Here is a 57,671-nt window from a genome sequence, read left to right on the forward strand (position 1 = left end):
ACATGGTCTCAACATCAATGGCAAGGGTGCGCAGCCCGAGACAGTCGCCGGGCTGACAATTACAGATGGCGCCGATAAAGGGGGTGATCATCGTCCAGATCGTGTGCACTGCGCCGTCTTTTTCCAGGGCCTGCATCTGGCTGATTGCCGCCTCCGGGCTGAGGCTCTCAAGGCCCATGTCCGGCGCCTTGCCGAAATAACCCATATCCAGATCCTGATACCAGGTTTCAGGGGTATAGCTGACACTGTAGCAGCAGCGATTCTCTTTCTTCAGCGCCGCCCAGCGACAGGCGCAGGGCATCCTGACCACTGTTGCCGCCCGTCCGACAATTTCCCTGATATCCTCCATGGTCACCACCTGGCCGAAATGCTCCTCTTCGGCCTTGCCTACCATCTGGCGTACCAGGCGATCCGGCAGACGTTTCTTTTTTTGATAGATGGTTTCCAGCCGCCCGATGGTGACGATCCCTTCTTCAATGGTGTTAGTGAAAAAATCTCTGATATACTTGCGACGATTAAGATCGGCCATCAGGTCATTGGCATAATTTGCCGCATTCTTAAACCAGACCTTGCCATCGCCATGCTTGGTACAAAATTCACACATTGTGCAACTGCTCCTTCAGAATACAAGGTTTCAGGGCTTGCATTGTTGCGAAAACAGAATCGCCATTCTGCCTGATTAGTCAGCCTCCTGCGAGTTTAACCTTGAACCCTTGCTTTACCAGCATTTCCATTAAGACATCGCGATGATCGCCCTGAATCTCGATCACGCCGTTTTTGATCGAGCCGCCGGAACCGCATTTCCGTTTGAGTTGTCCGGCCAGTTCCTTGAGTCCGTCCTTATCCAATGACAGACCGGAAATCAACGATACCCCGCTGCCCTTACGCCCTTTGGTTTCACGACTGATTCTGACAATCCCGTCACCCGCAGGGAGGCTCTTCTTGCTGCAGCAGCATTGCCCGGCCGGATGGCCGCAACCGGAACAGATCCGACCCCGGTCGGTGGAGTAAACCAGAACACTGTTTTTTATACTTTTTTTTTGCCATTGGCATCCTCAGCCTTTCAAGGTCTCAATGCCCAGAAAAAACGTGCCGATCACCGATACCGTTTTTTTCATGTGAACCTCGTTAGAAAATGCCTAATTCTGAATATTGATGGCTTCGTAAAAAGTAAAAACCTGAATTATCGCCCTTCATGATCTCAACAAGTTAGAAACAAAATTCACACCCGTCTCGTGATTTTCACGAAACCGACAATGTTTGACGAAGAAGTATTATTGAGTCCTGTTTATTTCACTGATCTGTTCATTGATCGTCCAGAAATCATAAATAATCCCAACGAGAAACAAACCGCCGGTGAACAGATAGATGAGTCCGGTCACCCACTTGCCGAGATAAAACCGGTGTACGCCGAAAACCCCCAGAAAGGTAAGCAGTATCCAGGCGATATTATAATCAATGATCCCTGCTGTATAGGCAATGTCCGCTTTTCTGTTCATCGATGGGATCAGGAACAGGTCAACAATCCAGCCGATGAATAAAAGCCCCAGTGTAAAAAAATAAATGGTGCCGCTGATCGGCCGTCCAAAATAAAAGCGGTGCGCCCCGATGAATCCGAAAATCCAGAGCAGATACCCTATTACCGCACTATGTGTGTTCATCGTTCATCCTCGTTCAACACAAATTCTTTTTTTTGAGAAACTGCGGGGCACAAAACGAATAATGGGGCAGCCTCTTATCCTTGAGAAAAACACTTCCAGAAAACTGACAGATAGCTTGCTGATCCTGTTCACCCATGAACATACCTGCCGATTCTTCGAATCCGTTCAATTTCCTCTTCTTCTAACGACCCGCGGTCCAGAAGCGCCAGATTTTCCTGCATCTGCTGCCGGTTTTTCGCACCCATCATGCAGACATCAACCCCTGGATTTGCCAGGACGAACCCATAGCATTCCGCTGCGGTCAGAGGTTTTTCCCCTGCAGGCATCTTGCCCTTTTTAAGAAGATTACCCCAGTCCGTGGCAGTGAAAGAAACCATCCCCGACCGGTTTTCTTCAGGCAGGTGCGGAAAGATATCAACCTCCGCACCGGGATGCGCCGGGCTGTAACGGAAATGAAAGACATCGAAAATATCTTCCCTGGCGAGTTCCACAAAGAGCCTGCGGTTATGGCTGGTGATTCCCAGATGGCGCACCAGTCCCCGCTCTTTAAGTTGCAAAGCGCCGTCAATGACTTTCTGGGGCGGCCGTTTCGGAAAATAACCGAGAAGCAGAACATCGGTATAATCGGTTTTCAGGGTCTTGAGGCCGCGCTCAAGAAAAAACGTCGTAAGCGTCGATTGATGTGCATAGGTGAGCATGGACAAAATGAGTTGATCACGCTTTCCCTGTGCAACAATATTTCTGACCGCATCGGCCATGGGTTTAGATCGACCCCGGATAAAGGTGCCCCAGGTAAAATAATTGCAGCCCCGCTCAAAGGCCTCTTCATAGGCTGCAGCCGGAGCGCCGAAACTCGATGAGATCCCCAGCCTGCCGGCTCTAAGCCCGGTCCTGCCAAGTGTTCTCTTCTGATGAAAATCCATGGAAAAGCCCTCCGCTCAAGATTTTCAGTCTTTCAGGGCTTCAAGTCTCAGGAGCACCGCAAGGACTGCCGGGCCGATTGTCCCTAAAATACTCATCCACAGGGGAATCTCGGAGCCGTCCACCGTAACCTGGACCTGAAACACCAGCCGCAAAAGATGCAGCAGTGACACCCCGATCAGAAAAACCATGACAATGAGAGATACCGGTTTTTTCATGTGAGCCTCCTTTGTTATTGTAGCTGTTTAAACTCCACAATAAGACTTGAATTATTGTCTTTTTGAGTGGGAATCCGCAGGAGAATTACCGCACCTCCATGATCATCGGTTTGCGGCCGACTTTAATCTGCGACTCCAGAGTCATCGAGGCAGTGTTGATCCGGTTGAGCATGCCGTCGGCGGCGTTGAGCATGTAGAAGGAACCGTCAGATGCCATATAACCGGAGTGACCTTGTTTTGCACCTTTGCCCACTATGATGCTTCTCATCACTTCCTGTGCCGCCGTATCAATAACCGATACGACGTTGTCATCGTGGCAGACCACAAAGGCTCTGCCGCCATCTTTGGTGAACATCGCGTGCCCGGCGCCCTTGCCCACCTGGATAGTTTTCACCAAAGTCATGGTGGCGGCATCTATGATGGCCATGGTCCGGCCACCTTCATTGCAGAGGTAAAAACTCTTGCCATCGGGACTGAAGACCCCGTGGTGACCGTCGGCCTTCTCCCCCTGGGCCATAGGTATATCAATGGCCTTGACGGTCCGGTCCGATGCGGCGTCAAGGATGGTGAGCGTCAGGGCGCTGTTTTTCCCCTTGCCATGAATGACATAAATATACCTGCCCGTGAGGTCGGCAATGAAGTGATGGGTCGTGGCCTGGAGCGGCAGTGTCGCTGTGACCATAAGGGTCCCGGCATCGATCTTCACCACGGTCTTGTTGACTTCGTCGCCGGCATAGACAAAGCGTCCGTCCACTGACCAGAAGGGATGTTTTATCCTGATGGTTTTCGCCCCTTCTCGGTCCGTGCCCACTGCAACGCTGCCCAGAATCCGATCGCTGGCCGTATCAATAAAGGTAATCAGGAGGGCGTCCTTATAGCCCACCGCCAGGGTCCTGCCATCAGGAGACAGGGCAAACTGCATGGAGGTGGCTGGCAACGGGATGGTTTTCAGCACCGTAAAGGAATTGCCGTCGATCACTGTCAGGCTTGGTTCGCCCCGGTTGTTGACATACCCCTTACCCTCAACAGTGAAGACCAGTGCGTGGGGGATCTTGCCGGTGTCCAGGGTCTTGACCACCTTTTCCGTTTCAAGATCCACCACCATCAGATTATTGTCGTCCTCGTTGGTGACATAGGCATAACGACCCTGTTGCCCGTCCATCCCCGCCTGCGCCATCCCGACGCAGAAAAAACCGACAACCGCCACCACTGACCAGAAAATCAAATAATTATTCTTCATTCCCAACTCACTCCTTAGAGAACTCCAAGGTTTGTTTTATTACCCTGAAAAAAACAGGACAACATTTTATCAATGAATCATTCATCTCATCTTCTGGGCCAGATACTCTTTCATCTGGATAATGGTCGCCGGACTGCCACTGTTTTTTCTCAACTCGGGTCTTGATCGTTTGCTCCGGGATGCCTTGAAAAGATGAATGAAATAATACTGGAACGGCTGCACCCTTACCCTTGGCGGCAGAGGCTGAAAACAATCTATACCCGGAATCATTTCAGGTCAATGACTATGACAGGAGAAGTGAACCGAGCCAAGAGACGAGCAGGGAAAATCAATATTTCTGGGTCAGCTTTTTCCCCGGCTTTAATCTTTTCAATAAAAATAACCTTGCAGCAGCCAGGCTGCCATGCTAAAAAACTCCCTTTTTCAATCATAAACAAATGATTATCGGTTATCACCCCGCAACCCCATGACCTTGCGGAATCTTCCTTTATATTTTTTTCTTTTAATGACGAGACCTGTTGATGATCCACCTGACCAATATCAGCAAACAACATGGCAACCAGATCCTCTTTGCCAATGCCAGCTTTCAGATTCTGCCCGGGGTGCGCACCGGCCTGGTCGGTCCCAACGGCGCCGGCAAGAGTACCATCTTCCGGCTGATCACCGGCGAGGAGGAGGCGGACCGCGGCGAAATCACCTGCGCCAAACGCACCGTTATCGGCCATTTCTCCCAGCAGGTCGGCGACATGGCCGGCCGCTCGGCCCTGGCGGAAACCATGGCCGCCGTCTCCCAGATCCTGGACCTGGGCCGGGAGATCAAGAAAATGGAGGCCGCCATGGCGCAGCCCATGGCCGACGATGAACTGGCTGCATTGCTGGAACGTTACGGAAACGCCCAGGAGGAATTTGAGCACCGGGGCGGCTATGATCTGGAAACCCGGGCCCAGAGCGTGCTCACCGGCCTCGGCATCGGCCCCGACGATTTTAACCGGCCGGTGGAATCATTCAGCGGCGGCTGGAAGATGCGCATTGCTCTCGCCAAAATACTGACCATCAACCCCGATGTCCTGCTGCTGGACGAACCCACCAACCATCTGGACATCGAGTCCATCGTCTGGCTCGAGGAGTGGCTCAAGAACGAATTCAAGGGGGCGGTGCTGATGACCAGCCATGACCGGACCTTCATGAACTCCATTGTCAGCCGGATCATCGAAGTGGCCAACCAGACGGTGACCACCTACAGCGGCAACTATGATTTCTACCTGCGCGAACGGGAGATCCGCCGGGAGCAGCTTATCGCCAGCCACCGGCGCCAGCAGGAGATGCTGGCCAAGGAGGAGGAGTTCATTGCCCGCTTTGCCGCCCGGGCATCCCACGCCTCCCAGGTGCAGTCGCGGATTAAAAAGATTGAAAAAATCCAACGTATCGAACTGCCTGCCGAACAACGGGTCATGCGCTTTGAATTTGCCGAGCCGCCCCGGAGCGGCGACGATGTGGTTGCCATGGCAGACCTTGCCAAGACCTGGCCGGCTGACGGCGACAGCAGTGAAAAACCCGTGTTCAGCGGCGTCTCAGGAATGATCCGCCGCCAGGAAAAAATCGCCGTGGTGGGAGTCAACGGCGCCGGCAAATCCACCTTTCTCAAGGTTCTGGCCGGCAGGACCGAGCCCACCACCGGCAGCGTCACTCTCGGCGCCAATGTCGCGGTGGGCTATTTCAGCCAGCATTCCATGGATGTCCTGGATGGCAACCGTACCGTATTCGAGACCGTACAGGACGTAATGCCCCAGGCCAACATCGGCACGGTGCGCAACCTCTGCGCCGCCTTTCTCTTCCAGGGCGACGATGCCGACAAACGCATCGCCCAGCTCTCAGGCGGCGAAAAAAGCCGGGTGGTCCTGGCCACCCTTCTGGCCCGCCCTTTAAACTTCCTGATCCTCGACGAACCCACCAACCATCTGGACCTGCAATCCCGCGAGATCCTGCTTGAGGCGCTGCAGAAATTCACCGGTACCGTGGTCCTGGTGAGCCACGACCGCCATTTTCTGCGTTCTCTGGTGGACCATGTCATGGAAATCGACCACGGTGAGATGCGCCTGTTCGGCGGCGACTACGAATATTACCTGCAGAAGTCGGCAAGCATGAAGTCTTGATTTTCAGACGAAAAACAGGCCAGCGCCAGGAGCCCCGAATACCGGGGGCAAGGGAATGGGAGTGCAGCTTATTTCTTCAATCTGATCAGAATATCCGTGGTGCTGGTCCAGGTATTGCCTTCCTCATTTTTGACCAGCTCAAAAAATTTACAATGCAGGCAATCATTGATTTTTCTGGCAAAGGTTCCCTGCACCTTCCCGAAACACATGGTGCCGGCCACAGCCCAGCAAGACCTGCCGGCATTTTTACCCTGGTTGATATTATTCAGTTTCTGCTCCTGAGGCACCGGACAGATCCCTAACTCGTCCGCATTTAAACCTCCTGGCTCGCGACCGCATTCCATTATTTCCCAGCAGTTTTTCTTTTTCATCCTGCTCACGGTTTATTGTTCATTGTGAATACCACAAATTTCCGGCCATGACGGTGACAAAAAGGAGGGATGGCATGGCATCCTGCTCCTTGCGTTGAAACTCGAAAGAAACCTGGTTGTTCATTGATCTGTTTTCATTGGTTTGTCAAAATGCACATCCAGCTGCGGAAAAGGAATGGTGACGCCCTGTTCCCTGAAGGCATGATAAACGGCAGTGAGAAGATTGTGGGTCTGGAGCCCCTTGACACTGGGTTCATGGACCCAGACCAGGAGTTCGAAATCAAGCGAAGAATTATTAAAGGCGCGCAGACGAACCCGGGGAGCAGGATCTGTCACCACGCTGGAATTGGCTGCGGCAACCTCCAGCAGGACATTTTCCACTTTTTCAAGATCGCTGCCATAGGCCACTCCCACCGGAATCCTGATCCGGAAGCGGGGTTCCGGGGCACTCTCGTTGACGATCTTTGAATTGGCCATAATGGAATTCGGGATAGTGACCAGCACATCGTCCCTGGTCTTGATGCGGGTTGAACGGATTCCCACCTCCACAACCTCGCCGCGTTCGCTGGAATCAAGAATGATATAATCTCCCACCTTGAAGGTTTTGTCGAGGAAGATGCTGATCCCGCCAAAAAAGTTGGCAAGGGTATCCTTAGCTGCCAGAGCCACCGCGATTCCTGCGATCCCCGCGGAGGCAAAAAGCGGCGTCAGGTCCAACTTCCAGATGGAAAGCATCCAGAACAAACCGAGAATCACCAGGAGTACACGCAGGATATTTTTGGACATGTAAAAAAAATCACTGCCGATCTTGCCGCGGGAAAGAATCTTATCTGCGCTCTGATGTGCCAGGACATTGAAAATCCGGATCAGGGCGATCAGCCAGACGAACACAATTGTTGTCTTAGTCAAAGACGGCAGCACGGTCTGCCATGGCGCCGGCAGGACACCCAAAACCAGCGCATGGAGAATGCCAAGGGAAAAAATCGTCCAGAGCACCGGGGCATGGAGCAGGGCTATGAGGGTATCATCGACTTCCATACTGGTGCGCCGCGCCAGTCGCATTACCCCCTGAATAATGAAGAGATCGGCAACCTTGGCGCCAACAGCGTAGATGATGACGATGGACAACTGCTTTAACAGAAGATTTTCTTCGATAATCTGATAATGTTCCAGTAATGATGCAATATCCATTTCATTCCCCGTTTTCTGTATTGTGCTTTCGCCTTAAAAAGATCGTAAACCCCGTCCTGATCATTTTTCCAAGGTTGTAACTGCCAACAATTTATACCCCACTCGCCTGGACATTTCCAGTCAATACTGACAACCACCCCGTCCCTGCAGGACTTGATCAAAAGCCCAGCCAAACAGTTTACCCAAAAAAATTATATCTATTCACTCCATTTCTCATTTGCACTTCTGCGCCTTTTCCGAATAGACTTAATGCTATCTCCTCCTTACTAATTCAATATGACCTTGAGGTATGCAAAATGGTTGATTACCTGATCATCGGATCCGGGGTAGCAGGTTTGACCGCAGCCGAAGAAATCCGCAAACAGGACCAGAAAGGAAGTATCACCATAATCAGCGAAGAAGATCTTCCCTTTTATTATCGAATACGGCTCAATGATTTTATTGCCGGTGAAATCCCAGAGGAAAAACTCGTCGCAAAAAACCAGGCCTGGTATGACGAGCAGAAGATCATCATTCTTACCGAAACCCGGGTTATTGGTGCCGACCCGGAGACCAGAACCGTGTTCACCGATGATAATCAGGAAATTTCTTATAAGCGCCTGCTGATTGCCACCGGCAGTCACTCCTTTGTACCTCCCATTCCCGGCACTGACCTGGAGGGAGTGTTTGCGCTGCGGGATATCAGCGATGCACGGGCTATTGCGCATTTTGCCGACAATATTACCAATGCGGTGATTATCGGCGGCGGCCTGCTTGGGCTTGAAACCGGCGACGCCCTTGCCAGGCTCGGGAAAATAATTACCGTGGTGGAATTTTCCCCAAGGCTCCTGCCCCGTCAGCTTGACGGCCCAGGGGCATCGCTGCTTCAGGGATTTTTTGAAAAATCAGGATTTTCATTCAGGCTCGATGCCCGGACCAGAGAAATCAACGGAACGAAATCGGTAACCGGCGTCACCCTGGAAAGCGGTGAAACCCTTGAGGCGCAGATGGTAATCATTTCGGCAGGGGTGCGGCCGAACATGGAACTTGCCGCCCCCCTTGGTCTCAAAACCGATAAAGGCATCCAGATAAACCAGTACATGGAAACAAGTGTCAATGATATCTATGCGGCCGGCGACGTCTGCCAGTTCCAGGAAATACCACCATACGGGATCTGGCCGGCAGCCTCGCAGCAGGGGCGAATAGCCGGGGCCAATATGGCCGGGGACAAACTGGCATATTCGGGCACAACAATTTCCACCAAGCTCAAAGTGGCTGGAATCGATCTGGCTTCGGCAGGAGAAATCGACCCTGAGAACAAATTCGATTGCCGCATCGATTCCCAGGCGGACCGTTATAAAAAAATCGTCATCGATCAAAACAGAATAATCGGCTGCATCCTGCTGGGTGATACCAAAAAATTTACCAAATACACCAAAGCGATTACCGAAAAAACCGAACTCCAGGATATCCCCGCAGAATTGATCCCGCAATAATCCGCCAGCCAGGAATCCTCATTTATCAAAGCGCAATGATCCGGAACAAACCGCTTGATTACAAAAAAAGCCCGGAGGCAAGACCCCCGGGCTATACAAACTAAAATGATGCGTTAAATCTCATTTATTTTTCGGTGAATTGATTGTTCTTCCAAACTCCGGCGGTTTTCTTCCCCTCCCGGTCAGTAAAAACACCGTTGCCTTCGGCTGCGCCGGTTACAAACTGACCATCATATTCACCACCATCGGAAAACATAAACACTCCTTTGCCGTGAAAAAGATTATCCTTGAATTCACCTTCGTAAAAACCACCGTCAATGAATTCGTAAACACCCTTGCCCTGCCGAATTCCATCATGAAATTCACCAATATAGACATCACCGTTGGGATAACGGTATTTGCCCTTGCCGGTGGCCCTGCCTTTCTTCCAATCCCCTGAATACTCCAGACCATAAAGAGGAGACATTGTTCCTTTGCCGTCAAAGACGCCGTCGGTGAAATCTCCATGATAATAGACATTTCGAGAAAATGTTCTCTTGCCTGGGCCATTATATTTCCCATCCTTGAACGCACCCTCATAACTCCCGCCGTCATCAAAAGACAGCTTCCCCTCGCCATGCATTACCCCATCGCTGAACATCCCTTCGTATACACCCACACCCGGGATAGTCAATACTCCTTTGCCATGAAACCTGCCATCCCGGAACTGCCCATCATATTTTTTCCCGTCATGAAGGACCAGGGTCCCCTCGCCGTTATAGTCGCCGTACTTGAATTTTCCCTGATAACGACTGCCGTCAGTGGCGGTGACAACCCCTTCACCGTCTATTTTGTTGCCGATGAAAGAACCTTCATATTTTTTCCCATCGGAATGGGTGTACACTCCTTCACCGGCCATTTGATTATCAAGCCACTGCCCTTCATATCTGCTGCCGTCAGGAGATGAAAAAACACCCAGGCCATTGAATTTACCGCCAACAAAATCTCCATCGTATTTCGAACCATCAGGGAAGGTCATGAGCCCCTTGCCATTGGGCAGGTCATTTTCAAATCTGCCGCTGAACTTTCTGCCGTCCGAATACTCCAGAATACCCTCTCCGTGACGGACGCCTTCCTTGAGACGGCCAATGTATCTGGCGCCGCCTTCATAGGTTTCTTCACCTTCGCCGTGCTTCTTGCCATCGCGCCATTTCCCTGTATAGGTGCCGCCGTCACCAAAGAAAAACGTCCCGGTGCCATGTTTTTTGCCGTCCTTGAACTCACCCTGGTATTTACCGCCATCAGGATAGATCTTCAGCCAGTTTCCCTGCTTGACGCCGTTTAAAAACTTTGCCTCAAACCTGCCGCCCTGGTCATGGAAGCGGATACCGTCGCCGTCCGGCTTGTTGTTAACAAACAAACCTTCATGGGTCATGCCGTCCGGGAAAGTGAAAAGCCCGTTTCCGTAATACTTGCCGCTTCTCCAGTCACCGGCATATTTCCCGTTGTCCGGAGAGGTTATCGTGCCCTTGCCGTCCGGTTTACCGCCACGGAATTCCCCGTTGTAGACAACGCCGTCGGCATAGGTGAATACTCCTTCACCGTGAAACGTATCATTTTCAAAATCACCGATATATTTGCTGCCGTCAGCAAAAGAAATGCTTCCCTTGCCCGTTCTTTTATCTTCCAAAAAGGCGCCGATGTATTTACTGCCGTCAGGAAATTTAAATGACCCTTGTCCGTGTTTGAGACCGTCCTTCCAGTCGCCCGCATATTCACTGCCGTTGGAATAAATCCTGGTCCCTTTGCCGTTGCTCCGTCCGCCCAGAAAACTGCCGATGTATTTACCGCCGGATGAATATACCTTGGTTCCTGTGCCATCCACACAGTCGCCCTCAACACAATCGGCAAAGACACTGGAAACACTTACGGCCAAAAACAACAATGCACCGAGAGCCGTTGCCGCAATCAATGTATGTTTCTTGCAAAAATTCATAATGCCTTATAATCCCTGTTAAACTTTCTGAAAAAAACTTAAACCGTCAAGACTGTCCCTATCAGTTTGATGAAATAATAAAATACTTTCCAAATGTACATACAAATTTGCATATTAACAACAATTCCATTAGTGAAGCAAGGCATAGTTCATCCTTGAAAATCCAACCATTCGCATCATAAAAACAACTCAAACAACTCTTTTTATGCGAATTTACTCTGGGCAAATAAATTTCATACTGTATGCTGACCGGAACATGAAAACCTGATTACCATAGAATCTCTGCCGGAGCACATGAGCCTGAACATCCAAAAAAGCTGCGAATTATTCAGAGCAACAATAATTTCAAACACTGACCTACATAAAATCTGCCAATAGACATCAACAATCATGAAAGACCCGGCTCAATCCATAACCACCATCCATGTTGAGAAAAACTGCCTGGACCTTCCCTATACCAGGGAAATCCTCAGCCGCGCACCAACCGACAACATCAGGGTAATCCCTGAAAAATCCTTTCCACAAATCGATTACGGGCCTTACCCGGAAAGTCTCTCTTCCGGCAAGAAACACCTCCTTCTCAGCTTGAACCGGGGTAAATTTCTCAAGCCCTGCCCGGCCACCAGGGAATACCGCTGCTGCGACTATCAGGTTTTAAATATCGGCATGAACTGCCCGATGGATTGCGTCTACTGCATCCTGCAGGCCTATCTGAACAATCCCTGGTTGTCTTTTTTCGTAAACGTCAACGATCTGCTTGCCGAAGTCAGTGAGCACCTGCACAAGAATCCGTCACAATTTCATCGAATAGGAACCGGCGAATTCACCGACAGCATGGCCATTGACAGCATGACCGGCTTAAGCAGAATCCTCATTGATTTCATGCGCGACAAGCCTAATGCGGTGCTCGAACTCAAGACCAAAACCGCAGTTATCGACAACCTGGAAAACCTTGACCATCAAGAGCGGACAATCGTCGCCTGGTCGCTCAATGCTTCTGAAATCATGAGCCGCGAAGAAATCAGAACCGCCACGCTTACCGAAAGGCTCAACGCCGCAAAACTCTGCGCATCCTGGGGCTACAGACTCGCCTTTCACTTTGATCCGATAATTTACCACCCCGGCTGGCAGCAGGGCTATGCCGACACTATTTCGTTACTGTTCGATACGGTTCCTAAAGAGCAGATCGCCTGGATCAGCATGGGCTGCCTCAGATATCTTCCGGCCCTTAAAACAATCGCGGTGAACCGTTTCTCCAATTCAAAATTTTTCCATGAAGAATTCGTCATCGGCCTTGACGGGAAATACCGCTACTTCAGGACGCTGCGGGTTGAAATGTACAAATTCATCTATAACCTGCTCAAGGAAAGAGCCGCAGCCCACACCTGTATTTATCTCTGTATGGAAAGTGATGAGATCTGGCGGGAAGTCTATGGATTTACCCCTGATGAATGCGGCGGGCTTGGTGCGATGCTCGACCGCTCGGTGAATAACCGATAATATCCGGCATGATTCCCGGAATGGGACTGTCGGAAAGTTTTTTTCCCGGTTGCTTTTATTCCTCTGTGTTCTTAATATATCCTATCGCAATCTGATCGGGTCCGTAAAAAATCCGGCAACATCCCCAGGGATACTATAACTACTTGAAATAAAAACACTTATTTGACTCGAACCAATTTATTAAGGAGAAACAATGGTTAACAAGGCCATCATTATCGGAAACCTCGGGAAAGACCCTGAAGTTCGTTATTCACAAAGCGGCACCGCGGTTGCCAACTTCAGTGTAGCAACAACTGAAACCTGGAAAAAACCGGACGGCTCAAAAGAGGAGCAGACCGAATGGCATAAAATTGTCGCATTTGGCCGCCTTGGTGAAATTTGCGGCGAATACCTTTCCAAGGGATCAAAGGTATACGTCGAAGGACGCATCCAGACCAGAAAATGGGACGATAAGGACGGCAACACCAAATATACAACTGAAATCGTTGCCCGTGAAATGAAAATGCTCAGCGCCAAAGGTGCTGGAAGCGGTTCATCGCAAATGGAGGAACCGCCTTTTCCGGAACCGACCATGGGTGATGATGTCCCGTTTTAAGCGGCCTTCTCCGGAATAGATACAGGTAATAGTCAACACCCTTTTTCATTAATACTTTCCATTTCAGTGTGTTCCGACAGCACAAAAACATGCATGCCAAACCCACTTTCTCCTGAGAAGGAAGTATTATAACCCCGAGATTTATCGACAATTATGGACTATTACGAATTACTTGGCGTTTCTAAAACAGCCACTGCGGATGAAATCAAGAAAGCCTACAGGAAACTTGCACTCAAATACCATCCGGACAGGAACAAGGACAATAAAGAGGCTGAGGAAAAATTCAAACAGATCAGCGAGGCCTATGCTGTTCTTTCCGATAAGGAAAAACGCGAACAATACGATACATACGGTTCAACCGGTTTCCAGCAGCGCTACTCCCAGGAAGACATCTTCCGGGGCTCCAATCTGGGCGATATCCTGAGAGAATTCGGCATCAATATGGGCGGCGGTGGTTTTCGCACTTCAGGCGGCGGCAGTCCCTTTGATGCGTTTTTTGGCGGCATGGGCGGCGGCGCGCAAGGGTTTCGCGGCGGCCACCACCAACAGCAGACCCAGATGGTCAAGGGCGGCGATCTCAGCCTTGAGTTGCCGATCAGCTTAAACGAAGTCTTGATCGGCGGAGAAAAAACAATCGCCCTGGGCAGAGGGGCCGGAGCCGGCAAAGTATCAGTAAAAATCCCTGCCGGCATTGAGGACGGCAAGAAACTTCGAATCTCGGGAAAAGGTTCGCCATCCCCCATGGGCGGCCCTGCCGGCGACCTCTATTTATTGATCAGAATACAGCCGCATCCCACCTTCACAAGAGACAACAACGATCTCATCGTTGAGAAAAGCATCCCGATAAGCGCGTCGATCCTGGGAACCGATCTGGCGGTGCCCACACTTGAAGGAAAACAGCTCAAAGTAAAAGTGCCTTCAGGCACTCAACCCAATGCAAAGCTGCGCCTCAAAGGTCACGGGTTACCATCTGGCCCCAAGGGCCCCCGCGGCGACCTCTTTGTCAAAATCGCCATTTCCGTACCCAGCAAGCCCACCAAGGAACAGAAGGAACTCGCTGAAAAGCTTGCTGAGGCTGGATTATAATTCCCTTCAGAGTACTTACTTCCTAATCGTCACTCATCGTAATCCAGCCGATCTCCCGGGCGGAAACCGGGCCGATGACCGTATCCCGTAACATCTGGGGCCAGTCGCTGGTGGTTTCGGAAACCGGGATCAGGCCGCCCATAATTTCCGCCTTTTGCTGCGGGTATCGCGGCTGCCGCTCAGGGTTTGCATAGCCTTCCGGAAATATCGGCTGGCTGGTTTGAGGATCGTATTTATCCGTTGCTCCCAGGGTATGAAGCAGTTCGTGGGCGATAATCACATTGTTCCGTGCCGCAAGATTGCGGCTGGCAAAGGCGTTGACCATGCAAACCATACCCTTTTCAAGTCCAAGGGAATGATCCAGTTCCTTATGGGCGTCTGTATCAAAATAAAGAACAAAAGCCTTGATATTGCCGGGGCCGTCATATTTGTCAACGCGCCATGCCCACCAGCGCATCTTAAGACTCCACAGCATGATTGCCAAACGGCTGCCGCCAAATGGCGCCTGAGGCGGCAAGCTGCTTACTTCCTCGGTCAAATCAATGGTAATGGGTTCTGACAACGGCAGGTCATGCTGTTTTGCCTGTTTGACAAAATAATCGGCAACCGGCTCAAATGTATCCCTTTCAAGGGACGAAATATACCTGGCAGCAGCAGCGCTACCATCACCATTTACCGGATAGACAATCACTCCCAGGGGAATGTCCCAGTCTGTACTCCAGACCCTGGAAAAAAATGTTCTCCCACCAACAATTGTCAGGATCAGCAGGAGAATAACGATTCTGATTTTTTTAAACATCTTCTGCCCCGGAAATTTGTTATCTGAAATGTCACATTAAGCGATAAAATCATTCATTCCCATGACCCGAATCCAGAACGGCAAGCAATGATTACTTTTCCAGAGGAGCAGCCGACTTCAGATACGAGGGAAGTTTATCGTAGACTTCAATGGGCGCATTAAGCGGTTTGCGTCTGTTAATCTGCAACTCTTCCCTGCCCACTTGTTCAGCGAGATTAATCGGCGCGGATTGCTTTTTCAAGGCATCCCCTTTTGTATCGGTAAAAGGAATGACCAGCGGCCCGCTGCTGTCCATAACATAAGCAAGTTGATTATTATTCAACGTCACAATGCTTCCCGGTGGATAAATCCCGATTGACTTGACAAAAGAGTGCAGCATGAACTGCAGAATATGATCTTTCTCCGCATATCTGCGGAAAATATCGGTGACCACGGTCGTGGGATTGCAAGCATCCTTGTAACACCTCTTGGAGGTCATCGCGTCATAGATGTCCGCAAGTTTACATATCTTCACATAGAGGGGTATTTCAATGGGAAGCCGGTTCTGGGGATAACAACGATCTTCACCGACAAACAAGGCGCTGTGATGATACTTGGCAATATTCCTGGTGTAGGGATTATCTATCTTATTTTTTTCAAGTATCTCAACGCCTTTTTCATAGGAATGGGTTTTGACTATTTCAAACTCTTCGGCGGTCAACGGCCCTTTCTTGTTGAGAATTTTGTCAGGGATCAGAATTTTACCAATATCATGCATGAAAAAACCCAACGAGACATCCTGCATGTCCGCCGGCAGATAATTTACGTAGGAGACCGTGCTCTCATCCTCATAATCGATTGTGCTTTCAAAAACACTGACAAGATGCTTGTTTATCGCCTCGCTGAAATTATCATTAAACCTGTTTAAAATAGCGGTGCCGATGGTGCAGACATTAATCGAATGATTATACAGATAGTCGTCATAATTCAGTATTTCCTTTGTAAGATAGGAAAAAGCACTCTCGTTAACAGTCAGAAAATCAAAGAGTTCCTGAACGGTTTGCTTGACAAGCCCCAGATCGATCTCTCCGCCGGTCTTTTTGATGTCGGTGAAAACCTGTTTGGTGCTTTCCTTGGCCTTTTCGTAGCGGACCGATGCCTCTTTTTTCAGCTGATTGATGGTCTGAATCTTCTTTTCAATCTCCGACCTGGGGGCGGGGGCGGCTTTCTTCTCTTGTTTCCGGGGCGGAGTTGCACCAAAAGACATTTGCCTGCCTTTATTGTCCCAGACGCCGCCCGCCAACTCCGGATGAATCGGAATATCATACACCCCGCTGTGCTTGATCAGCAGAAGGGTTTTCACCTTGGTGACCAGCACATCCTTTTCAAGAAGAAGAAGCCCTTTCCTGTTTATAATATCAACCCCGGTTTTGACCGCCCCGCCCCGTGAAACAATTTCTATAAGGGTGTCAATATTGATTCTGCTTCCTGGCATTCTTTGAATTAAGCCTCCTGATCAATGGGAACCTGCGGCATCCTCAATAAGAGAATATGAGAGTGATTATTATTTATACCCAATAAGCCCGGTGCTATCAAATAAAATTACGAACAAGTTGATTGCTGCTGCAGAACCCGACGGTTGTTTGCAATAATCAGCCAGGGAAATGGTGATTATTCGGGGATCAGTTTTGATGCCGGCGGTAGAGCGCCATGCCAGGATAGTTTTGGAGTAAATTGTCGCGTGTCTCAGAAAAAATAATGTCGAAATGAAGCTCAACACATGAGGTAGGCAACAACTTCGAATGAAGTTGGAACATACCTCGCTTTGCACAGGCAAATAGAAACTGATCAGGAAAAAAAGAATGAACCTTAAGGGTGAAGGAAGGGAAATCAAAACCCTGCGCGAAAAATTATTGCCGGTCTGCCTCACTGCAGACAAATCCTTGCTGGCCAGAATTTCCAGCAGAACCAGTCTCCAAAAAAAACCGCCCCGGAAAACTCCGAAGCGGCTTCTATATATAATCGCCGGTTAAAGCGGGATTATCCTTTTTTGATAAAGAACCGGAATACTCCCCCCTCATCGGTACTGCCGACAAGTTCATGGCCGGATTTTTTGATCCAGTCAGGAATATCGTTCTTCGAACCGGGGTCAGTGCCGATTACTTCAAGAATCTGGCCTGACGCGACATTCTTCATGGTTTTTTTGGTTTTCAACATGGGCATCGGGCAGCTTAATCCCTGGGTGTCCAATACGTGATCAGCGGTGATTGCGCTCATAGTTTTTCCTCCAGTAATCGATTTTTCCGCATCATGCCTGCCGGGCCGGATAAACATCCGTCGTTGAATATTTTCTGGGTCTTCGGCATGCAGCTCAAAGGTATAGAAGTTAGCTAAATAATTAACTTCTTAACCATCTTAGCTGAATACCCGGCGGGTGTCAACATAAAATCTTCCCCCGGGATTTCCCCAGGGGGCAAAAAATATCCGCACCCGCCAGGTCAGGATCCGATGATCCGGGTAACTGCTTCACCGTAACGGGCCGCAGTTCTTGAGAGGATATCCTCGGGAAGTTTCGGTGGTGGCGGGGTCTGATCCCAGTCAAGAGACAACAGATAATCCCGCAGAAACTGTTTATCAAAACTCGGCTGTCCGCTGCCGGGTTTATACTCATCCATCGGCCAGAACCGGGAAGAATCCGGGGTCAGCACTTCGTCAATGAGAATCAACTCGTTGTTATCCCAACCCAGTTCAAATTTGGTGTCTGCAATGATAATTCCTTTGGTCCGGGCAAAATCCGCTGCCTTTTCATAGAGTCGGATGCATACATCAGATATCCGCCTGGTTTCATCGACTCCCATAAGATTTTCCATCTGCTCAAGAGAAATATTTTCATCATGTTCGCCAAGTGCCGCTTTTGTTGAAGGCGTAAACAGCGGTGTAGGAAATTTATCCGACTCCAGTAAGCCCTTGGGTAAATCAACTCCACAGACAGTGGTATTTTTCTTATACGCCTTCCAGAAGGATCCGGAAATATAACCGCGGACAATGCACTCAACCGGCAACGGCCGCGCTTTTTTCACCAACATGCTGCGCCCCTCAAGAATCTTGCGGTATGGTTTACATACAGCTGGAAACTGATCCACATCAGCGGTGATCAGATGATTGGGAAGAATACCTTTGAGATAATCCAGCCAGAACAGCGATAATTTCGTAAGTATGGCGCCTTTGCCGGGGATGGGGTCATCCATCACAACATCAAAGGCAGAAATCCGGTCCGTGGCGACCATTAACAGTTTGCCCTCAACCTCATAAAGGTCTCGCACCTTGCCCCTGTGAATGAGGTTGAGATTTCCAAACCGGGTTTCGGTTACTGGTTTTGTCATGAATGTGTCCTCAAATCTTTTTCAGTTATAAGTTATGCATAAAAGTACATGCAGTTTTTAAAACAATAAAATCTTTCTACAAATATTCCGGCATCTGCGGAGTCGCCCCGTTTTGCGAAGCAACGTATGCGCCTCGCTTATTAGCCCTCGCCAGACTCTCGGCCCAGGGCACTCCTTTTACATACCCTTCAATCAGGGCGGCGAAAAACGAATCACCGGCGCCCACCGTATCTGAAATCTCAACTTTGACGCCGGAATCTTCAAAGTACTGATCACCGGTTACAAGCCATGCCCCCCGGGAACCTTCGGTGACAACCAGCACCTTGATATCAAAGCGCTCAAGAAGATTACGTGCTGAATCTTTTTTTGACTCGCCGCCGCATCCCGACCATCCGGCAATCTTAAGCAACTCATGGCCATTGACCTTTGCTATATCATTTTGCCCAAGAGAGTCAAGAACAAGTTCAGGGGTAGTAAAGGGAGGTCGCAGATTTACATCATAAAACCGTCTGGACGCCTTTGCCCGTAATTTACCGATAACATTTCTACTGCGACTGTCCCTTTGCGCCAGAGTGCCGAACACCAGGTCAAATTTCGAGTCTCCTGCAAAATCCATCGCCAGACCTTCATCCAGATTGTCCCAGGCTGCAGGCGCGATGATTTCAAAATGCGGCTCATTATTACCATCCACCGTTACCTGCACCTCTCCGGTGGGAAGATCGCCGCGCTGCAGACCATCCAGGGGAAGGCCCAGTGCCTTGAATTTTTCTACGGTAGCCTCGCCCAGGATGTCGCTACCGATCCTGCTGATGATGCCGATTTCAACCCCAAGGGTGTGAAGGTGATATGCGACATTGACCGGCGCGCCGCCCAATACTTTTCTCCCATCCGGGAACATGTCCCAGACAACCTCTCCCACTGCTATGATCATTGGCCTGCTCCAAAAGACATATTTTCAACTGTTACAGGAAATCCCCTTCTCGCTTAACAAAGCGATCAAAGTCAGCGACAAACAGGAATAATTAAATATTTTTATTGTTCTTCCACTTTGTGCCTGCCTTTGTGCCTGCCTTTGTGCCTGATGTAAGCCGGCCTAGCGGATCTCTTTCGCCCTGTTCTTAAAATAGAGATTATACAGGAGATGACAATACTCTCCCAATCGTGATTTAGCCTTCTGGGAAATTGAATATTTCCAGAAGCCATACACCTTGGTTAACCGGGTCAATCGCTGGCAATGGAGGTCCCAGGTGAAATGGGTGCGGGCCCTCTCCATTCCCTTTTTTGATATTTCCAGCCAGTATTTGTTGTTGCCGGCTGCCTTATCGAAAAAATCACAGATTTTGGCAGTCATGTAATCCGGGTCCGTAGGATTGATCAAAAAACCGGACTTGCCGTTTTCAATGATTTCCAGGGGGCCGCCGAACTGAGTTGCAAACACCGGCAGCCCGGAATGCATTGCCTCAAGGATAGTGAGGCCGAAGGCTTCAAACAATGCGGGTTGCACAAAAATTCCCCCTCGGTCAGCCATCATCCGGTAAATTTCCCCGGTTTCCTCGCTGGACAATACCTTGCCGATCCAGCGGATGTTTCCGGCAAGCTCATACTTTTCTATGAGCTCGTGCATCTTGCGTATTTCAGCTGCCTCTTCATGATCTCGGGAGCTTTCGGGATCAAGCTTGCTGGCAACAAACACCAGATTCGCCCGCTTGCGCAGCTCCTGGTTTCGGCCATAAGCCTCAACAAAACCGGTGAGGTTCTTGATGCGATCAAGTCTGGCAATGGAAAAAATCGGCGTTTTATTCTGATCGTCAAGGTGACCGAAACAATCCTGATCCTCGGTTTCAAAAATCATGGTTTTGAGCTCGGCAAACTTCTTTTTCTTTCTCTTTCTTTTCTCCTTATATGGAAAAAAAACGGCATTATTCACTCCGGGAGGAATCACATTAAACCTGGGATGAAAAAGATCAATGCCGCGAACGACCTGCATTAATCCAGGCATTGTGAAAAACTGATATGATTCATACTGACCGATTGAGCTGTCCGTCCCGGTAATTTCCTGCTTTGTGCTGGTAACGATGAAATTGGCCTGATTCATCGACATCAGGTCCGCCATGAACTGGACACTGAAATTATATTCTTTTTCAAAATCCTGCCAGTACAGATCGCTGAACAGATATTTGGATTTTTCCAGCGCATGGGCAATGTTACACTGAATGACCCCCATACTTTTTGACAGCTGGGTGGCAACAAGATTTCCATCGGAATAATTACCGACGATCAGGTCCGGCAATCCATCGAACTCTTTACCAATCTCATCCTCAACGTCAACTGCGAACTGGTCAAGGTACGGCCACACCTTGAATCTGGAAATCCAGAGCGGCACAACCTCTCCCCGCTGATCCACAAAGGGAACCCGCAGAATAAAAACATTCTTGGTGCCATGAACCTTTTCAAGCCGCTGGTTTGATGTAGTGCCTTCATGCTCCGGGATCAACCTGGTGACAATAATGATCCGGGGACTGATCGGCAAACCCGATCTCCTGATGTCCTCTTCGAGATAAGTTTCCAACGCCCTGGCCTGATCCAGCACATAGACAACCTGGCCGCCGGTATCCGGGCGTCCCAGGACATTTTCCTGACCGAACCAGCCATGTGGTGATATCAAGGCGATTTTTGAAACCATTGGTATTCTAGCAAGAAACTCTTCAAGGGTCGCTTCGTTGGGCTGCTCAAGAATATCCTGAAGCAGATGAATCGTTTCAAGGATCCGCTCCCCGGTGTCTCCCCAGCCGTCGAGAAATCCCAGTCCCTTCAGTTTGGACCGCAGATACGCCATGTCTTCCGGGCAATCGCAACGTTCCAGGAAATCCACCGCATCCTCAAGGGCGCTTTCAAGTTCACCGGTGTTCCGTATCCTGCCGCCGTCAAGAAGAAGCTGCACCCCATGAAGATGATGCAGTTTAAGAAATTCATAGAGCACGTGATTCCAGCGCTCCGGCTGCCTGGCAAGACTTGCCGACATATACCTGTTGAGATGCCGAATACCGTTGCCGATGGTCTCCGGATCTTTCAGGTTCGGCCCGTAATCATAAAAAGAGGCGAGATTAATTTCCATGGTCCGCTGATTATAGGGCAGATCCGGTTTAATCAACCGCTCTTTGATATCCAGAAATTCTCTGGTGGAAAGTTCTATGATTTCATGCTGGTGACCGTTGAGTGAATAAATCCGGCAGGTTGCCTGTCGGTGACGGTAAACGATTATCAGACGCTCCCGGAGGTTGAGTATTTCCTGGACTTTGCTCAAGAATCGTCTGGAAGTGGACAGGGACGGCAATCCATCGTGGTCGGCAACATACTGTTGTAAAGCAAGCAATATGTCGTTTCTGAGGATGATCTTGTTATCGGTTGTTAAAAGCTGTGATAAAAAATCCAGCAGCACAGGAATCTCAGAGTCATCGATGAAACTCGACAGGGATTTATTCACTTCGACCTCCCTCAAAGAATCGATAATGTCTCATGCCATCAAGAATTCCCGCTGCATACTCCTGCTTACTGAAATACACTCGTCTTAATCCTTTTAATTTTTCAAGTTCCTTGCTGTAATTCCCGACAACTACGCCGCTTGTGTCGCCCCGCAGCATATCTTCATCATTTCCGGAATCACCGCAGACAACAATATCGGGGAGTTGTATTTCCCATTTATAACTCAGATAGCGGACCGCTTTGCCTTTGGACGCCCGATACGGCAAAATATCCAGAAACTGGCCGTTTGAAAAAATAAGGTTATAGCGGATTTTTCTTGCCTGCAAGGCCTGATGGACCATGGCAAGATAATCCGGATTATCTTCCATGTAGTAACTTATCTTAAAGCGTTGCTGGGTTTCCTTCTCCTGTAATTCGAGAAAATCGAGTTTGGCAAGTTCAAGTTTGATCGCCTCGGGTTTCCAGTTATGTGCGATATGCTGTTGCCAGCCTTTATCCGGATTGAGCCGCGGACCATAATATATTTCCGTACCCACCGAACAGATTATGATATCCGGCACCGGGATGGTGTTTTCCTTCAGATATTCCAGGGTCAGACTGAGACATCTTCCCGTTGCCACGCCCCAACAGACCTTTTGGCTATTGGCAGCCAGCAGAGATAAAATCTCCTCCATGGATTCATCTTCGCCCACCAGGGTATTATCGACATCGGTTATAAGCAACTTATTGACAAACGCCAGACGCTGACCGATAGCCAGGGGCTTTGCGACTGTCGCAACCAAGCCGTCGCCGGGCATCTCATGCAAAGCTTCCTTGACAAGCTCCACGGTTTTTTCACAATGAGTAGCCCAGGAGTAATGTTCGCGAACACCAATAATACCGTTCCTGGAGTAATCCTCCCACAATTCCTTATCAACCAGTATTTTACGGCAGGCAGCAGATAACTCCTCAGGTTTTGTCGGGTCAACCAGGATGCCGTTATTACAGTTGCCGATTATATCAGCAGGGCCTCCCTCTCGAGTGGCAACAATCGGCAAACCGCATGACGCAGCCTCGATCAGGGTGAGGCCGAAAGGCTCAACAAGGGCCGGGTTGACAAATACACCGCGACTTTCAGCGCAGAGCCGGTAGAGTTCCGGAACCTCCAGAGTAAAATCGTGTTTTTTAGGAATGGCGAGTTTTCCATAGAGATCATAACGGTCCATGAGCAGAAGCATTTCAGTGAGGACATTTCGCTCATTTTCCTCCATCAGATTGATGCTCTTTCTTATCCCTGCAAAAATCGCCAGATTGGCAATGGCCTGGAGTTCCTTGTCTTCCCCGTATGCAGTAATCAATCCGGAGATATTTTTCCGCTGATCCGGTCGGCAGAGCACCAGGATGAACGGTTTATGCGGACCTACCCAGAAACGATGCAATTCATGGAGAAGAACCATGTGGGCATGCTTGGTCTGCTCGGTCTCCAGATTAAAATCAAGCTGTGTGTCATAATACGGATAAAATGTCTCAACATCGATTCCCGGAGGAATGACCATGAAATGCCCGTCTGAAAAGTTTTCATAGAGAGCGTATTGATTATCGATCTCATGGTGGGTGCTGGTTATTATCCGTTCGGCATCCTTGATGATTCTCTTTTCCGCATCAATTCTGAAATCAATGCGGTATCGCCTGTTGATCTCCTCCGAGGTCATTCCTTCGGACAATAATTTACTTTTTTTATGCTGGCCCATGGAATGACCGGTAAAGATAAAAGGCGTCGCGAAGATGCTTGCCAATTGACGGGCAACATAGCCGCCATCTGCATAATGGCCGTGAAAAAAATCAGGCACGTTACCTTCTGATTTTATGAACTTGAGAGTTTTATCAACGAACTCATCAAGGTGCGGCCATAAGAGTTCTTTACGGATATATTTAAGGCCGCCACAACGGATACGCACGATACGCGCTTTTTCGGATAAAGCCTCAATGGGCTTGGAATAATCTTCGGAAACCGCTTTGTCTTTAATGAGCCTGGTTACAAGGTCAACCCGGGCGACATCCGGGTGTTGGGTCAGGGCCTGAGCTAACTCCAGAACGTATTTTACCTGGCCGCCGGTATCGGCATCGCGCCCGAGTTCAGGAGATCTTCCCCTGATGAGGCCGTGAATACTGAACAGTTGAATGTACAAACCAGAAATTGCCATTTATCTCCTGTCGTATTTACCGGAATGAATTCTAATTAAGACAAATCTTGCCTATATATCAGGTCCTCCGGAACCACTTCTTTATCTCATCCCCTGTAAAACATTTCACCACCGGTCTTCCATGGGGGCAATGGGAAAAAACATCCGCCTCTTGCATTTTTGCAAGGAGATGTTCGATTTCTTCATCCTGTAAAGAATGACCGGCCTTGATCGCCGCCTTGCACGCCAACCCGGCGAGGACGCTTTCCATCCCCCGGGGGGATTGTAACGCCGCATCATTTCCCCGGGCCGAAAACCTTTCAAAAATCCCCTGCAGCACCTCCTCGGGAAGCAGATCCTTAAGAATCGCCGGAACCGCCTTGATCACATAACTTGCACCGCCGAATTCCTCAAGCTCAACCCCTAACGCGGCAATCTCATTTTCATACTCTTTGACCATGGCTCTTTCCTCAGGTTCAAACTCCAGGACCTTTGGGAAAAGCAGTTTCTGGCCGGCAATGGCACCTCTTGAAAAATCCTTTTTCAATTCCTCGAAAATCAGGCGCTCCTGGGCGGCATGCTGATCAATTACCACCAGCCCCTTGTCTGTTTCACAGAGCAGATAGGAATTCATCAGCTGACCGATGGGCCGTATAAAACTCCACCCCATTGTAACAGATGTCGCGCCGGAGTCAAAAAAAGACTCATGAATGACCATACCACAGGCGCTTGTAGCGGGCACTTGCTCACTATCAGGATATGCCACTTGCTGGTGCTGCGGTTCATTTTTTTCAGAATTATTGTCACCGAACAGGGATGTATATCCAGGGGTTGCCGCAGGTTCTGCAGCCTTTATGTTTTTTGGAAAAACCGACTGCCTCACCCACTGATGCTCTATGGCAAAGGGCGCCTGTCTGGCGGACAAACCCTCTTCTCTGGACGGCCTTTCTTCTTCACTGATTATCGGCGTCCCAAACAGGGAATACTTCAACTCTTCCTGAAAACGCCGGAGGGCCTTGCTTACTTCTAAAATAATGAGTTGATGCACAACGTTGGGTTTATGGAAACGGATCTCCTGCTTGGTGGGATGAACATTGACATCGATATCCCCACAGGGAAGATCTATAAAAATAACCCCTGCCGGATGCCCACCCTTCATCAGGAAACCGCGCATGCCCTCAGCAACCGCGTGAGCCACCATCCTATCCCTGACGATTCTGCCATTAACGAACATCCTGAGCCTTGCGTTGACTCCCATATCCTCGGGTGGGAATAAAAGTCCGGAAACACTTATCCCTGCTGAAGATTCAGTTTCCACATCTCTTTTTCCCAGGGATATGAGCAATCCGCCAGAGCGACCGCCCAGAAGTCGCAACACCCTTTCCTCCGGGGAATCGGAATCCGCCGGCAGGTTAATGATCTCTTTGTTGTTTACCGAATAGGAAATGCCCAGTTGATGAAGAGCCAACCCGTAATTACGGATGACCTCTTCTATATGAAACAGCTCAGTCCTGGTTGATTTCAGGAATTTCTTTCTTGCAGGAACATTACTGAAGAGATCTTTCACCTCCATAACCGTACCAAAAAAGCTGCCGGTTTCATGGACCTTTAAAACCGTTCCATACCGAACTTCAACTTTGGATCCGAGAGATGCAGCCGCGGGCCGCGAGATGATCGTCAGGCGGGACACCGAGGCAATACTGGGGATCGCTTCCCCCCTGAAACCCAGGGTTTTAATCTCCCCGAGTTGCCGCTCATCAATAAGCTTACTGGTGGCATGCCGCTCAAGACACAGAAGCAGATCATCCTGGTCCATGCCGGCCCCGTCATCAATCACCCGTATGAGTCTGGTTCCGCCGCCTTCTATCTGAATTGTAATATGCCGGGCGCCGGCGTCTATGGCATTTTCGATAAACTCCTTGACCACGGACGCCGGCCGCTCCACGACCTCACCCGCGGCAATCTGGTTTGCTAAATTTTCTGGAAGGATCTTTATCTTTGACAAGGTTATTCGCTAGTTAACTCAACTTTCTGACTTATTCAAATTTATTGAAATTATTGATGGACTCGTAGATAAGCGAGAGAAACGAGACTTCGAAAAATCGCTGTAGAAAAAGGTCCACCACACAAAATCAACATGTTACAAGCAATAACTCGATGAAATCAGTCTTTTTACGATTTCATCAAATTATGCAGTTATATTAATAAATAAGTGCCATTGATTCACTATCAGAAAAAGCCAGGAGTCAGGATAACTGATTGTACCGCATTTCTTCTGGATTCGGACTCCTGACTCCTGAATTTCAGGTGCTATGCTAACTCAGAAAATTCAGTTGAATACGTTATAGATGGCTTTCAATATTCAGGTTCAGCCAGCTTGCATCCCACCATTCAATGGGGTTGACAAACACGCCGTTTATCAGCATGGCGAAATGCAGATGATCTCCTCCAGCCATTCCTGTGGTACCCGTAAGGCCCAGGGTCGCCCCTTTCTCATATGAATCACCGACCTGAGCGCTGACCTGGCTTAAATGCGAATAAAGGCTGAAAATCCCCTGCCCATGATCCAGGATCACCGTATTGCCGTAAATACCCATATAATCGGCAAAAACCACCAGGCCATCATTTGCGGCAGTAACGGTAGCATGGCGAACCGAGGCGAGATCTATTCCAAGATGATACTGCTGATCTATATTTTCATCCTGATAATAATAACTCCGGAATTCGGCAAACCCGGCCCGTCTGCTGCTCCGCGGCAACCGCTTGAAAGTCCCTTTCCAATGCTTTTCAGCCACGGATTTCCGACAGATTTCTGTAATTTTCCCGGCGTTATCCTGGCGCACCGTATTATTCACATAGAGGTACTGCTCTACATCGGTACCGGACATTTCCGGGTAATATTGTGAGAATTCGGGAAGTTTCTGTTTGAAAAACGCATCACTTAAATTTATACGATCCTTTTCATAAACAACTTTTCGCAGAATCACCCCGAAAACCGATTTTCCCTCATTGCCGGCATTGTCGGCAGCCGAAACCATCGCCGTCTCAATTTTTTCAGTATTAAACGGTATGCCGATGTACGAGACAAACATCCCTTCGACACGGTTTTCCAACTGAAATCCCGGGTAAAAAATATCGTTGATGGTCACTCCATGCCCAATAACCGCTTCATTCACTTTATAAACCACAACACCCGAGCCGCCGGGTTTGATATAACGGGATGAGTAAATGACCGAAACCGCTGGCGGCTGCGTATCAATCATGGTGGAATATGAAACTGATGCGGTGTTGCCTTCCATCCAGCCGCTCCAGGAATGGTCTTTCACCTCAATGATGATTTCAGCCCGACCGTCATCAAATCCGAGTTCCCGGGGAGCGATCATCACAACCTCTTCAATCCGATGCGGCCCTGCATTAAAAAACAAACTGTGTTTAGGAAATTTCTTCCCGTACAGTTTTGTCTTGTTGGCGCCCTGCTTCATGGTGATTTCCATTTCGCTTATGCCGCTTTTCGCATCCGTCACCACTATACTGACTTCCCTGGAAATTCCTATCCTGGTTATATCCGTCAACAGGGTAACCTGCGGCCGCTCCCTTTCATACAGCTTCACTAATAAAAAACCTGCCACTCCCAAAACTATGAGGCCGACGATTAAAAGGATCTGTAGAAAATTACTTCCTGCTTTAATTCTCTTTGATGGCGATGATTGTAATGACATTTAAATCCTTCCAGCCCTTTTCATGAGGCATTTATATTATTATTGTTGGTGAACAGAAACAACGAACGAGTCTGATAAAGATAACATCCTTACCCAAGGAGATTGTCTGCGGGCTTTAATTACGCGGACTTGAAGATGGTATCATCCTTAATTTGTGCAGGCAGTAATTCTAAAGTAAAAAAAAATGTTACGTGTGCAATTGCACCGCAGCTCACGGTCCTTTCCGGCCAAAAACCGGAGCTGCAACCTTCCCAAAACAGGCATCTTCTGCAATGGACAAGCTCTTGTTGGTTATTTCCTGATTGCCCGTATTACTTAACATCACTACCATTTTATTCAACAAAAAGTGTAAGAAGAGTTGAAATTCTTTAATTATTCGACAATTTTTTCCTGGAACAGTTTCAACTTTTTTAATATGCCGGGGTCCTGTCCGGGGCTGCCATACCTGTTATTGCTTGACAGATGGAACACCACCCTCTATACCTTCCCAGGTTTTCATTCCAATAAAGAGAAAATATGGAAGTGATTTTGCCTAAAAAAAACTCCTTTGAAATCATCATAATCGGTGCCGGTCCTGGCGGCCTTGCATGTGCCACCGAACTTGCAGAAAATGGCAGGCAAGTCCTGGTTATTGAAAAAAACGCCCAAGTCGGTCCCAAGGTATGTGCAGGAGGTGTTACCTGGTCCGGTCTGGGGCAATACCTGCCAGACGACCTGATAGAAAAGTCTTTTCCCGAACAGATTATTCAATCAAACCTGCAAAGGATCAGGATTTCTTCCGCCAAGCCGATTATCTCGACTGTGGACCGGAAAAAACTCGGGCAATACATGCTCAGCAAGGCAGAAAATGCCGGTGTAACAGTTAAGATCTCAACAGACGCAAAGAAAATCAGCCGCCGGCAGATCACCACAAACACCGGAGATCTTGAATTTAAATATCTGGTCGGCGCTGACGGCAGTTCTTCTATTGTGCGGAAATTCCTGGGTATCCCCACGAAACATGTCGGGGTGGGAATTCACCATCAGGTCCCCGGTGCTTATGACAAGATGGAATGGCACCTGAACTCAAAGCTGTTTGACAGCGGCTATGCCTGGATTTTCCCGCATAAAACAAGCGCTTCCATCGGCGCTTATGCCTACCGTCCGGCCATACCGCCCAAGGAACTCCAACAAAACTTCTATCAGTGGGTTACGAAAAAGGGCATTGATCTCAAAAATTCATCCCCAAAGGCGGCGCTGATAAACTTCGACTACCGGGGAATCTGCTTTGGCAACTTTTTTCTGGTAGGCGACGCGGCCGGCCTTGCATCCGGGCTCACCGGCGAAGGCATTTATCCGGCAATCCTTTCCGGCCACGAAGCAGCCAGTGCTATTCTTACCGGGGATCATCCATCTTCCAGGTTGAAAAAACTTCTCAGAAGACATACTATCCATAAGCAACTGACGTTGATATCTTCTCGCCACAAAATCTGCTCAAAGCTCATAATGGAAATCCTGGTCGCCGGATTACGAATAAAATGCATCCCTTTCAGCGCCCTTGAAATGGGCTGCCAAGACTGATACACCCCCACCTAATTGAAGCAGGTGGTTTTAAACTCACGGACTTAAAGTCCAGCAAGACCTGCGTGTACCGGTTTAAGACCTACTTGAACCGCAGAATATTGAACACCGAATATCGAATGTCGAAGGAAGGTCCTTTCTCAATTGATACATCTTCCACCCTTCATCATTCAGTATTACTTATTCGACATTCGATATTCAGAAAAATCAACCCCTAACAAAAGGCGAGCCTCCTGAAAGGCTGGGGGGTTAAACCTTGAAAACGGACTAATTAATAAGGAATTCTTGAAGTGGAAACAAAACCTGATCAAAAAAAATCTTACGCGCTTCATGCACTTTTCATTGCCGTCTGTATCGGCGTGTTTCTCTTTTTATGGAACGCCCCGCCAAGCACAACCGCAAAACTCCCTGCAGACGAGGTACACAAGAAATACTACCCTCTGGGCAAAAAGGAAGCTGAAAAAGAATGCGAGAGCTGCCATAACCCCAAAGGAGAAGCCCCCCTTCCCGAAGGCCATCCGCCCAAATACCGCTGTCTTTTCTGTCATAAGAAAATAAAGGGTTAAATTTGCTATGGGCAACCCATTAAAGCTGACACTTGGAACACTGGCAGACACCTTGGTCCTTGGAGAAAAGCTTGGCAGGCAAGCGCAAGCCGGGCAGGTTATCACTCTTGGCGGAAGCCTGGGGGCCGGCAAAACCACCCTTACCCAGGCAATTGCAAAAGGCCTGGCGGTGCCGGACTCATTCTATATAACCAGTCCGACGTTCGGACTGCTGCATGAATATCCCGGGCGTCTCCCCTTTTACCATATGGATCTCTACAGGCTGTCAGGGGAGGAGGAAATTGAAGATGCCGGGCTGCTCGACTATATTTACGGTGAGGGGCTTGCGGTTATCGAATGGCCTGAAAAGCTGGGCCGGCTCATGCCGGAAAACAGAATGCATATTCAAATCGATTTCATCTCGGAATTTTCAAGGAAATACCTGCTCACTCTTCATGGAAAGGGACTGGAAAATCTTCTTCCGTAAAAAGAGGATTATTTCAGACTCTCAAGTTCCCCGGCCAGAGCTTCGAGTTCCGGAAGATGCTTGATCGCGACCTCAAGATCATTTTTGCGACCGGCCTTTTCCATCTCATAGGCAACCTTGCTCATTGCTTCAATGCCGAGACTTGCGGCAGCGCCTTTTATGCTATGCGCCGCTTCTCCAACCGCTTTTGCATCCTGAGCGCTTATCCCTGATTTAATTTTTTCAAGATCCGCGGCCGTTGACTCGCGAAAAAGATCCAGGAGTTCAGCAAGAATCTCTTCATCTTCACCAGACTGCTCAAAGGCGAATGCCCTGTTCCATTCTAAATCAGCCATAAAGCTCCCCTATACGCATATTTTGCCCAATGTTTCTTATTTCCGTCGTGACTGACATCTCGTTATCAATAAAATAGTGAATATAATTCTTATACCCTCTTTTCATCGATAAAAAAAGCCCGAATCGGTCATGGAGTCCTGACACATTCTCTGTAATCCTCGACGCCAGGGAATAGTTGAAGAAAATTCCATCTCTAATAAATTCTCGCATGTTACAATCCGGGCAAATTGTTTTGAAGCTCCCGGTGGCAGGAAAACGAAAAACTCCAAGCTGCGGCGAATGCACCCGCAGGGCATAAAAACGTTTCACTCTGCATGTTCAATTTCTGAAAACGGCACCACGCCTTCACGGATCAAATACACCTTGTTTCCTCTATAGCCGATAATCGTTGAGCCTTTCTCCCCTGGAGTCCTTCCGCCGTCAAGGACCATATCAATACTTCCTCCCAGCTGAGAAACCACCTCCTGGGCACTGACCGCCGCAGGTAGACCGGAGATATTTGCGCTGGTGGCGGTCACCGGGCTGCCGATCATTTCAACCAGTTTCCGGGCCACGGGATGGGAAGAACAACGCACCCCAACAGTGCCGGTATTGCCCGTGAGCAGGGATGAAAGCTCCTCCTTGGCCTTGAAAACCAGGGTAACCGGTCCAGGCCATTGTGTTTCCATGACCGGCCGGTAAACATCCGGCACTTCTTTTACGAGAAATTCCAAGGACGATGGATTATCAATAATTAGCAGAATGGGCTTTTGGGCCACACGTTGCTTAATTAAAAAAAGACGCTTTAAAGCCGCCGGATTAAAAGGATCCACCGCCAGGCCGTAATATGTTTCCGTTGGCAAAGCAACCATGCCCCCGGAACGTATTAAAGAAACAGCATCCTTAAAATCTTTTTCCGATACCGGTTTCATCCGACAACTCATTTCCGAGGTTACTGACGAAAATTATTTCAGCAGATTCCTGGCCTTTTCGTCAACCTGGGCGGCCATTTCCTTCTTGAACTCAACGAGCTTTTCAGCAAGCCTCTCATCTGACAACGATAAAATCTGGGTAGCCAGGATGGCTGCATTTTTCGCCCCTGATTTTCCTATCCCCATGGTGGCTACGGGAACGCCCGGCGGCATCTGTACTGTGGAAAGCAGGGCATCAAGACCCTGAAGCGGCGAAGCGTCGATGGGAACGCCGATTACCGGTAAAGTCGTGTGAGCTGCCAAAACCCCTGCAAGATGAGCAGCCATCCCGGCGCCGGCGATTATCACCTTGATGCCCCGCGCCCTGGCTGTGCTCGAAAATGTTGCCGCCCTCTCAGGCGTCCTGTGGGCGGAAGCAACGGTCATTTCATAAGGAATAGCCATTTTATCAAGAAAATCGGCTCCAGCCTGCATGACCGGCAGGTCTGAATCGCTTCCCATAACAATACCTACAAGCGGTGCATTACTCATTGTTCATTCTCCCTAAAGCTTTATGGCCTATATCTTTCCGGTAATAACAGTCTTCCCAGTGTATTTTGTTTACAGCCTCATACGCCGCATCTATCGCTTCCTGCAAAGTATCACCCAGAGCGGTTACTCCAAGTACCCTGCCGCCTGCATTAACCAGATCGTTGCCCTGCATTGCGGTTCCGGCATGAAACACTTCAACCAGAGGATTTTGCGAAGCATCATCAATGCCGGCAATCACCTTGCCCTTGTCATATGCGCCGGGATATCCCCCTGAAGCCATGACCACGCAGACCGTCGGCCTCGGGTCGACATCAAGGACAATTTCGTCCAAGCGGCCGTCAATGGCGGCTTCCATAATATCAACCAGGTCGGTTTTCACCCGCATCAATAGCGGCTGCGCCTCAGGATCTCCGAATCTGCAATTGAATTCCAACACTTTTGCAACGCCCTTGTCAATCATCAATCCCGCATACAGCATTCCTTTAAAAGGTATGCCTTCAGCTTTAAGAGCATTGATCGTCGGGATCATAACTTTATCCATTGCCTGCCGGTGCATTTCATCGGTTACAACCGGCGCCGGAGAATAAGCGCCCATACCGCCGGTATTGGGTCCTTTATCCCCATCATAAACCGCCTTGTGGTCTTGGGAAGTGGGCAGCGGCAGAATAGTTTTGCCGTCTGAAAAGGCAATAAAAGAGGCTTCCTCGCCCACGAGAAACTCTTCAATAATGACCCGGGCACCGGCTTCGCCAAACGCCTTGTCAGCCTTAATAAGATTTACGGCTTCTTTGGCCTCAAGAACGGTCTGGGCAACGATAACACCCTTCCCGGCTGCAAGCCCATCAGCCTTGACTACGACAGGAGCGCCCAACCTGTCTATACATTCATTGGCTTCATGCTGATTTTCAAAAACTTCATATTCTCCGGTTGGGATGCCGTATTTTTTCATGAGGTTCTTGGAAAAAACCTTACTGCCCTCCATGGCCGCCGCCTGTTTTGAAGGGCCGAACACCCTCATTCCCGCCGCTTCAAAAATATCAACTATTCCTTCGGTCAGAGGGACTTCCGGGCCGACGATGGTCAGGTCAATTCCTGTCCCTTTGGCAAATTCCAGAATTTTTTCTATATCAGAGGATTCCAGGGCAACGCATTCGGCAATTTTATTTATTCCGGCATTTCCGGGTACGCAATAAATTTTATCAACACGCGGACTCTGTTTGAGTTTCCATACAATTGCATGCTCTCTACCGCCGGAACCAACCACCAGAACCTTCATCAGAAAATCTCCTTACCTTGCTGATATAATTCACAAAAAACAATGTTCACCCGTATCAATTATTCCTTTTTTTTTGACCTTTACAAATGCAGGAAAGACTACCTCCCACAGATATCCTTGTCAAGAAAACGCGACATATTCTCACTCTTTATAAAAAAACATCTAATAACAACAACTTTTACTCTTGACACTACTTATAAGCCTTTTTATGATAGCTGTGATAAAATGAATGGGCACTCATTCAAAAATAAGCCGTCAAAATCTTTGACGCATATTCTTCTGATATATGAGAACAGCGAACAAACACGAAAAAATCATTCAGGCTGCGGTAAAGGTCTTAGCACGAAAAGGCTTTTTCAATGCGAGGATATCAGATATCGCCAAAGAGGCTCAAGTTGCCGACGGCACCATCTATCTTTATTTCAACAACAAATACGATATCCTGATATCCCTCTTTGAAGAGGAAATCGGAAAAATCATCCAGGACGTCAAAGAGTTACTGGCCCAGGAGACAGATCCGCGCAGGATGATTGAGCTCTTTGCCGTCCATCACATGAAACTGATGAAGGATAAAAGGGAACTTGCAGAGGTTCTCCAGGTTGAACTCCGACAGAGTAATAAATTCATGAAAGAATACCGAAACACCAGATTCATGGAATATGTCGATATCATCTCAACCATTATCCATCTGGGAAAGGATCAGAACATCTTCCGGCAGGATATTCAGCCGGGGATTGCCAAAAGGGCTTTTTTCGGAGCGTTGGACGAGATGTCCAGACTTTGGACTTTAAGTCCGAAACACCAATATACCCTTGAAGAGACCGGTTTGCATATCGCCGGCATGTTCCTGAATGGACTCGTCGACCATAAAATCCCTTCCCTTGCCTAGTGGGGTCTCAATTACCTCTGATTTCCAGAAAGCCTTTAAGCCCTCTCCGAAGATTTGATATCCAATATTTCAAGCTGCCGGTTGCCACCCGGGGTGTCGAATTGTATTTCGTCCCCGACGTTTTTGCCTATCATTGACCGGCCAAGCGGCGACAGAACCGAAATACTGCCATTCTTGACATCACTTTCATCTGGTCCCAGCACCTGATACTGAACTTCCTCATTGGTATCCAGATCGATTAAAGTCACCACGGTGCCGAATACAACCCGATCACAACTGACCGATGAACAGTCGATGATTTCCGCCCGGCCCAGTTTGTCTTTGAGCTCCATGATTCTGCCTTCGATAAAACCCTGTCGTTCCTTGGCGGCGTGATATTCGGCATTTTCTTTCAAATCCCCGTGGCCCCGGGCAACTTCTATGGATTTAATAACTTCCGGCCTTTCTTTTTTATGCAGCCTGTTCAATTCTTCCTGCAAAACGGTATAACCCGTTTTAGACATTGGTACTCTGACAACCATAAGTAATTCTCCCTAAATAAAATATATCCTCATACTATGGCCGGATCATTCTTACCGAGTGTCCGGACATAATATACATTAATAAAAAACACTGTCCCTGCAGATAGCTGTTCAGCCGATTAAGCCGGCCTAAAAATAAAGAAGGACAGAGATTGAATAATCCCGGCCCTAAAACAACTTCTCAAGTAACAACCCTATTATATCACCACCGATAGACGGCGGAAACAATTACTTCCCTTTTTCTATAAACCTGCGATGAAGTTATTTCCCCGACAGCCTCAAAGATCAGGTTCTCGGTTGATTCCAGGAAAAAACCACCCCTGAAGGTCTGTTGCCCATATCCCTTGGAGTCATAGCCAAGAGAATATTCTACAGTATAATACCGCGGCACGCCACGGGAAAGGGTATCTTCTGAAAATTTATGTTTGAAGTACAGACTAAAGAGATTCACCCAGTAGTTCTTAGGGGTCCAGTATGGGTGATCATATTCAGCAAAGCCGTCCTCAGTGAGCGGGCCGACAGATCTGCCTTCCCGGGAATCCTTAAAATCGTAAGAATAGCTTAACTTAAGAAAAGTGGGATCGGACAAGATTATATATGATGTCCAAAAAGAATACCCTGTTATTTTGTTTCCGTCTGAGTAATCAGTGAAACCGTAATTTCCGCCTGCCATGAGACGAGGCAAAATATCAAGCGAGATACCGCCTGCCGAATCTTCCCGAACAACGTTTCTTGTAATGCTTGCCGTTGTATCCTCAACAACATCACGGGTAAAAGACATCGTGCCGGTGAGTGTATCGCCGATTTTCCCCTTGAGAGCGCATTTCGCCAAAACAGTATCGGAGCCCCCATCCCCCAGTGCCTGCACCCCGGTCCCCAAGGAAAACGTCAAGCCATTCATTATCCCGGCCTCATAGGAGAGGAAGGCTCTGGTGGCATGAATTTTATTTTCAAACGCCATGGAGCGGTAATTGATGTTGTCCACCGAAAGCTCAAATTCCTGCCTGAGCCATGGGGAAAGCCACAAAGAAACACCACCCCAATTCTTTTCCATGGACTTATAATCGTCCCGCCCTGCTTCACGTCGCAAACCATAGCTGACCGTATTCCTCGGGCTGCGCTTGAAATGATTCCGCTCCTTGGCCTCAGTCAGTCCGGGATAATTACTGTTACGCATTCCAAGCTGCTCGTAGAGTGATGCCTCTTCGCCGAGCCTCCCCAGATGGGCATATATGCCGGCAAGATCAAAAAGGATGGAATCTTCGCCGGGATACTCCCTCATAAGAACCTCGTATTCATTGACCGCCTGAAAATATTCCCTTCTTTTGACAACCCTCCGTGCAGAGAGTTCTTTTTCAAACAATCGCTGCCAACTGAACTGGGCATAAAAAGGTGCTGCAATTGTATTCACCAGTCTTTGGCCCGGTGATTCGTTTTCAGCGGCATATACCACGTCCATGATAATTTCTGAGAAATCATCATCATCAGTCCTGTCAAAATCAAATATATCCCAGAAAGATTTTTTCTTTGCAGCCGGGGCAAGCACTACACCTGTTTCCTCGGCCTTGGCTCGCAATAAATCCTCTACGGGTGTTTTGAGGAAACTCTCATATGCCTTGATTGAATTATCCCAGTCGTTCATGGCCCAGAGGCTTCTCGCTTTAACGAGCAGAATGTCGGGGCTGTCCGGCCGGGTCTTAAGTAAAATATCGCTTTGCTTTACTGCTTCGTCGTACATACCAGCTCTAAACAACATCCCGGGAAGCTTGTGTTCCGCGGATGTGCTGTCGGGCATTTCAGTAATAATCTGCTTGATGAGATCAAGAGCACCTGCAATATCACCAAGCTTTTCAAGGGCCTCAACCTGCAGGATGCCTGCGGTAACCGAATCCGGAGCTCTCCGGCGTGCGACCTTGGCGATCTGCAGCAATTCAGGAAATCGTCTTTGCCGTTTATAGATTTCAGCCATTGATAACAATACTGACAAGTCCTTGTCAGCTGCGGAAAGCGTTTTTGTAATTTCCAGAAAACCCGGGTCATTGCCGGTCACTTCATAAATTTCCTGTAAATAAAGGCGCGCCTCAAGATCAAAAGAGGTATTGAGGAGATTGCGAAAATACTCTTCAGCCTGTTCAAACTCACTTGCCAGCACCAGAAATCTTCCCAAGGCAAATTCCAGCTCCGCAGATTGCTCACCGACCGCGCCGTCCTCTTTTTCCTTCATTTTTTTCTGCTGTGCTAAGAGTTTTCGGGTCAGCCCTATAGCGCCCCAATGACCACCCCTTGCCGACATCATTCTCGCTTCAAGAAGATCCTGACTGATATTGCACCGGTCATTTGCCGAAATGGAGGAAAGCCAGATCTCCGGATCAATTTCCTGCACATGTCTTTCCAACGATAAATCAAAAAGCGCACTGAGCACATCGCATGACAGGTGATCGATGGTGAGAGCTCTCCGCAAGAATTGTTCCGCCTCAAAATACCTGCCTGTTCCTCGAAATAGCTCCGACATTTCCAGCAAGGCAGGGATTTGATGCCCATCTGACCCTGACTCCGGTTCCTGATCCACGATCCACCTATACAGCGCCAAAGCCTGGTTCTCATCGCCGCTGTGGGCCAGAGCCTGTGCAAAAATCAAGTGTTCTTCAGCGCCCCAGATTTGCCGATTTTCATAATCAAGCTCTTTCAGGTGATTATGAACGGAATGCAGTTTCCCCAATTGCCCGGCAAGGATAATGCATCGTTTCCTGATATCTTTCTCGGACCAACCGAATTCCTTCTGCCATTCTTTCCCGGAAACCAGCAACGCCTCAAAATCATTCAAGGCCTTTCCCTGTTGGCCGGTACGTTCATACAATAATCCACGGAATAGCAGGAATTTCTGCCCCTTGTGGCCAGCCTGCGCCAAAATGTCAAAGTGCTCGCCGCTCTTTATATAACTTTGCTTTTCAAAATAAAGTATTGCGAGTTTCAGGGTAATCTCTTGATCCTCGGGCTCCAGTTGATGAATGACCTCCAGCACTTCGATCAAATCGTCTTCCCTGCCAAGGCGGTCAAGCAGATTCGCCATGGAACGAAACACTGCAGCCCCACGGGTTGTAATCCGCGAAGGATACCTCCAGATGGAAAGCGCTCCTTCGTTCACGCCTATGGCCAGCAGATCCTTTGCCAGGGCGGTCAGAATTTCCGGATCACCTGGGGTGATTGCAAACAATTGTCGATACAGGGGGAGTGCCTCCTTGAAACGGCCCGTGGCTTCATATAACCGCGCCGCTTCCTTGAGATCTACTTCCTTCTTCGGGGGTTCCACGGCAAAATAACTTTCAAGTGCGGCAAAAGTCTCCTCTTTGTTCCCCTGAGCCGCATGGAGAGCAATCAACGAACGAAGTGCTTTTTTGTCATGGGGTTTTTTCTGGACATACCGAATGAGATGGGGCAACGCCCTGGCCGGTTGATTTGTTTCCAGATATAAATTCGCCACCTGATATAAAATTGCTGGGTCATCCGGACTCTGGTCAAGGAGTACCAGTGATTGCTCAAGAGCTTCCTGTTTCCTGCCCTCTTTTTTATAAAACGCCGCAAGGCGTGCATGTGCTTCTTTATTTCCGGTGTCACGGTCCGCCAGCCGTTTCCAGAAACCAATGGCCAGATTTTCCAAGCCCAGGGCATCATGAACCCGGGCCGCCGTGATCAGGACTTCGCTGTCAGCCTGATCAGCTGCGGCCAAACCGCCAACATAGACCCTGGTTTTCTCAAAATCCCCGAGATCATAAGCCAAATCGGCAATAATCCCTTTAAGTGCTTGATCCTCGGGCCTGCTTTTACGCATCACCTCAAAACCGTCCAGGGCCTCTGATTTGCGGCCGAGTTCGAGCAGGCAGTAGGTTAATCCGGCAAGCGCCTGCCGGTTCTCAGGCTCCTTGACAAGTATTTTCTGATACAGATCAATGGCCCGGCCCGAATGCTTATTTTCAAGCTTTATCCGGGCAAGTTTTTTCACATACACTAAATCTTCCTCGGTCTGCTCCACCAGTTCCTCAATAACCGTTTCAGCTGCTGCAATATTTCCTGTTTTGAGAAAGGCCTGAACAAGCTCCCACTGGACAATTTCATTATCGCGCTTGAGCTCTAATACTTCACGGTAGAGTTCCACTGCTTTAGAAAAATCGCCTTTACGAATTTCCGCCCGTGCTTCCTTCAACTTTCTCAGCCAGACCGGTGCTGCGCTTCCTTGAAGGACTATTTCTCTCGCAGGAATCACTTCTTCCAGTAACGGCGAAAGCATTTTCCCCAAATAGGCTTCCTGCGGTTTCGTGAGGGATTGGGCATAAACAGGTTGGAGCAGAAACACCAGCAAAGCAAGTATTCCGGCAAAAAGACCGGCAAAGCGGACAAAACGGCTGAGATCGCACTTTCCCACGACGGATAACGGCGCCGGAAACACCGCCACTTCGTTATCGAGCTGCAAGGAATGCGTTTGGCGCATGATGATGCTTAATTGGATCGCTGATTGATGAAATCGTAGATAGCGAATGCAAAGAGACTTCGAAAAGACTGATTTTATCGAGTTATTGCACGTTAACATGTTGATCTTGTGTGGTGAACCTTTTTGCTACATCGACTTTTAACGGAGCCGTCACTGATTGCCAAAACACAGAGGATAGCCGATGAACTCCTGTTCAGGTCCGCCAGGTCTCGAATAAGTCATCAAGGAAACTTCTAATATCCGGGACTTCTTCTTCAAGATATTTCTTCATCTTCTTGAGCAAATTGGCCTCAATCTGCCGGACTCGTTCTCTGGAAACACCGAATTCATCAGCGATTGTCTGTAGGGTTATGACCTCATCGGTTAGCAGTCTTCTTTCGAGGATCGCAAGCTCTTTATCATTCAAGAACACTTTAATTTTCTGGATAAGTTCCTGGACCTTTTCGTTTACTTCTTTTTCTGCAACTTTCTCTTCAATGGTCGGTCCGCCGCTGGGGAAAAAATTCTTCTGTTCCTCGTCCGAGTCTTCCCTTACCGGACTTTCAAGGGAAACATCCCAGCCGTCCATACGCTGGCTCATTTCAATGACTTCGCTCTCTTTGACGTTCAGTCGCTCAGCCAACAATTTCACCTCGGGCTTAAACCCTTGGGATTCAAGGAGTTTTTTCTCCTTGTTAAGGCTGAAAAAAAGCTTTCGCTGGGCCTGGGTGGTGCCGATTTTAACCAATCGCCAGTTATCCATGATGAATTTAAGGATATAGGCCCGTATCCAATATGCGGCGTAATAAGAAAATTTCACCCCCCGGTACGGATCGAATTTTTTTACCGCCTGAACAAGACCGACGTTTCCTTCCTGAATAAGATCAAGAAAGTTCTGCATCCAGTATTTCTGGAAATCCATTGCCACTTTGACAACAAGGCGAAGATTAGCGGTAACCAGTTTATAGGCAGCTTCCTGATCCCCTTCCTCATTAAGACGGATGGCCAGGGCCTCGGTCTCCTCACGGGTGAGAAGCTCGTATTGGCTTATCTCCTTGAGATAACGATGCAATCCGGGATGGGTCATTGCCGGCAGATTACTGTCATCAGGCAATGCCACCAGCGGATAGATGTGCTCTTCCGACCCGAAGTCCTCAGATTCCTCTATTATTTCTGATTCTTTTTCCATAATTCTTTATATTTCTTAATAATCAGGGAAGTGGAAGGACCTCCTTCCCGGAAACAATTTTTAATAAATCATTGAAACTTCCCGCAGCAGGAAAGTATCCGCAAGGGGTATGAATTTCGACTCCAAGCTCCTGGGAAAGCACTCGCTGTTCCAGTTCAAATATTCTGGAATCATTGTCGGGCAAGTAATCTTCTTTTGCAAAACAAATCAACAAAAAACCATGCCCTTTTTTCGACACCAAGGTTATTTCAAGGATTCAATCCATAGAAAAATCCTCATTTTTTTTTCATCTGTACCATATCCCACAAAAAAAAGTATAAACTTTACTCGATGAAAATAACCAGGGCAATGGCTTTCCAAGAATCGAAATATGCAAAATTATATTTTTTAATACTTTGATTTATGTTAATAATTTGTAGTTTTACTCTGGATTTTTGTTACTGCACAGGTCAAAAGACTATAGACATCCAGGCCGTGGGTTTTAGAAAAAACAGACAAACATAATCTTGAGCGCCCGGCTTCGATCAATGCACAGCCAGGATCCCAAGGGTATAAACTTCGACATCAAAAACTAACAACCGACAGTCTAACCAACCTGGGTTGTTACGTTTTTTATCAAACAACGGATACTCATTCCTCCAACAGATACCCTATCAGGCAACTGTACATTTATGAAAAATATTAGAAATTTCAGCATAATAGCACATATAGATCATGGGAAATCAACTCTGGCCGACAGATTTATCCAGCATTGCGGCATGGTTACCGCCCGTGAATTCCATGACCAGCTTCTCGACAATATGGACATTGAAAGAGAGCGCGGCATCACCATTAAAAGCCAGGCGATCTGTTTGCCCTATAAGGCAAAAGACGGCACAGAATACATCCTGAACCTGGTTGATACACCGGGGCATGTTGATTTCAGCTACGAGGTGTCTCGGGCTCTTGCGTCCTGTGAAGGTGCTTTACTGTTAATTGATGCGGCGCAGGGAGTGGAGGCGCAAACCCTTGCCAATCTCTATCTTGCCATGGAAAACAATCTGGAAATCATCCCGGTGATTAATAAAATCGATCTGCCGTCAGCCGACCCCACAGCCATTGCCCTGCAGATTGAAGAAGATCTCGGTCTGGACGCCGAGCGCACCGTTGCATGTTCTGCTAAAACCGGTAAGGGCGTCGATGAAGTCCTTGAGGCGGTGGTCAAATTTCTCCCGCCACCCCGAGGTGATGTCGCCGCGCCCCTGGAGGCGCTGATTTTTGACGCACGCTACGACGCCTTCCGAGGAACGATTATCTCCTGCCGTATCTTTCAAGGCCGCGTACGTCCGGGCGATACGATCAAATTCATGTCGAACAAGGCTTCATACCGGGTTGAAGAGGTTGGGGTCTTTCGCTTGAAACGCGAATCAAGAAAAGAACTTTCCGCCGGCCAGGTGGGTTATATCATTGCCGGCGTAAAAACTGTAAGCGACACCAAAACCGGTGACACCATTACCCTTAAGGACAATCCCTGCACAAAAGCCCTGCCCGGTTTCAAGGAAATTCAGCCGGTGGTATTCTCTTCCCTCTATCCCATCTCAACGGATGAATATGAAAACCTTGCAACGGCAATTGAAAAACTCAAACTCAATGATGCCTCGCTGTCATATCAGAAAGACGCGTCATCAGCCCTGGGTTTTGGGTTTCGTTGCGGCTTCCTTGGCCTTCTGCACCTGGAGGTCGTCCAGGAACGACTGGAACGCGAATTCGACATCCCGCTTATCCTTACCGTACCGTCGGTAAAATATCATTTTTACCTTCAGGACCAAACCATGCTGGAAGTGGACAACCCGGCATATTTTCCTGATCCTGCAAAAATCCTCCGCACCGAAGAACCGTATATCAAGGCAACGATTCTCATACCGGAACGCTATATGGGGGTTATCATGACCCTTTGCATGGAACGCCGGGGCGAAAACACCAATTACCATTATCCCATGCCCGGCCGCATAGAATTCACCTGTGAACTGCCCCTTGCGGAAGTCATTTATGACTTTTATGACAAACTCAAATCCATCACCCAGGGGTATGGCTCCTTTGATTACGCTCTGATCGATTACCGGCCCAGCGATCTTTCCAAACTGGATATTCTGGTAAATGGTGAAAGGGTCGACGCCCTCTCGCAACTGGTTCATAAATCAAAAGCACGTGAACGTGGCCTTCATGCCTGCGAAAGGCTCAAAGAAGAAATCCCCCGCCAAATGTTTAAAATCGCCATCCAAGGGGCGATCGGCGGCACAATCATCGCCCGTGAAACCATTGCCGCCCTCCGAAAAGACGTTACGGCAAAATGCTACGGCGGCGACATTTCAAGAAAGCGCAAACTGCTTGAAAAGCAGAAAGCCGGCAAGAAACGGATGAAGACCGTCGGCAACGTCGACATCCCCCAGAAAGCCTTCCTGGCGGTCCTCAAATCCGAACAGACCTGAAATGAAAGATCACAGGAGGTCGCTTTTTCAGCGGTTTGCAAAACTTTTCGATCATCGCCGAAATCCGTAACAACCTGTCTATCATTCCACAGTATCGCTGCCAACTCCTGTAAATTTCCGACAAAACCCATGCCATAAACTATCTCCGGGATATAATCACCTTATTTCCAGATAGTTAGCTTGTGGCGCGAGGAAATAGCGCTGATCAGCGTTGAACCATGCCAGCAACCAGGAAAATCCCGTCTTATCAAGCCGAACTATTGGACTGAAAAAACCAACGATAACAGATGGTTGAGGCTAAACAAAAAAACACGACAGATCAATGAGTTAAAAAAACTTGACTTGCCACTTTCCGCCGTAATAAAAAGGAGCAAAGTACAACTTCTTAAGAACTTAAAAAAAAGGGAGGGCAATGCCATGCAGAAAGAAATAATCAAGCAAAAATACCGCTCCTTCCTGAAAGAAATTGAAACCGATCTGCAGGGGAAAGCACAGGGGTACATGAAAACCCTGAAGATCGGTAAAAAGATATTTCCCTTCTGCATCAGTCCCCAGATTGAGGTGATCCTCCTTGATCCCGAGGACCAAACCATCATCTACAGAAGAACTTCAGACCCTGATGCCCTGATCAGAAAAAAAGGTGAATGGATAGTAGGAAAACCCCTGGATGTCGTGTGCAACGCCATCAACTGGGCAGAACTGATGAAGCGTCAAAAACAATAAGGTCTTTTGCACAATTGGCACACTTCCCTTTGGGGAAGGGACCAAAAACCGCTTTTCGGCAAGCACATATTGTCAACAACGGCAAACTGGAAAAATGCTGAAAAAACAAATAGTAAAACGAACAGGTTGGCAGTGGGTAGGAAACGCAAACTTCTGGACCGGAGCAGGAAAAAGAACAAGATAATTATGATAGATCAGCGATAACGCTCCGAAGGGAGCGATGCTGACCGGAACCCTGGCGGACAATTTCTTCTTAAAGAGGATCTATGCGAAGACAGGAATTTTTCAGGTTAGGGGCATAGCTGATGTTCTTTGCGCAGAAAATTTATCCAGCGAGTATACAAACGCCGCGGTTGGCAAGAATAGTCTGGATTTCCTGATCGGGAAGTCTGCAGTTCTGCTGCTTCATGAGGTAAACGATACAGTCTTTGCAGACGGCAAAAGTGCTTCGGTAATCATCAAGTGTTTCGACGATTTCCCAGCACGGCGTTCCGGAATTTTGATAGGCCTTACAATTTTCAGGGTTACTGCACTTCATAATTTCCCAGCAGGGCAAGTCACTCATCACAGACATACAGTTAACGCTCCCCCAATAAACCTCAGTAAATAAGCTCCAAATGGGAATCCACCTCTTACCCATTCAGCCCCGACCAATAGCACCTCCCCAGGCACGAAATATCAATAAACCACTAACTGAGAAAATGGTCAAGTCCGACACGTAAATTATCAACACCCTCACCGGTTTTTGCGGAAAAAAGAATCCGCGCGGCAGGGATGATACCAAGGGATGCATCAAGGGCCTTGGCATTTTTATACTGCTGATTTTTGGACAGTTTATCCGTTTTCGTATAAACCGGAAGCACCGGAATATTATGGGCATTGAGCCATCCCACTAAATCACGGTCCTGATCTTTCAGGTCATGACGAATATCCAGAATGACAACCACACAACGCAATGTCTCCCTGGATTCCAAATAGCCGGTAATCAGTTCCTGCCATTGGGCCTGCACACTCTTAGGCACTTTGGCAAAACCATATCCCGGGAGATCCACCAGGTAATAGGAGGCATCCTCAACCAGAAAATAATTAAGGCTCTGGGTTTTACCCGGCTTGGAACTCACCTTGACGAGATTGCGGCGGTTTATCAGCTTGTTGATCAGACTTGATTTACCAACGTTTGAACGCCCGGCAAAGGCGATTTCCGGAAATTCCGGTTCGGGCAACTGCCGCAAACTATAAGCGCTTATCACAAAGCTGACATTTTCATACATATCAGATGACCTTGTTCAGCGAGTATTCGATGATTCCCTGAGCGCCGGTTTTTAAAAGCTGCGGGACAAGATCGCGCACCTTTTGTTCAGTAATCACCGTTTCAACGGAATACCATTTCTTCTGATACAGATGCGCAATTGTCGGAGCGTTCATGCTTGGCAGGAGAGCAATCACCGCGTCCAGCTTTTCTTCAGGAACATTCATTTTAAGACCGACAATCCGGTCAGCATTCAGCGCCCCTTGGAGCAGAACGGCCATATTCTTGATTTTTTCCTGTTTCCAGGGATCTTCCCATGCGGTTTTATTAGCTATGAGCTGGGTGTTTGAAGTCATCAATTCCTTGATAATCCGTAATCCGTGGGCACGGATCGTGCTCTCGGTTTCAGTCACTTCAACAATGGCATCGGCAAGGCCTGATACAACCTTGCCTTCCGTTGCCCCCCAGGAAAATTCGATATCAACGTTAATACCCTTTGCTTCGAAATACTTCCTGGTAAAATTCACCAGCTCCGTGGAAATCTTTTTACCTTCAAGGTCTTCAAGCTCCTTGATATCGGAATCACCCGGTACTGCAAGCACCCACCGGGTTGGCCGCCTGCTGACCTTGGAATAGATGAGATCGGCGACCACCACTACATCAGATTCATTTTCGCAAATCCAGTCCTTACCGGTAATCCCGACATCAAGCACCCCTTTTTCAACATATCGTGACATTTCCTGGGCGCGGCAGATGGAACAGGCCAGTTCAGGATCATCAACTTCCGGGAAATAACTCCGCGATGAAAGCTTGATCCGCCAACCGGATTTTTCGAACAGCTCGATAGTTGCCTTCTCCAGACTCCCCTTGGGAAGCCCCAGCTTCAATACATTCATTTTTTATATACCTCCCCGGGATCAAACACCGGTTCATCTTTAACAATAAATTTTTTATCTTCCACCCTGCGAAAAAAACAGCTGCCATATCCTTTATGACATGCGGCAGATCCCAACTGCTCCACCCGATAGACCACGGTGTCCTCATCACAATCCACCAGGACTTCCTTTATCAACTGATAATGCGAGGAAGTTTCGCCCTTCAGCCAGAGCTTGCTCCTCGAACGACTCCAGTAATGCGCCTTGCCGGTCTCCAAGGTCTTTTCCCAGGCTTCTTTATTAATATAGGCCAGCATCAACACCTCGCCGGTTTTATAGTCCTGCACTATGGCCGGCAGCAGGCCGCCGCCTTTTTCAAATTGCAATTCATCCATATTTTTCCCAGCCGATCCTGGATGCTTTTGAAAAATATCAAAGGAAAACAGCTTTGCCTCCCCTGATATCCATGATTGGAAATACCGCTTTTTAAAAATTCTCGGAAATCTTACTACTCGCCGCCTGCTGGCTCCTTTTCCGGATCCTTTTTTCGTTCCTGCAAGACTTCATCCGTTCTTTCATTTTTCAGGTAATTGATGATACACGATGACCTGAACTTACAATATTCTTCCTGGTGATGGCAAACTGCATCTTCAGACTTGATGTTTTTTTTATATTTTTCACAGATTAGATCCAACGTTATTCACGATTTGAGAGTGCTGAAACCGCGCCCTGCTCTCACCAACCGCCTCCCTAGAATCCGCAGTCCTTTTAACTCCCCTCGAAACAAAGCGCCTGCGGTTTTCACAAGACCGACAAAGTATGCTTATCTTGCTGATTTGTCAAGTCTTCAGGGTAATAGCATGTATATAACATTGTTTATCTCACCGGCAAAAAAAATTGACTCCAAACAACCAAATCGGTTAAATTATTATCTTTTTTATAAATAATAATACATTATTCCTCGTCCAACACGCTTCGAACTGATTCATGCATCCCGTGGCCCATATTTTTTTTGAATGACCCAGAGGCAACCGGCACCAAACCCATATGGAAGAACTAACCGATAAAATTACAAAGACAAACAAAACTTTTGCCGCCATAAAACAATCAGCAAACCAGCTGATGAATCACTCGAATATGTCACAATGGTGTCATGTTGAATTCGATTCAATTCGTCCCGTAGTCTTGAAACAACTCAATCTACCTAATGATCTTGAACGGGTCTGCAGCGAATGCCGGGATATGGCAAAATCAGTCCAGTATCACCTTGAAGAACTGGAGTACATTTCTGATGATATCAGGACCGACATCAACCACAAGACCATAAATCCTCAACAGGCTCTCACCCGCACATTGGAATATGAAAAAAAATGCACGGGCCTGTCTCAACTTGTTCAACAGCTTGAGGACACAGGCAGGCCTCTTGCTGATTCCTACGAACAGGTATTAACCGCACTGAACTTCGACACTCTTATCAAACTGTCGCAGACCGCACCGGACGTTAAAGAAGGAATATTTTTGGACGGTTACAGGATATACCTCATAGTCACCGAAGAGGATAATTCCAGAAATAATGATGAAAAATTATCTGCGTTTGCCGCCAAAGCAGCAAGACTCGAAAGCCTCCTTGAAACAGTTGAAAAGCCCGATCTACCAGGACTTTCCGGAGCGATCGTCGCACATAACGTCAAAAAGGTGCTTGTGGTCATCAGAACACTTAAGGCCTTTTTTGACGATACAAAATTGGAGTTTAAGGACAAACTCACCGCAGTTGATACCATAAAAAAAGAAATCACGACTCTTTTTGAAAACCCGAATCTGCCGAAAATAATTCCATCCCTTGACAAAATAATTCAGACGCTGGGCAAACATATTTCGGAATTTCAATACAAGGAACATATTCTGGATGAACTGCAAACTGCCTCGGAGTTACTCCACGACATCAATACATTCCAGTCGGTAATACGCCAAGCCTTTCTCCAGGACCTTCGGCAACAGGTTCAGTCCCCTGGGGCAGCCCTTAATCCCGAAACAATCAGCGTGGCAAAGGCAGACGAATTCTTTTCAGGATTTTTCGGGCTCATCCGCACCGTTAAACTGCTTATTTTGTCAATTTCCGGCACACCGGTAATCAGCGAGGCCGAACTTGAAGAAAAACTCTCTCAAGCACTGAACGCCTGCACTACTTTTTACGGTAACGACAAAAAAGCCATTGAAAAAATGACAGCCTTTATCGATGTCTTCCTGCAGACATACCAACAACCATTTCCCTACAATGGACTCTTTACACTTTTCAAACACGCCATTGTCGATTACGGCGACCGCGTTGAAAAATTTTTGTTCAAATTCAAACTAACTAAAGAAAACACTCCCCAGGAAGAAGCGGGCTTCTTTTCTAAAGTCACGCCCCTGCCTCCTGATCTTGGAAAATTAATTGCGAGGATCAACAAACAATCCCAACAATTTATCCAGTCCTAGAGTCAGGTATACCGATAGGTTCTGCCATTCAAAATGGTCCCAGTGCCAATGGCGCCTGTCATTAAGTCCTTGACCGATACCAGGGAGGTTGAAAAACCATTGCAAAAAAGAGTTCTTTGCCGTTATACACAGTACAAAAAAGTGCGCTTAAGTTGGCAGCACAAAAAAATCAGTAATCTGGACAAAAATGCCTGAAAAGGCATCATCCAACTGATTCGGCACCAATTATCCTATAAAAACTTCCGGCAGGCCGTTTGATTCGGTCCCGGTGGAACGCCAAATTATCGTGGGGAATATCAACATGCAACGAGCCAAACTGAAAGATTTCGTAACAGTAATCTATGAAGGAGTACTTGAAACCGGGGAGATATTCGAATCTTCAGCCGACACAGGGCCTCTTTCATTTATCACCGGTAACAAGGAGGTATTACCGGCTTTTGACCAAGGGGTTATAGGGATGACCATCGGAGAAACAAAAACCATCCGGGTCGAACCAGAGGATGCCTTCGGCCCCAGAAACGAAACCCTGATCCATACCTTTCCCCCGGAAACTTTCGGAGACAACAAAGAGATCAAACCGGGCATGATTGTCGGCATGACAATGGAACAGGAGGGGCAGCCTCGCCAGGTACCGGCCCTTGTTGTGGAAGTTAAAAATAACGGAGTTGTGGTTGACTTCAATCATCCGCTTGCCGGAGAGGTGCTCACCTACCAGATAACGCTCCAGAGTATTGATGAGAGTCCGGGCGCATCAAGCAACGACTCCTGATAAAAAAACCCATGACCCGAAATCCTTATGCCGTAGCCTTGTCCATTGCCGGCTCCGACCCTTCCGGCGGTGCGGGCATCCAGGCCGACATCAAGACCTTTACAGTGCTCGGGGTCTACGGCGGCGCGGCAATCACCTGCCTCACATCCCAGAATACCAGGGGGATACGATCCTTTCAACCGATCGCCGCTTCCTATGTGACGGAACAGGTAAAGACAGTACTTACGGATCTTCCTGTGTCCCATATCAAAATCGGCATGGTGGGCAACGCTGAAATTGCTCGAGCCCTGAGCCTGATCCTGGCTGATTTCAATGGCGAAATCATCTTTGACCCCGTCCTTGCCGCCACAGGCGGAGAGCCCCTTTCAGAAAACAATCTGATCAGCGCCCTGCACGATGATCTCCTGAAAAGAATTACCGTAATCACACCCAACATAATCGAGCTTGAAAAACTTACATCTCATCCTTGTCCGGACAAAAATCAAGTGCGGCAGGCAATGGACCTGTTGATGGACCGTTACCCAAATATCCGTGCGGTAATAACCAAGGGAGGGCATTTAAAGGAAAATGAAGATACGATAATCGACATGCTGGTATTGAAAAATAACCATGCCCAGGACCGAAATGAATTCATTGCCTCACACCCGAGAACAAAGGGCATTGAATTTCATGGAACCGGTTGCACTTTCGCCTCGGCTTTCACGGCTTTTCACATGCATACCGGAGATTATCAACAGGCCTTTTTCAAAACGGTTGATTTTATGGATCGCCTTATTGCGCAAAGCACTGAAATGAAAATCGGCCAAACCATGCAACCCCTTGCCACGCATCTCCTGAAAGGATGAGTCCCGCGACAATGCAGCTAAAAAACAAGTGGTCTGTATTGATGTTTCTTGTTTTGTTTCTTTTGCCGATTGCAGTACATGCTGGTTCCGAATCTGCAGAATGCAAGAAACTCTCCTATAAAGTGACTGATTCCCCGAAAAATTACTCCGTTTACGCAGATATCTACGGAATCATCACCTTCACGGACATTCAATGCGCAATACAGATCAGAAACACCGATCTTTGCGCAACCGAAATGGCAACTTTCGACGCAACTGCAAAGGTATATGATATTGTCTCAGGCAGGGAACTTGAGATGTCAAAATCTTTCTTTGTCGTCGAAACTCCTGGTGAGACAAGGATTACCGCCTTTGAGCGGAAAAACGATGCAGAAATTCACATTACAGATAAAGGCGGCGGGCGGATTATTACTTTCGATCAATTAACAAATTATGCTCCGTGATCACTGGCTTTGAATTTATAGAAATTCATCGACACTTTTTCTTTTCTCTCTTTTTATCCAATTCCTCCAGACGTTTGGCAAGTTCCTCACTGACGGCGACCCTTCCTTCAAGAACACAGCCACGTCTGCCCGGAATACATTCTGCATGCAACTTTCTGCAGAAATCCGTTCCGAACTCATAGTTTTTACAAGAAAATGTCATCTTTTCGCACCACCTGTCCTAAAAAACCTGTACGCCTTTTTTTTACAATAAAAGAACTCATTATCATGTAATTGCGGAACGATCGCTGAATAGTCCCGATGATTTCCCAAAAAAAAAGCCCCACGATACTAACCGTGGGGCTTATATTTTATCAGGTCGAAAAAAAATTATAAGGCTACAACATTTTCAGCTGCCGGGCCTTTCTTACCATCGACAATATCAAATTTTACTTTCTGCCCTTCTCGCAAGGTTTTAAATCCATCGCCCGAAATCGCTGAAAAATGGACAAAGACATCTTTTCCGTCTTCCGCTTCAATAAAACCAAATCCCTTAGACTCATTAAACCACTTTACAGTACCTTCTGACATTTGATTTACTCCTTTATTCATAATAACAAAATAAATTTACACAGATTTTTCATAGTAAAAAAAAGAACGCACAGCCGGTTAAGGGTACTGCACATAGCTATAATAACTACGAAAAACTGCTCTACATTGGGGCGATACTACCAGATAATATTTCAAGAAGCAACACAAAATAAAGAGGCAATTCATTGTTATCCTTTAAATATACATACGATATCAAACACTCCAGTTCTGATGTCACATCATCCTGATACGACCGCAATCCGGGCATATCCAGGTCGGGCCGTTACTCATGCCCCATTTGTTTTCTTCAAAACATTTTTCACAGATCTGGAAACCGCAGAGACAATTATAGCAGTAAGGTAATTCACGCCCACAGCAATGACAGCGAAAAATCCTGGGGGTCCCCCTTTTCCGCCTGGTTCTGTTTTCCCCCTGACCGTCCATCATTGTTTCCCTGATTCCCTTTGCAGCTCCGCATCAAGCCATGCCAGATAATCCACATTGCCCGAAAGCACTGGCACGGCAAGTATTTCCGGAACATCATAGGGATGAACTGCCTTGATCGCCGATTCAAGGGCCGGATAGATGTCCTGCCGACTTTTAATCACACACTGATACTCCTCAGCCTGTTCCAGCTTGCCCTGCCACCAGTATTTGCTGGTTACGGGTCCGACTATCTGAACACAGGCCGCAAGCCTCAGGCCAAGGATTTCATCGGCAATTTTTTCTGCATCAGCCCGTGTTTCCACAGTTGTAATAACCTGGATATACCTTGTCATGCTCCCCTCCCCAGACGCCTCAAAACATCTTTTCCCGGAGGCTTTGCTATATAGCCTCACGCTAACCATGTTTAAGGAATAATCCAATCAGCCGATTTTGACTTCTACTTTTTTTGGTTTTGCCGGTTCCACCTTGGGAAGAATCAAGGTCAGTATGCCGTTTTTTATGGTTGCTTGAATTTTTTCCTGGTCGATATTTTCGGAAATCGAAAATTTTCTCAGAAAATGGCCGACTTCATATTCGCGGAGCAACACTCTTTCCCCACTCTTTTCCTCGACATCCTGGGTACCTTTTATGGTCAGAATTCCTTCGTCAAGATCTATATCAACCCCTTCCTTTTTTACTCCCGGCATTTCCGCCTGCACCGTCACCGCAGCCTCGGTTTCGAAAATATCCACGGCCGGGATAAAACGCCTCACAGGCTTGGTTGACTCGGCGTTTCCTGAAACTTCCTGCTTTTCCTGTACACGCATTTCTTTTTCAGTCATATGATTTCCTCCGCTCTTTACGACACGTTAAGACATAAAGTCCCGCATTCCGTTAATCCACCCGAACAGTAATTTTCCTGGGCTTTACTTCTTCAGCCTTGGGCAATGTTATTGTCATTAATCCGTCAAGGGTCTTTGCCTCAATCTTTTCAAGATTAATCTTGGTGGGCAGCGTGACCGCGCGACTGAAACGGCCGGTTTCGATTTCCCTTCTGTGGTAGGAATGTTTCTGTCCGGCGGTGCTTGATTTACGTTCACCCTTGATTGTCAGGGTTTCACCTTCAATGGAGATGTCCAGATCAGCAGGATCAACGCCGGGCACCTCTGCTCTTACCAACACGGTGTTTTCATCTTCTGAAATATTTATCGCCGGATACACCGTCACCCTTGGCAGAAATCCATAATCATCGGCGCCTCCACTTGACAACCTCTCCATTTCACGCCGCATTTTCTCAAAATCCGCCCATGGATTATGAAAAGGCCTGTCCATGAATCTGATAATCGCCATAACTTTTTCCTCCATGTTTTCTTGCTGTTTATGATTATCCAAAAGCGGGTCCGTTTAATCACGAACCCGCTTCTGCTTCATTTACGGAATCAGGCTTAATGGACTTTCACATGAGTTATTTTCTTTCTGTCCGCTTCAACCTTTGGAAGAGTGATATCAAGGACGCCGTTGGTATATTTGGCGTCTATCTTGTCTCTATCAACTTCTCCCGGCAATCTCACTGCCCGGTAAAAAGAACCGAAAGAACGTTCAACTCGATGATACCGTTCGCCGGACTCCTCCTTTTCATGTTTCTTTTCACCTTTGATAACCAGCATGTCCCGATCAATGGAAATGTCGATATCCTTGGGCTCAATACCCGGCACTTCCGCTTTGACGGTGATTTTGTCATCCGATTCAAGCAAATCAAGTTGAGGGTTCCAGTCAACTTCCATATCCGGAACTAATTCGGAACACCAGTGCGGGATCTAAATGGTACCAGGCCTGTCATTTCACCTCACCCCCTTTACATTAATCACTTGATATTGTTATATGTTTTTTTCCTTTTTAAAAAATAATTATCCCGGAAATCGTTGTCAAGATTACCAATCCTTCCTGGTAATATTTTTTTATCGGGATCTTCAAACCACAATGAACGGCTCGACTGACAGCATAGACATGAAATCCAACAAAACGGCTTCCATGGAAACGAATTAATATTTTCGTGAAAAGCAGGATTTAGGGTATCATCCCGATGAAAAATCATGTATAGTTGCTCGCCTTAAAGTCAAGTTTAATTTGTAGTGCACTACACTCTCACTTTCGCGAAACATCCAATCATAGCGACAAGACAAATCAGGAGGTTACACATGAAACTTATTTTACTGGGCGCCCCAGGCGCCGGAAAAGGAACCGTTGCCAAACTACTTACAGCCCTTGACGGATCGGTGCAGATTTCAACCGGAGATATTCTCCGCGGCGCGGTGCAGGCCGGAACGGAACTTGGGAAAGAAGCGGAAGGCTACATGAACCGCGGCGATCTTGTCCCTGATTCATTAATCATGGGAATCATGGAAGGACGCCTGCAGGAATCTGACTGTAAAAACGGCTTCCTGCTGGACGGCTTCCCCCGGACAATTCCCCAGGCAGAGGCCTTGACCCAACTGCTCAAAAAGCTGAAGATCAAACTGGACATGGTTGTCGATATCCAGGTGCCCCGCGATGTCATCTTTGATCGTCTCTGCACCCGCCGCACCTGCGAAAATACAAGCTGTCAGGCCATTTATAATATAAAAAGCATGCCTCCGAAAAAAGAAGGTATCTGTGATAAATGCGGCAGCGCCATCGTTCAACGTGCCGATGAGACCGAAAAAGCAATCGGCCATCGCCTGGACACCTACAATGAAAAAACCGCGCCCCTCGCAGGTTTCTATGAAAAAGCCGGCCTGCTGAAAAAAGTCGTCGGCACCTCAAGTGACATTGTTGTCAATGCGATCAAGAAGGAACTGGGCATCTGACAAGCCTCAATTCCTTTAAATATGACAGTAAAGCGGCTCCTTCTTATTTAAGACTGGGCCGTTTTTTTTAAGGGGATTTGAACGTCTATAAGACTCTTGCAAGCTGAGAAAAGCCTTCAATCTGCTAGATAAAAGAATCCCGGGCCGCTTAATGAGTGGCCCTTGACACTACCTTGCAACAACCAACCCCGCCGCAAAGCAGCGTGGTATTCGGTTGACTGAAACAACTTTAGTTGCTGCCTTAGAAGTTCTTTGTATTGACTAGGTTGACCTGTTTTCACATAATTCTGAATGAACTTTTTCACTCAGAATCCCCTTCAAGTAATCTTACGAAAAAATTCTACTTCCGGGCATCGCTATTTTTCGGGGGGTAAGCTTTGCTCCATAATTCAGGTCAGTTATTTGTTGTCATTTTCTTGATGTAAGTCTCTTGCAGGAAATTGTCTCGAAACTTAATTTCATCAGCATAAAAAGAATGATTTATATAAAAGAGTATGCAACATAGCACGATTGCAACCGCAATCTTTTTCATCTCTCTTTTCTTCAGGTATTCAATGAATCGATTTAAGAATAAGGCTGCAAAAAGACATAGAAAAGGTACTGCCGGTGCTCGATAACGCGAACTAACAAGCAACATCATTCCAGAAATCAGATAGATGGAAATAATTCCATACAACGGAATCAGCTTCTTCCTTTCAGAAAACATAATGATAATCCCCAATAGACCTAAAGTGGAAATCAATCCGTATCGGATAAACGGCAGAGCCTTAGTCTCCTGATATTCTATAAATGGAAAAAGAAGATAATGTATTTCATATTCATGAAAAAACAGCTGGAACTTCTGGATTTCCAGCAATAAGTAACTGAACGGATCAGAAAAAATATCTTTCAGGGTTACCGATACCCAGTACCTGGCCGCCTGAGAGGGCAATAAAGCCTTCCCTGATAAAATGTCTGCTGCTTTCCTGAATTTTTCATGTTCACCGTCTGGCCCCCAGGAGCCCTGTATTTCATAGGGAAGGTGCTTCGGAAAAAACGGGCTTGAACCTTTCGAGTTGCCATGGAAAAACACCTTGCCGTAATCCGCTGTCACCAATACAAAATCATTAAACTTGTTATAATTTCTGATGGTCACAGGGCTGACCACAGCAAGTGTTATTAAGACATATCCTACCGATAGAATACAATTTTTTTGTGCGGATATTCTTTTCTTAAGAACAAAAAAGAATGTCAATAACGCGACCGGGATAAATAAAACAAAGTTAGGTTTTATTAATATTGATATCCCGGAAAATATTGCTGCCAGCAAAACATAGACATACAACTTATAATCGTTTTGCTTCGTTACAGTAAAACTCATCAAAACCATTACCGTCAGAAGCGTAAACAACTCATAAAAGACCAGAGGTTCCAATGATAATTCCAGGGCAATGCCATTGCCGTAGCAGGCATACAGGAAAGCGCCAACCAGACCGACTCCTGTGTTTTTAATTATCTTTCCCAAGCGAAACAACAACAGAGTATTGCAGGTGCCGATTAATGCATGAAGAAATTTTAATGTTTGAATATCCGTATTAAAATACTTTTTGACTGCTGCCACAAAATATAAATAAAATGGGCTTAAATCCAAAAGGCGGGTATTAATGTCAATGCCGTTTATTAACTGATCGGCAAAATATGGATACTTTCTGAATACAAAAGGGATATCAATATAAATCAGAAAAAAAACTCTTAAACCCAACGCAATAAGAATCAGTATCGTGACAAAAAAGAGATCTTTTACTATACAATTTAATTTCAAGATAAATGGCTGATAGTTAGCGATAGGATTATAAAAAACAGCTTTTCATCGATTTTTTTTAAAAAAAACTCGACTTTGCCGGACCAAAAAGCAACCTATCACACCCTTGCTCCAATTTCAACTCCGGAATATTTCCGGTACTATTCATGCAAATCCCACACCAGCAAAGAACTACCACGCCGCAGAATAGCGAGGGCGGTTCTTTACATTTGTCGGATCAAATCGTCCCATAGAATCTTCATTCCCTGAAAATCCGTTACAACAGTTGTCATTTTGACTTTAAGTGTGGCTACCAGGAACTGGCGGAAGATTAATGGTAATCAGATATTTAAATCATCTTCTTGGATATTCAGAAAAAGTCTGGCTTTCTTAAAAGAAATAATTATTAATGGAACCCATGAAATCAGAAATTCCACAACAAAATGCAGACATAACCGTCATCGGCGGCGGCCTTGCGGGCTGCGAAGCCGCATGGCAGGCGGCAAACCGCAACTGTTCGGTAATCATCTATGACATGAAGCCGAATAAATTCAGCCCGGCCCACGTCTCACCGAACCTTGCGGAACTGGTCTGCAGCAACTCTTTACGCTCCGCAGATATTCACTCCGCCGTGGGGCTGCTCAAAGAGGAAATGCGGCAACTCAACTCGCTGATCATCGCCACCGCAGAAGAGACGCGAGTGCCTGCCGGCAAAGCCCTGGCCGTGGACCGGGAACAATTTGCCGAGTCAATCACCAGGCAAATCCAGGACCACCCGCTGATCACTGTGGTGCGGGATGAAATAACCGCAATTCCCCAGAGCAAAGGGCCGGTGATCATTGCAACCGGGCCGCTGACTTCGGATTCTCTGGCAGAGGCCCTTGCTGTTCTTGCCGGAGTCAGGCACCTGGCTTTTTATGATGCAATCGCGCCGATCATCGCTGCTGACTCCCTTGATTACAACACGGTATATGAGGCCTCACGCTACCAGGAAGGCCCGGGGGATTATCTCAACTGCCCGATGAACAAGGAGCAATACATAAATTTCATTGAGGCTGTTCGCAACGCCCAGAAAGTGCCGCTCAAGTCTTTTGAGGAACAAAAATACTTTGAAGGATGTCTGCCAATAGAGGTGATGATTGAACGGGGCGATGAAACCCTTCGCTTCGGACCGTTGAAACCCGTAGGTTTACCAGTCCCGACAACCGGTGAAATACCCTATGCCGTTGTACAGCTTCGCCAGGAAAACCGTGAAAAATCAAGCTACAACATGGTGGGCTTCCAGACCAAACTCACCTATGCCGAACAGAAACGGATTTTCTCGATGATTCCGGGAATGGCTAAGGCGGAATTCCTCCGCCTGGGAAGCATCCACCGGAACACCTTTGTCTGTGCCCCGGCAGTGCTTGATCCCACGCTGAAATTCAAGGGAGCAAACAATATATTCCTTGCCGGTCAGCTGACTGGAGTGGAAGGATATGTAGAATCAACCGCCATGGGAATCCTTGCCGGAATAAATGCCGCACGGTCGGTGCGGGGTGAGGATTTCATTGTCCCACCGGTGGTTACAGCGCTGGG

Annotated in this window: 53 protein-coding genes and 1 pseudogene (1 of these 54 running past the window's edge); 18 read left to right on the forward strand and 36 right to left on the reverse strand. The window is 47.7% G+C overall.

Annotation, left to right across the window (positions count from 1 at the left end):
- The 8 genes from KKE17_06415 to KKE17_06450 form a co-directional block, all read right to left on the reverse strand.
- A partial coding sequence (locus KKE17_06415) for a 4Fe-4S ferredoxin (protein ID MBU1709621.1) occupies nucleotides 1-604 on the reverse strand: 604 nt, incomplete at its 3' end.
- A 79-nt stretch (nucleotides 605-683) separates the two neighbouring features.
- Nucleotides 684-1,031 carry a translation initiation factor Sui1 gene (locus KKE17_06420; protein MBU1709622.1) on the reverse strand — a complete coding sequence of 116 codons (348 nt, stop codon included), beginning with the start codon at nucleotides 1,029-1,031 and terminating at the stop codon, nucleotides 684-686.
- A 243-nt stretch (nucleotides 1,032-1,274) separates the two neighbouring features.
- Nucleotides 1,275-1,661, reverse strand: coding sequence for a TM2 domain-containing protein (locus tag KKE17_06425; protein ID MBU1709623.1), 387 nt, complete (start codon nucleotides 1,659-1,661; stop codon nucleotides 1,275-1,277).
- A gap of 128 nt (nucleotides 1,662-1,789) precedes the next feature.
- A complete protein-coding gene (locus tag KKE17_06430) occupies nucleotides 1,790-2,584 on the reverse strand; it encodes an aldo/keto reductase (GenBank protein ID MBU1709624.1) in 795 nt (264 codons plus the stop codon).
- Nucleotides 2,585-2,608: 24 nt separating this feature from the next.
- The gene (locus KKE17_06435; protein ID MBU1709625.1) at nucleotides 2,609-2,800 is read right to left on the reverse strand and encodes a hypothetical protein; all 192 of its coding nucleotides are present in this window, start codon (nucleotides 2,798-2,800) and stop codon (nucleotides 2,609-2,611) included.
- 85 nt (nucleotides 2,801-2,885) lie between these two features.
- Entirely contained in the window at nucleotides 2,886-4,040 is a 1,155-nt protein-coding gene (locus KKE17_06440) for a hypothetical protein (GenBank protein MBU1709626.1), read from the reverse strand.
- A 7-nt stretch (nucleotides 4,041-4,047) separates the two neighbouring features.
- Nucleotides 4,048-4,293 carry a hypothetical protein gene (locus KKE17_06445; protein MBU1709627.1) on the reverse strand — a complete coding sequence of 82 codons (246 nt, stop codon included), beginning with the start codon at nucleotides 4,291-4,293 and terminating at the stop codon, nucleotides 4,048-4,050.
- 13 nt (nucleotides 4,294-4,306) lie between these two features.
- Nucleotides 4,307-4,594: a hypothetical protein gene (locus tag KKE17_06450; GenBank protein ID MBU1709628.1), complete on the reverse strand. Its 288-nt coding sequence runs from the start codon at nucleotides 4,592-4,594 to the stop codon at nucleotides 4,307-4,309.
- On the opposite strand from KKE17_06450, the gene KKE17_06455 reads away from it, so the two are divergent.
- Complete coding sequence (locus KKE17_06455) at nucleotides 4,562-6,193, forward strand: ATP-binding cassette domain-containing protein (protein MBU1709629.1); 1,632 nt, start codon at nucleotides 4,562-4,564, stop codon at nucleotides 6,191-6,193. The two genes, KKE17_06450 and KKE17_06455, sit on opposite strands and share 33 nt — an antisense overlap.
- A 68-nt stretch (nucleotides 6,194-6,261) precedes the next feature.
- Here KKE17_06455 and KKE17_06460 read toward each other — a convergent pair whose 3' ends face one another.
- Together KKE17_06460 and KKE17_06465 are read right to left on the reverse strand one after the other, a co-directional pair.
- Nucleotides 6,262-6,564: a hypothetical protein gene (locus KKE17_06460; GenBank protein ID MBU1709630.1), complete on the reverse strand. Its 303-nt coding sequence runs from the start codon at nucleotides 6,562-6,564 to the stop codon at nucleotides 6,262-6,264.
- Nucleotides 6,565-6,684: 120 nt separating this feature from the next.
- Nucleotides 6,685-7,755, reverse strand: coding sequence for a mechanosensitive ion channel (locus KKE17_06465; protein MBU1709631.1), 1,071 nt, complete (start codon nucleotides 7,753-7,755; stop codon nucleotides 6,685-6,687).
- Between the two features lie 296 nt (nucleotides 7,756-8,051).
- Between KKE17_06465 and KKE17_06470 the strand changes: the two genes are divergently transcribed.
- Nucleotides 8,052-9,230 carry an FAD-dependent oxidoreductase gene (locus KKE17_06470; protein ID MBU1709632.1) on the forward strand — a complete coding sequence of 393 codons (1,179 nt, stop codon included), beginning with the start codon at nucleotides 8,052-8,054 and terminating at the stop codon, nucleotides 9,228-9,230.
- A 124-nt stretch (nucleotides 9,231-9,354) separates the two neighbouring features.
- Here the strand turns inward: KKE17_06470 and KKE17_06475 are convergent, their stop codons facing one another.
- Nucleotides 9,355-11,205: a hypothetical protein gene (locus KKE17_06475; GenBank protein MBU1709633.1), complete on the reverse strand. Its 1,851-nt coding sequence runs from the start codon at nucleotides 11,203-11,205 to the stop codon at nucleotides 9,355-9,357.
- A 390-nt stretch (nucleotides 11,206-11,595) separates the two neighbouring features.
- On the opposite strand from KKE17_06475, the gene KKE17_06480 reads away from it, so the two are divergent.
- The 3 genes from KKE17_06480 to KKE17_06490 all read left to right on the forward strand — a co-directional run bounded on the left by KKE17_06480 (nucleotide 11,596) and on the right by KKE17_06490 (nucleotide 14,386).
- On the forward strand, nucleotides 11,596-12,705 hold the full coding sequence (locus tag KKE17_06480) for a DNA photolyase (GenBank protein MBU1709634.1): 1,110 nt from the start codon (nucleotides 11,596-11,598) through the stop codon (nucleotides 12,703-12,705).
- Between the two features lie 193 nt (nucleotides 12,706-12,898).
- Nucleotides 12,899-13,300 carry a single-stranded DNA-binding protein gene (locus KKE17_06485; GenBank protein ID MBU1709635.1) on the forward strand — a complete coding sequence of 134 codons (402 nt, stop codon included), beginning with the start codon at nucleotides 12,899-12,901 and terminating at the stop codon, nucleotides 13,298-13,300.
- 153 nt (nucleotides 13,301-13,453) lie between these two features.
- The gene (locus tag KKE17_06490; protein MBU1709636.1) at nucleotides 13,454-14,386 is read left to right on the forward strand and encodes a DnaJ domain-containing protein; all 933 of its coding nucleotides are present in this window, start codon (nucleotides 13,454-13,456) and stop codon (nucleotides 14,384-14,386) included.
- Nucleotides 14,387-14,408: 22 nt separating this feature from the next.
- Here the strand turns inward: KKE17_06490 and KKE17_06495 are convergent, their stop codons facing one another.
- Entirely contained in the window at nucleotides 14,409-15,185 is a 777-nt protein-coding gene (locus KKE17_06495) for a hypothetical protein (GenBank protein MBU1709637.1), read from the reverse strand.
- Between the two features lie 91 nt (nucleotides 15,186-15,276).
- Nucleotides 15,277-16,659 (reverse strand): HD domain-containing protein, encoded by a 1,383-nt coding sequence (locus tag KKE17_06500; protein ID MBU1709638.1) that lies wholly within the window; start codon nucleotides 16,657-16,659, stop codon nucleotides 15,277-15,279.
- Nucleotides 16,660-17,026: 367 nt separating this feature from the next.
- On the opposite strand from KKE17_06500, the gene KKE17_06505 reads away from it, so the two are divergent.
- Nucleotides 17,027-17,197 (forward strand): hypothetical protein, encoded by a 171-nt coding sequence (locus tag KKE17_06505; GenBank protein ID MBU1709639.1) that lies wholly within the window; start codon nucleotides 17,027-17,029, stop codon nucleotides 17,195-17,197.
- A 7-nt stretch (nucleotides 17,198-17,204) separates the two neighbouring features.
- On the opposite strand, the gene KKE17_06510 is transcribed toward KKE17_06505, so the two are convergent.
- The 7 genes from KKE17_06510 to KKE17_06540 all read right to left on the reverse strand — a co-directional run bounded on the left by KKE17_06510 (nucleotide 17,205) and on the right by KKE17_06540 (nucleotide 27,911).
- Nucleotides 17,205-17,441 carry a sulfurtransferase TusA family protein gene (locus KKE17_06510; protein MBU1709640.1) on the reverse strand — a complete coding sequence of 79 codons (237 nt, stop codon included), beginning with the start codon at nucleotides 17,439-17,441 and terminating at the stop codon, nucleotides 17,205-17,207.
- A 221-nt stretch (nucleotides 17,442-17,662) separates the two neighbouring features.
- Nucleotides 17,663-18,547, reverse strand: coding sequence for a phosphoribosylaminoimidazolesuccinocarboxamide synthase (locus tag KKE17_06515; GenBank protein MBU1709641.1), 885 nt, complete (start codon nucleotides 18,545-18,547; stop codon nucleotides 17,663-17,665).
- A 76-nt stretch (nucleotides 18,548-18,623) separates the two neighbouring features.
- Nucleotides 18,624-19,478 carry a carbohydrate kinase gene (locus KKE17_06520; protein MBU1709642.1) on the reverse strand — a complete coding sequence of 285 codons (855 nt, stop codon included), beginning with the start codon at nucleotides 19,476-19,478 and terminating at the stop codon, nucleotides 18,624-18,626.
- Nucleotides 19,479-19,640: 162 nt separating this feature from the next.
- The gene (locus tag KKE17_06525) at nucleotides 19,641-22,031 is read right to left on the reverse strand and encodes a sucrose synthase (GenBank protein MBU1709643.1); all 2,391 of its coding nucleotides are present in this window, start codon (nucleotides 22,029-22,031) and stop codon (nucleotides 19,641-19,643) included.
- Nucleotides 22,024-24,213, reverse strand: a complete 2,190-nt coding sequence (locus KKE17_06530; protein ID MBU1709644.1) for an HAD-IIB family hydrolase — start codon at nucleotides 24,211-24,213, stop codon at nucleotides 22,024-22,026. The genes KKE17_06525 and KKE17_06530 overlap by 8 nt, the downstream gene beginning before the upstream one ends.
- A 58-nt stretch (nucleotides 24,214-24,271) precedes the next feature.
- Nucleotides 24,272-26,197 carry a DNA mismatch repair endonuclease MutL gene (gene mutL, locus KKE17_06535; protein ID MBU1709645.1) on the reverse strand — a complete coding sequence of 642 codons (1,926 nt, stop codon included), beginning with the start codon at nucleotides 26,195-26,197 and terminating at the stop codon, nucleotides 24,272-24,274.
- 337 nt (nucleotides 26,198-26,534) lie between these two features.
- Nucleotides 26,535-27,911, reverse strand: a complete 1,377-nt coding sequence (locus KKE17_06540) for a M23 family metallopeptidase (GenBank protein ID MBU1709646.1) — start codon at nucleotides 27,909-27,911, stop codon at nucleotides 26,535-26,537.
- A gap of 516 nt (nucleotides 27,912-28,427) precedes the next feature.
- Between KKE17_06540 and KKE17_06545 the strand changes: the two genes are divergently transcribed.
- The 3 genes from KKE17_06545 to tsaE all read left to right on the forward strand — a co-directional run bounded on the left by KKE17_06545 (nucleotide 28,428) and on the right by tsaE (nucleotide 30,503).
- Nucleotides 28,428-29,471, forward strand: a complete 1,044-nt coding sequence (locus KKE17_06545; protein ID MBU1709647.1) for an NAD(P)/FAD-dependent oxidoreductase — start codon at nucleotides 28,428-28,430, stop codon at nucleotides 29,469-29,471.
- 290 nt (nucleotides 29,472-29,761) lie between these two features.
- A complete protein-coding gene (locus tag KKE17_06550) occupies nucleotides 29,762-30,037 on the forward strand; it encodes a hypothetical protein (protein ID MBU1709648.1) in 276 nt (91 codons plus the stop codon).
- Between the two features lie 7 nt (nucleotides 30,038-30,044).
- Entirely contained in the window at nucleotides 30,045-30,503 is a 459-nt protein-coding gene (gene tsaE / locus KKE17_06555) for a tRNA (adenosine(37)-N6)-threonylcarbamoyltransferase complex ATPase subunit type 1 TsaE (protein ID MBU1709649.1), read from the forward strand.
- A gap of 8 nt (nucleotides 30,504-30,511) precedes the next feature.
- On the opposite strand, the gene KKE17_06560 is transcribed toward tsaE, so the two are convergent.
- The 3 genes and pseudogenes from KKE17_06560 to purD all read right to left on the reverse strand — a co-directional run bounded on the left by KKE17_06560 (nucleotide 30,512) and on the right by purD (nucleotide 33,557).
- Nucleotides 30,512-30,838 (reverse strand): Hpt domain-containing protein, encoded by a 327-nt coding sequence (locus KKE17_06560; protein MBU1709650.1) that lies wholly within the window; start codon nucleotides 30,836-30,838, stop codon nucleotides 30,512-30,514.
- 306 nt (nucleotides 30,839-31,144) lie between these two features.
- Nucleotides 31,145-31,762 (reverse strand): threonylcarbamoyl-AMP synthase, encoded by a 618-nt coding sequence (locus tag KKE17_06565; GenBank protein ID MBU1709651.1) that lies wholly within the window; start codon nucleotides 31,760-31,762, stop codon nucleotides 31,145-31,147.
- A 21-nt stretch (nucleotides 31,763-31,783) separates the two neighbouring features.
- Nucleotides 31,784-33,557: pseudogene (purD, locus tag KKE17_06570) on the reverse strand (phosphoribosylamine--glycine ligase).
- Between the two features lie 286 nt (nucleotides 33,558-33,843).
- On the opposite strand from purD, the gene KKE17_06575 reads away from it, so the two are divergent.
- Nucleotides 33,844-34,446: a TetR family transcriptional regulator gene (locus KKE17_06575; GenBank protein MBU1709652.1), complete on the forward strand. Its 603-nt coding sequence runs from the start codon at nucleotides 33,844-33,846 to the stop codon at nucleotides 34,444-34,446.
- A gap of 35 nt (nucleotides 34,447-34,481) precedes the next feature.
- Here the strand turns inward: KKE17_06575 and greA are convergent, their stop codons facing one another.
- From greA to KKE17_06590, 3 genes are all read right to left on the reverse strand, one after another.
- Nucleotides 34,482-34,967 carry a transcription elongation factor GreA gene (greA, locus tag KKE17_06580; protein ID MBU1709653.1) on the reverse strand — a complete coding sequence of 162 codons (486 nt, stop codon included), beginning with the start codon at nucleotides 34,965-34,967 and terminating at the stop codon, nucleotides 34,482-34,484.
- 202 nt (nucleotides 34,968-35,169) lie between these two features.
- Nucleotides 35,170-39,453: a tetratricopeptide repeat protein gene (locus tag KKE17_06585; protein MBU1709654.1), complete on the reverse strand. Its 4,284-nt coding sequence runs from the start codon at nucleotides 39,451-39,453 to the stop codon at nucleotides 35,170-35,172.
- Between the two features lie 193 nt (nucleotides 39,454-39,646).
- The gene (locus KKE17_06590) at nucleotides 39,647-40,621 is read right to left on the reverse strand and encodes an RNA polymerase factor sigma-32 (protein MBU1709655.1); all 975 of its coding nucleotides are present in this window, start codon (nucleotides 40,619-40,621) and stop codon (nucleotides 39,647-39,649) included.
- A gap of 671 nt (nucleotides 40,622-41,292) precedes the next feature.
- On the opposite strand from KKE17_06590, the gene lepA reads away from it, so the two are divergent.
- Complete coding sequence (gene lepA / locus KKE17_06595) at nucleotides 41,293-43,089, forward strand: translation elongation factor 4 (protein ID MBU1709656.1); 1,797 nt, start codon at nucleotides 41,293-41,295, stop codon at nucleotides 43,087-43,089.
- Between the two features lie 417 nt (nucleotides 43,090-43,506).
- On the forward strand, nucleotides 43,507-43,812 hold the full coding sequence (locus KKE17_06600; GenBank protein ID MBU1709657.1) for a hypothetical protein: 306 nt from the start codon (nucleotides 43,507-43,509) through the stop codon (nucleotides 43,810-43,812).
- Nucleotides 43,813-44,137: 325 nt separating this feature from the next.
- Here the strand turns inward: KKE17_06600 and KKE17_06605 are convergent, their stop codons facing one another.
- The 4 genes from KKE17_06605 to hisI form a co-directional block, all read right to left on the reverse strand.
- A complete protein-coding gene (locus tag KKE17_06605; protein MBU1709658.1) occupies nucleotides 44,138-44,350 on the reverse strand; it encodes a hypothetical protein in 213 nt (70 codons plus the stop codon).
- Between the two features lie 151 nt (nucleotides 44,351-44,501).
- The gene (yihA, locus tag KKE17_06610) at nucleotides 44,502-45,083 is read right to left on the reverse strand and encodes a ribosome biogenesis GTP-binding protein YihA/YsxC (protein MBU1709659.1); all 582 of its coding nucleotides are present in this window, start codon (nucleotides 45,081-45,083) and stop codon (nucleotides 44,502-44,504) included.
- Nucleotide 45,084: 1 nt separating this feature from the next.
- Nucleotides 45,085-45,957, reverse strand: a complete 873-nt coding sequence (locus KKE17_06615; protein MBU1709660.1) for an ATP phosphoribosyltransferase — start codon at nucleotides 45,955-45,957, stop codon at nucleotides 45,085-45,087.
- Entirely contained in the window at nucleotides 45,954-46,331 is a 378-nt protein-coding gene (gene hisI, locus KKE17_06620; protein MBU1709661.1) for a phosphoribosyl-AMP cyclohydrolase, read from the reverse strand. Before hisI ends, KKE17_06615 begins: the two co-directional genes overlap by 4 nt.
- Before the next feature lie 652 nt (nucleotides 46,332-46,983).
- Between hisI and KKE17_06625 the strand changes: the two genes are divergently transcribed.
- The 4 genes from KKE17_06625 (at nucleotide 46,984) to KKE17_06640 (ending at nucleotide 50,471) form a co-directional block, all read left to right on the forward strand.
- Entirely contained in the window at nucleotides 46,984-48,414 is a 1,431-nt protein-coding gene (locus tag KKE17_06625) for a hypothetical protein (GenBank protein ID MBU1709662.1), read from the forward strand.
- 301 nt (nucleotides 48,415-48,715) lie between these two features.
- On the forward strand, nucleotides 48,716-49,183 hold the full coding sequence (locus KKE17_06630; GenBank protein MBU1709663.1) for a peptidylprolyl isomerase: 468 nt from the start codon (nucleotides 48,716-48,718) through the stop codon (nucleotides 49,181-49,183).
- A gap of 11 nt (nucleotides 49,184-49,194) precedes the next feature.
- Nucleotides 49,195-50,028 carry a bifunctional hydroxymethylpyrimidine kinase/phosphomethylpyrimidine kinase gene (gene thiD, locus KKE17_06635; protein ID MBU1709664.1) on the forward strand — a complete coding sequence of 278 codons (834 nt, stop codon included), beginning with the start codon at nucleotides 49,195-49,197 and terminating at the stop codon, nucleotides 50,026-50,028.
- An 11-nt stretch (nucleotides 50,029-50,039) separates the two neighbouring features.
- The gene (locus KKE17_06640; protein ID MBU1709665.1) at nucleotides 50,040-50,471 is read left to right on the forward strand and encodes a hypothetical protein; all 432 of its coding nucleotides are present in this window, start codon (nucleotides 50,040-50,042) and stop codon (nucleotides 50,469-50,471) included.
- 369 nt (nucleotides 50,472-50,840) lie between these two features.
- On the opposite strand, the gene KKE17_06645 is transcribed toward KKE17_06640, so the two are convergent.
- From KKE17_06645 to KKE17_06665, 5 genes are all read right to left on the reverse strand, one after another.
- On the reverse strand, nucleotides 50,841-51,041 hold the full coding sequence (locus KKE17_06645; GenBank protein ID MBU1709666.1) for a cold-shock protein: 201 nt from the start codon (nucleotides 51,039-51,041) through the stop codon (nucleotides 50,841-50,843).
- Nucleotides 51,042-51,484: 443 nt separating this feature from the next.
- Entirely contained in the window at nucleotides 51,485-51,820 is a 336-nt protein-coding gene (locus KKE17_06650; protein ID MBU1709667.1) for a divalent-cation tolerance protein CutA, read from the reverse strand.
- 87 nt (nucleotides 51,821-51,907) lie between these two features.
- Nucleotides 51,908-52,309, reverse strand: a complete 402-nt coding sequence (locus KKE17_06655) for an Hsp20/alpha crystallin family protein (protein MBU1709668.1) — start codon at nucleotides 52,307-52,309, stop codon at nucleotides 51,908-51,910.
- A 52-nt stretch (nucleotides 52,310-52,361) separates the two neighbouring features.
- Nucleotides 52,362-52,817 (reverse strand): Hsp20/alpha crystallin family protein, encoded by a 456-nt coding sequence (locus tag KKE17_06660; protein MBU1709669.1) that lies wholly within the window; start codon nucleotides 52,815-52,817, stop codon nucleotides 52,362-52,364.
- A 95-nt stretch (nucleotides 52,818-52,912) separates the two neighbouring features.
- Nucleotides 52,913-53,251, reverse strand: coding sequence for an Hsp20/alpha crystallin family protein (locus tag KKE17_06665; GenBank protein MBU1709670.1), 339 nt, complete (start codon nucleotides 53,249-53,251; stop codon nucleotides 52,913-52,915).
- A gap of 414 nt (nucleotides 53,252-53,665) precedes the next feature.
- Here KKE17_06665 and KKE17_06670 point away from each other — a divergent pair, with 414 nt between their 5' ends.
- On the forward strand, nucleotides 53,666-54,313 hold the full coding sequence (locus tag KKE17_06670) for an adenylate kinase (GenBank protein MBU1709671.1): 648 nt from the start codon (nucleotides 53,666-53,668) through the stop codon (nucleotides 54,311-54,313).
- Nucleotides 54,314-54,707: 394 nt separating this feature from the next.
- Here KKE17_06670 and KKE17_06675 read toward each other — a convergent pair whose 3' ends face one another.
- Nucleotides 54,708-56,114 (reverse strand): glycosyltransferase family 39 protein, encoded by a 1,407-nt coding sequence (locus tag KKE17_06675; protein MBU1709672.1) that lies wholly within the window; start codon nucleotides 56,112-56,114, stop codon nucleotides 54,708-54,710.
- A 397-nt stretch (nucleotides 56,115-56,511) separates the two neighbouring features.
- On the opposite strand from KKE17_06675, the gene trmFO reads away from it, so the two are divergent.
- A protein-coding gene (trmFO, locus tag KKE17_06680; GenBank protein MBU1709673.1) for a methylenetetrahydrofolate--tRNA-(uracil(54)-C(5))-methyltransferase (FADH(2)-oxidizing) TrmFO crosses the window boundary here: on the forward strand, nucleotides 56,512-57,671 show its 5' portion. It continues 187 nt past the right edge of the window; the window shows 1,160 of its 1,347 coding nt (coding positions 1-1,160); its start codon is at nucleotides 56,512-56,514; its stop codon lies off the right edge, out of view.

The sequence above is a fragment of the Pseudomonadota bacterium genome, assembly GCA_018823135.1.
Classification (GTDB): Bacteria; Desulfobacterota; Desulfobulbia; order Desulfobulbales; family CALZHT01; genus JAHJJF01.

Bases quoted from the DNA above. Each gene is read 5' to 3' on its own strand.
- KKE17_06600 (MBU1709657.1), top strand. From the start codon at position 43,507: ATGCAGAAAGAAATAATCAAGCAAAAATACCGCTCCTTCCTGAAAGAA.
- KKE17_06520 (MBU1709642.1), bottom strand. From the start codon at position 19,478: ATGATCATAGCAGTGGGAGAGGTTGTCTGGGACATGTTCCCGGATGGG.
- KKE17_06440 (MBU1709626.1), bottom strand. From the start codon at position 4,040: ATGAAGAATAATTATTTGATTTTCTGGTCAGTGGTGGCGGTTGTCGGT.
- KKE17_06505 (MBU1709639.1), top strand. From the start codon at position 17,027: ATGAACCTTAAGGGTGAAGGAAGGGAAATCAAAACCCTGCGCGAAAAA.
- KKE17_06515 (MBU1709641.1), bottom strand. From the start codon at position 18,547: ATGACAAAACCAGTAACCGAAACCCGGTTTGGAAATCTCAACCTCATT.
- KKE17_06430 (MBU1709624.1), bottom strand. From the start codon at position 2,584: ATGGATTTTCATCAGAAGAGAACACTTGGCAGGACCGGGCTTAGAGCC.
- KKE17_06425 (MBU1709623.1), bottom strand. From the start codon at position 1,661: ATGAACACACATAGTGCGGTAATAGGGTATCTGCTCTGGATTTTCGGA.
- KKE17_06660 (MBU1709669.1), bottom strand. From the start codon at position 52,817: ATGGCGATTATCAGATTCATGGACAGGCCTTTTCATAATCCATGGGCG.
- KKE17_06480 (MBU1709634.1), top strand. From the start codon at position 11,596: ATGAAAGACCCGGCTCAATCCATAACCACCATCCATGTTGAGAAAAAC.
- KKE17_06435 (MBU1709625.1), bottom strand. From the start codon at position 2,800: ATGAAAAAACCGGTATCTCTCATTGTCATGGTTTTTCTGATCGGGGTG.
- KKE17_06560 (MBU1709650.1), bottom strand. From the start codon at position 30,838: ATGGCTGATTTAGAATGGAACAGGGCATTCGCCTTTGAGCAGTCTGGT.
- KKE17_06630 (MBU1709663.1), top strand. From the start codon at position 48,716: ATGCAACGAGCCAAACTGAAAGATTTCGTAACAGTAATCTATGAAGGA.
- KKE17_06605 (MBU1709658.1), bottom strand. From the start codon at position 44,350: ATGAAGTGCAGTAACCCTGAAAATTGTAAGGCCTATCAAAATTCCGGA.
- KKE17_06645 (MBU1709666.1), bottom strand. From the start codon at position 51,041: ATGTCAGAAGGTACTGTAAAGTGGTTTAATGAGTCTAAGGGATTTGGT.
- KKE17_06590 (MBU1709655.1), bottom strand. From the start codon at position 40,621: ATGGAAAAAGAATCAGAAATAATAGAGGAATCTGAGGACTTCGGGTCG.
- KKE17_06640 (MBU1709665.1), top strand. From the start codon at position 50,040: ATGCAGCTAAAAAACAAGTGGTCTGTATTGATGTTTCTTGTTTTGTTT.
- KKE17_06545 (MBU1709647.1), top strand. From the start codon at position 28,428: ATGGAAGTGATTTTGCCTAAAAAAAACTCCTTTGAAATCATCATAATC.
- KKE17_06530 (MBU1709644.1), bottom strand. From the start codon at position 24,213: ATGGCAATTTCTGGTTTGTACATTCAACTGTTCAGTATTCACGGCCTC.
- lepA (MBU1709656.1), top strand. From the start codon at position 41,293: ATGAAAAATATTAGAAATTTCAGCATAATAGCACATATAGATCATGGG.
- KKE17_06615 (MBU1709660.1), bottom strand. From the start codon at position 45,957: ATGAATGTATTGAAGCTGGGGCTTCCCAAGGGGAGTCTGGAGAAGGCA.
- hisI (MBU1709661.1), bottom strand. From the start codon at position 46,331: ATGGATGAATTGCAATTTGAAAAAGGCGGCGGCCTGCTGCCGGCCATA.
- KKE17_06665 (MBU1709670.1), bottom strand. From the start codon at position 53,251: ATGGAAGTTGACTGGAACCCTCAACTTGATTTGCTTGAATCGGATGAC.
- tsaE (MBU1709649.1), top strand. From the start codon at position 30,045: ATGGGCAACCCATTAAAGCTGACACTTGGAACACTGGCAGACACCTTG.
- KKE17_06500 (MBU1709638.1), bottom strand. From the start codon at position 16,659: ATGCCAGGAAGCAGAATCAATATTGACACCCTTATAGAAATTGTTTCA.
- KKE17_06565 (MBU1709651.1), bottom strand. From the start codon at position 31,762: ATGAGTTGTCGGATGAAACCGGTATCGGAAAAAGATTTTAAGGATGCT.
- KKE17_06450 (MBU1709628.1), bottom strand. From the start codon at position 4,594: ATGTTGTTTGCTGATATTGGTCAGGTGGATCATCAACAGGTCTCGTCA.
- KKE17_06650 (MBU1709667.1), bottom strand. From the start codon at position 51,820: ATGACAAGGTATATCCAGGTTATTACAACTGTGGAAACACGGGCTGAT.
- KKE17_06465 (MBU1709631.1), bottom strand. From the start codon at position 7,755: ATGGATATTGCATCATTACTGGAACATTATCAGATTATCGAAGAAAAT.
- KKE17_06490 (MBU1709636.1), top strand. From the start codon at position 13,454: ATGGACTATTACGAATTACTTGGCGTTTCTAAAACAGCCACTGCGGAT.
- KKE17_06670 (MBU1709671.1), top strand. From the start codon at position 53,666: ATGAAACTTATTTTACTGGGCGCCCCAGGCGCCGGAAAAGGAACCGTT.
- KKE17_06655 (MBU1709668.1), bottom strand. From the start codon at position 52,309: ATGACTGAAAAAGAAATGCGTGTACAGGAAAAGCAGGAAGTTTCAGGA.
- yihA (MBU1709659.1), bottom strand. From the start codon at position 45,083: ATGTATGAAAATGTCAGCTTTGTGATAAGCGCTTATAGTTTGCGGCAG.
- KKE17_06625 (MBU1709662.1), top strand. From the start codon at position 46,984: ATGGAAGAACTAACCGATAAAATTACAAAGACAAACAAAACTTTTGCC.
- KKE17_06510 (MBU1709640.1), bottom strand. From the start codon at position 17,441: ATGAGCGCAATCACCGCTGATCACGTATTGGACACCCAGGGATTAAGC.
- KKE17_06455 (MBU1709629.1), top strand. From the start codon at position 4,562: ATGATCCACCTGACCAATATCAGCAAACAACATGGCAACCAGATCCTC.
- KKE17_06475 (MBU1709633.1), bottom strand. From the start codon at position 11,205: ATGAATTTTTGCAAGAAACATACATTGATTGCGGCAACGGCTCTCGGT.
- KKE17_06540 (MBU1709646.1), bottom strand. From the start codon at position 27,911: ATGTCATTACAATCATCGCCATCAAAGAGAATTAAAGCAGGAAGTAAT.
- greA (MBU1709653.1), bottom strand. From the start codon at position 34,967: ATGGTTGTCAGAGTACCAATGTCTAAAACGGGTTATACCGTTTTGCAG.
- KKE17_06470 (MBU1709632.1), top strand. From the start codon at position 8,052: ATGGTTGATTACCTGATCATCGGATCCGGGGTAGCAGGTTTGACCGCA.
- KKE17_06460 (MBU1709630.1), bottom strand. From the start codon at position 6,564: ATGAAAAAGAAAAACTGCTGGGAAATAATGGAATGCGGTCGCGAGCCA.
- KKE17_06585 (MBU1709654.1), bottom strand. From the start codon at position 39,453: ATGCGCCAAACGCATTCCTTGCAGCTCGATAACGAAGTGGCGGTGTTT.
- KKE17_06575 (MBU1709652.1), top strand. From the start codon at position 33,844: ATGAGAACAGCGAACAAACACGAAAAAATCATTCAGGCTGCGGTAAAG.
- KKE17_06495 (MBU1709637.1), bottom strand. From the start codon at position 15,185: ATGTTTAAAAAAATCAGAATCGTTATTCTCCTGCTGATCCTGACAATT.
- thiD (MBU1709664.1), top strand. From the start codon at position 49,195: ATGACCCGAAATCCTTATGCCGTAGCCTTGTCCATTGCCGGCTCCGAC.
- KKE17_06485 (MBU1709635.1), top strand. From the start codon at position 12,899: ATGGTTAACAAGGCCATCATTATCGGAAACCTCGGGAAAGACCCTGAA.